Raw genomic sequence first — 55,491 nt, forward strand, 5'->3', positions numbered from 1 at the left:
CCATGTTGGTTTATGGCCGAACTTCAAGACATCCGCACTGGAAGACACTGTGTCTTCGCCATGCACGTCCATTTGGTCTTCGTGACGAAGTTCCGGCACAAGGTGTTCACTGACCGGCACCTCACCCGGATGGAGCAGATCATGCGGGACGTGTGCGCCGACTTCGAAGCCGAGCTAGTCGAGTTCAACGGCGAGAACAACCACGTGCACCTCCGGGTCAACTTCCCGCCCAAGGTGGCCGTGGCCCGCCTGGTCAACTCACTCAAGGGCGTCTCGTCACGGCGGCTGCGACAGGAGTTCCCCGACCTGGTGCGCCACTACTACCGGGCCAACAAGCTCTGGTCAGGCTCATACTTCGCAGGCTCCGCCGGCGGCGCACCGCTGAGCGTCATCAAGCAGTACATCGAGCAGCAGAACCGTCCCGGTCAAAGCACTGCTCGGGCCTGACGGCCCTCCCAGCACGGGCCTTCACCCCCGGCCTGAAGGCCGGAGCACTGGCCCGCATTCTGGTAGCAGCCCATGGTGGGGCGGACCGGCTTGCCGGCCGGGCCGAGCACGTCGACGGCGAACGCGTCGGTGTAGCGCCGGCCGAGCTGGAAGATGTGCCCGACCTCGATCCCGCGCCGCATCGTCACCAGCTTGCCCAGCGGCAGCCAGGTGTAGCCGCCCGAGGCGGCGCGACGGACGTAGCCGGCGCGCAGCAGGAGCCGGTGGCTCGGCACCTCCGCGTCCGCCGGGTCCTCGCGCAGGGTCCGTAGCAGCAGGGTGGACATACGCAACAACATCAGCGCAGCGTACGACCGCGGTGACCGGCCGGCGAGGCGGTTTGCCGGTGGGAGGCCGCCCGCCTGCCGGTGGTTGCCGGCCTGCCCGGCTGCTGGCGCTCCGGGTGATGAACTCCCTCACGTTCCCGGAGCCGAGACGCCGGGTGTGGGTGGTCGGTGCCAGACTGTCTGACGTTAAGAAGGGGTCCCTATACAACCGTAGGCGTTAACAGGGGGCCCTTCCTTGCCGGCAAGGCGGAGGGTTCGGTGGGCTGGCGCAGTTTCGTGGCGGTGGGGGACAGCTTCACCGAGGGGATGGACGACGCGTATCCGGACGGCACCTACCGGGGCTGGGCGGACCTGGTGGCCACCCGGCTCGCCGCCGGGGCCGGCCCCGACTTCCGGTACGCGAACCTGGCGATCCGGGGTCGACTCTTCCCCAACGTGGTGGCCGAGCAGGTGCCGGCCGCGCTGGCGATGAAGCCCGACCTGATCAGCTTCGCGGCCGGCGGCAACGACGTGCTGCGCCGCACCTTCGACCCGGACGCGCTGATGGCCCGCTTCGACGACGTGGTCCGGCAGCTCCGCTCCGGCGGCGCGGACGTGCTGCTGTTCCGGTTCGCCGACGTGATGGCCCGGCTGCCCGGTCAGCGCCTCGTCGCCCCCCGGGTGCAGCTGCTCAACCAGGCCGTCGGGGAGACCGCCGAGCGGCACGGCGCGATCCTGGTCGACCTCTACGCCGACGACACCTTCCTCCACCCGATGCTCTGGAGCACCGACCGGCTGCACCTGTCGGCGGCGGGGCACCGGCGGGTCGCCGGGCAGGTGCTGACCGCGCTCGGGGTCGGCTGCGACGAGGACTGGCTGCTGGTCCCGCCGCACCCCGCGCCGACGCCGTGGCTGGCCGCCCGCGCCGCCGACCTGCGTTGGGCGGGCCGGCACCTGGCCCCGTGGCTCAAGCGCCGGCTCACCGGCCGGTCGTCCGGCGACACCGTCACCGCGAAGCGGCCGGTGCTCGGCCCGGTCCCCGACTGACCGTGCGGACCATCCACGCCGCGCCACTGCTGCGGCACACCCTCGACGACCGGCCGGTCGCCGACACGGCGGTGCTGGTGACCGGGGACCGGATCGAGGCGGTGGCGCCGATCGGTGAGCTGACGGCCGCGTACCCCCAGGTGCGGGTGCGGCGGTGGGCCGGCGTGCTCGGGCCGGCGCTGGTGCACGACGGGCCGCCGCCGCCCGCCCCCACCCCGCGCGAACGGGTGCACGCCCTGTTCCGGCTCGGGGCCGCCGCGGCGCTCGCCGCCCACGTGACCGAACCCGGGCTGCGGGCCGCCGCCGCCCGCAACGGGGTCGCGCTGCTGTCGTCCGTACGCCCGCCCGCGCTGGTCACCGGCGGCCGGGCCGACCTGGCCGTCTTCGCCGACGACGGGAGCTGCGTCGCCACGGTGGTCGCCGGCCGCCTCGTGCACCGCCGCGCCTGACCCCGCCCCGGCGGCTTGGTAGCGGCGTAGGTTGGGCTCATGCCCGTGCCGAGTGATCCGAACCCCCGCCTCCAGTCGTACGCCGACCCGCAGCGGCTCGTCACCTCCGACTGGCTCGCCGAGCACCTGGGCGACGAGGGCCTCGTCGTGGTCGAGTCCGACGAGGACGTGCTGCTCTACGACACCGGGCACATCCCGGGCGCCGTGAAGGTCGACTGGCACACCGAGCTCAACGACCAGGTGACCCGGGACTACCTGGACGCGGCGAGCTTCGCCGAGCTGTGCGCCGCCAAGGGCATCGGCCGCGACGACACGGTCGTCTTCTACGGCGACAACTTCAACTGGTGGGCGGCGTACGCGCTCTGGGTCTTCTCCCTCTTCGGGCACTCCGACGTGCGGCTGCTCGACGGCGGCCGGCAGAAGTGGGTCGCCGAGGGGCGGGAGCTGACCAGGGAGAAGGTCACCCGGCCGCGCGCCGCGTACCCGGTGCCGGAGCGCGACGACGCGCCGATCCGGGCGTACCGGGAGCAGGTGATGGCGCACGTCGCCGCCGGCAGGCCGCTGGTGGACGTGCGCTCGCCGGGCGAGTACACGGGCGAGATGCTGCACATGCCGGACTACCCCCAGGAGGGCGCGCTGCGCGGCGGGCACATCCCGGGCGCGGTGAGCAAGCCGTGGAAGTCGGCGGCGAACGACGACGGCACGTTCAGGTCGGCCGACGAGCTGCGGGCCATCTACGCCGACCAGCTCGGGCTGAGCCCGTCCGACGACGTGGTGGCATACTGCCGGATCGGCGAACGGTCCAGCCACACCTGGTTCGTGCTGCACCACCTGCTCGGCTACCCGCAGGTGCGCAACTACGACGGCTCGTGGACCGAGTGGGGCAACCTGGTCCGGGCACCCGTCGTGCAGGGCGACCAGCCGGGCGGCCTGACCACCGGCTGACCCGCCCGCCCTGGGACGGGGGCACCCGAGCGCCGGTGATCACCGGTACGGTGGGCGCCGGCATCGGACCGGGGAGCAGCAGCGTTGGACCGCACTTTCCAGGTCGACCTCCGAGGCGTGGTCGACCTGCTCAGCCATCACCTGTACGGCAGCCCACGGGTCTACGTCCGTGAGCTGATGCAGAACGCCGTGGACGCCATCACCGCGCGCCGGGCGACCGAGCCCGACGCCCCCGCGCTGGTGCGGATCTTCCCGCCCGAGCTGACCGGCGACGGGACGCTGCGGGTGCACGACACCGGCATCGGCCTCACCGAGGCGCAGGTGCACGAGCTGCTGGCCACCATCGGCCGTAGCTCCAAGCGGGACGAGCTGGGATTCTCCCGGCACGAGTTCCTCGGCCAGTTCGGCATCGGGCTGCTCTCCTGCTTCCTGGTGGCCGACGAGATCCGCGTCGTCACCCGGCACGCGGGCGAGCCGACCGTCCTCTGGACGGGCTACGCCGACGGCCGGTACGCCGTCGAGGTCGCCCCGGCCGGCCAGCAGCGCCCGGAGCCCGGCACGACGGTGACGCTGGTGCCGCGCCGCGACGCCGACCAGTGGTTCGGCACCGCGACCGTCACCGAGCTGGCCCGGCTCTACGGGGCGCTGCTGCCGGTCACCGTCCGGGTCGGCGACACGGTGACCACCACCGGCGGGCCGCCCTGGCCGACCGCCCCGGGCGCGGGCGTCGACCGGCCGGCCCTGACCCGCTACGCCCGGCAGCTGCTCGGCGTCGACCCGTTCGACGTGGTGCCGCTGTCGGTGCCCGAGGCCGGCCTGACCGGCGTCGCGTTCATCCTGCCGACCCCGGTGAACCCGGCGGCGCGGTCCGGCCACCGGGTGTACCTCAAGCGGATGCTGCTCACCGAGAATGCCGACGGGCTGCTGCCCGACTGGGCGTTCTTCGCCCACTGCGTGGTGGATGCCAGCGAGTTGCGGCCCACCGCCAGCCGGGAGGCGCTCTACGAGGACACCCTGCTCACCGCCACCCGGGAGGCCCTGGGCGGGCAGGTGCGCGGCTGGCTGGTCCGGCTGGCCCGGCACGACCCGCGCCGGCTCGCCGAGTTCCTCCAGGTGCACCACCTCGGTGTGAAGGCGCTCGCCCTGCACGACGACGAGATGCTGCGCCTGGTCGACCAGTGGTGGCCGATGGAGACCAACGTCGGCACCTCCACCCTGGCCGAGTTCCGGCAGCAGCACGGCCTGGTCCGGTACGCCGCCAGCCTGGACGAGTTCCGCCAGCTCGCGGCCGTCGCCGCCGCACAGGACCTGGCGGTGGTCAACGCCGGGTTCACGTACGACACGGAGCTGATCGAGCGGCTGCCGGCGGTCGACCGGTCGGTGCTCATCGAGCGGCTGGAGCCCAGCGACCTGGCCACCCGCTTCGACGCCCTCGACCCGGCCGTCGAACTGGCCCTGCGGCCGTTCCTCGCGGGGGCGCAGCGGGCCCTGGAACGGCTCGGCTGCGAGGTGGTGGTGCGGGCGTACGACCCGGTGTCGCTGCCCGCGCTCTACCTGGTCAGCCGGTCGGCGGCGTTCAACGACCAGCTCGCCGCGACCCGGGACGCGGCCGACGAGCTGTGGGGCGGGGTGCTCGACGCGCTCGCCGCGTCCGCCCCGCCGGACCGCCCGCAGCTCGTCCTCAACCACCGCAACCCGCTGGTGCGCCGGGTCACCACCCTCGACGATCCGGAGCTGGTCGGGCTCGCCGTCGAGGCGCTGTACGGGCAGGCCCTGCTGCTCGGGCACCACCCGATCCGCGCGGCCGACGCCGCGCTGCTGAACAGTTCCTTCCTCGGCCTGCTCGGCCGGGCCGTGCCGGGACGGGAGTGAGTGGCACCGATGAGTGACGACGAGCTGTGGCGGATGCTGCACGAGAGCACCGGCATGCCGTACGGCGCCGGGCGCACGGCCGCCCTGGAGCAGCTGCTGCGCCGCGCCGACGGCGGCGACGACCGGCACCTGGCGTTCGCCGTGCGGATGCAGGCCACCGCCGGGTACGTCTACGGCGGTGAGCCGGCGAAGTCCTTCGTCACCTTCTCCTGGTGCCTGGCCGAGTTCGACCGGGACCCGCAGCCCTACCACCAGCGCTATGCGCACCAACTCCTCTGGCACTTCAAGTACATGGTCAACGCCATGCTGAAGTTCCCCGAGCTGCCGCTGGACCGCACGTACGCGGCGCTCGACGACATGCAGCGCCGGTACGCCGGGGCGGGGCACAGCCTCCAGGCCGTGCACAAGCACCGCTACCTGGTCGCCGACCACGTGGGCGACGCCGAGGCCGCCGAGCGGTGGTACCGGGAGTGGCTGACCGCCCCGCGCGACGAGCTGTCCGACTGCGCCGGCTGCGACCCCACCACCCAGGTCGCCCACCTCGCCCACGTGGGCCGGCACGACGAGGCGGTGGCGCTGGCCGAGCCGGTCCTCGCCGGCCGGCTGACCTGCACGGAACAGCCGCAGGCGATCCTCACCGCGCTGCTGGTGCCGTACCTGCGCTCGGGGCGGGGCGACGCGGCGCGGGACGCGCACCGGGAGGCGTACCGGCGGCTGCGGGGCAACCTGTCGGACCTGTGGGACATCGGCGACCACGTCGAGTTCTGCACGCTGACCGGCAACGAGGCGCGGGCCGTGGAGATCGTCGAGCGGCACCTGGACTGGCTGGACCGCGCGCCCACCCCGGCCGCCGCGATGCACTTCGCGGCCACCGCCGCCGCCGCGCTGCGCCGGGCGGCCGAGGCCGGCGACGTCACCCTGCACCGGCGGGCGGCCGGCGACCGGCCGGCGGGCGAGGCGTCCGCCGCCGCGCTCGCCGCCGAGCTGGCCGACACGGCGACCGCGCTGGCCGCGCGGTTCGACGCCCGAAACGGCACGACCCACCAGTCGGAGTGGATCGCCCGGCGGTTGGCCGCCGGGTTCGGCGGCGAGCACCTGCCGCTGTCGGCCAGCCTCCGTCGTCGCCCGGCCCGCCGGCCCGAGCCGCCGGCGGTCCCGGCCCCGGCGGCCACCGTGCCGGCCGAGGCCACCGCCGACGAGCTGCTCGACCTGGCCGACGAGCGCTGGCGTACGCACGACCGGGCGGGCTTGGCCGCCGCGCTGGCCGCCTACGACGAGCGGTTCGGGGCGACCGGGCAGCCGCCCCGGGCGGCGGCGCGGCGGCTGGAGCTGCGGGCCGGCGAGCTGACCGACGCCGACGGCCCGCAGGCGGCGCTGGAGGCGAACCGGGCGGCGCTGGCCGCGTACCGGGAGCTGCCGGACCCGGTGCGGGAGCAGGTGGTCGCCGGCCGGCTCGGGGTGCTGCTCTGCCTGACGGGCGACGGCGAGGAGGGGCTGGCGCTGGCGCGAGGGTCCGCCGACTTCCTCGCCGGGCACGGCGACGCCCGGGAGCGGGCCGCCGCGCACGACCGGCTCGCCATCGCCTTGGCGCACCTGCACCGGTGGGAGGAGGCGCTGGCCGCCGCGGATCTGGCCGCCGCCGAGGCCGACGGCGACCCGTGGCTGGCCGCCCGGGTGGCGCTGCACCGCGCCCACGCCCTGGAGGAGCTGGAGCGGCCGGAGGAGTTCCGGGCCGCGACCGAGCTGGCCCGCCGGCTCGCCCGAAAGGTGGGCGTGGCCGAGCTGGTCACCGCCGCCACCCTGGCGTACGCGCGGGCGGCGGACGACCCGGCCGAGCGGGTGGCCGCCTGCGACGAGGCGCTGGAGACGGCCCCGGCGCAGGCCCGGTTGCCGGTGCGGGTGTTCCGGGCCCGGGCCCTGCTCGGCGCGGACCGGGCGGCCGAGGCGGTGGAGGACTTCGCCGAGGCGGTGACCCTCTGCGTGGAGCAGGGTGCCGACGGGGACGCCTTCCTGCGCTGGGAGCTGGCGAGCGCGTACCGGGTCGCGGGGCGGCCGGCGGAGGCGGCCGAGGTGGCGGAGGAGGCGGTGCTCGGGCTGGACCGGCTCGGGGCGCAGGCCGAGGCGGACCGCTGCCGGCACCTGCTGGCCGGGATCTACGTCGACCTCGGTGAGCTGGAGCCGGCGCTGGCCCTGCTCGACCAGCTCGCCCGCAACCTCGACGGGCCGGACAACCTGCCGCACCGGGCGCAGGTGCTGGAGGAGGCCGGCGGCCTGCTCTACGACGCCGACCGGGACGCGTTGGCCGCGCAGCGGTTCGCCGAGGCGGCCACCGCCTACCGGCTGGCTGGGGCACCGGTCGACGAGCTGCGAGCCCGCCGCCGGGAGGCCGAGGCCCTGAACTGGTCCAGCGACGTGCCGGCGGCGCTGCGCGCCGTCGAGGTGGTGGACGGGCTCGCCGCCGCGCTGGCCGGCCGGCCGGAGGTGCCGCCGGTGGTGACGTACGAGGTGGCGCTCGTGGCCGAGGCCGGGGCCCGGGTGCTGGCCGCCGACGACCGGCCGGACGAGGGGCTGGACCGGCTGGCCGGGGTGCCGGCCCGGCTGCGGTCGATCGAGGCGTTCGGCGAGGCGGCCCGGGTGGAGCTGCTCGGCGGCGAGCTGCTGGTGCGCGCGGGCCGGCCGGGCGAGGCGGAGCCGCTGCTGCGGGAGGTGCTCGGCGGCCTGCCTCCGGGCTCCCGTCCGGCGTCCCAGGCGGCGTGGCTGCTCGCCCGGGTGCTCGACGAGCTGGGCCGCCCGGACGAGGCGGCGGCGGTCCGCGCGGAGCACGACCTGCCCGGCGACGACGACTGACTGTGAGCATGGCGGGCACGGCCCGACGGCCGGCGGGCCGCGCGGGCCGCCGGGCCGGCGCGGCCGGGCGGTTGATGGGCCGGGCGGTTGATGGGCCGGGCGGGTTGATGGGCCGGGCGGGTTGATGCGGCCGGGCGGGCGGTGAGGCGACCGACGGGTAACCGAGGCGACACGCCGCACCGGGCCGGGTCTACGCTTGCCCGGTGACGGTGGAACAGCGGGCACGGGGGGCGGCGGGCGGCGTGGCTGGCACTGGGCGACGGCGGTCGCGGCGGGACGAGATCCTGGAGATCGCGGTCGGGCTCTTCGCCGCGCGGGGATACCACGGCGTGTCGATGGACGACATCGGCGCGGCGGCGGGCGTCACCGGCCCCGCCCTCTACCACCACTTCGCCGGCAAGGAGGCGATGCTGGCTGCCGCGCTGATCCCGGTCAGCGAGGGGCTGCTCGCCGGCGGGCAGGAGCGCGCCGCCGGTCATTCCGACGAGCCACGGGGCGTGCTGGAGTCGCTGATCGACTTTCACGTCGAGTTCGCGCTGGCCAACCCGGCCGTGATCGCCCTGCACCTGCACGAGCTGGACCGGTTGCCGGACGAGCCGCGCCGCCGGATCCGCCGGCTCCAGCGGCTCTACGTGGAGCAGTGGGTGACGGTGCTGACCGCGCTGCACCCGGGCCTGCCCGACGGCGAGGCGCGGGTGCTGGCGCACGCCGCGTTCGGCCTGATGAACTCGACGCCGTTCCTCGGTGGCGAGGTGGACCGGCAGCGGCGGGCCGCGTTGCTGCGCGCCGCCACCCTGGCCGCCCTCCTCGCCGAGGCCGACGCCTAGGGCCTGTCGCACCCCCACGATCCGTCGTCGTCGCGCACCACCGGCGATTCTTGGACAGTTACTGTTCATTCTTGACGACAACTGTCCAAGATCCAGGCGGGCGGTCAGTGGCGCTCGGTCCGGCGGGGGCGGGTCGGGGACAGCCAGCCGAGGAACCGGGCGTGCATCGCGGCCTTGTCGGGCCGGCCGCCGAGCCGGTACATGTCGTCCATGGCATCGTGCATCGTGGCGGCCAGGTAGAACGCGAGCGCGACGGTGTGGCCGTGGAACTCGGTGGGCAGGTCGAGCCGCGCGGGCGGGCAGGGCCACTGGGCGGCGCAGACCCGGCAGAGCCAGGCGGGGCGCATCGGCAGGTGCGGGCGGGGCATCAGGGCACCCGGGTGGGGCTCGTGCCTCGGGCCGGTGCGGCCTGCCGCAGGGCCACGGTGAGCCGGTGCAGCCCCTCGCGCAGCACGAACAGTTCGCGCTTGGCGACGGCGTCGCCCCTGGCGTCCAACTCGTACGCCTCGATCCACGTCCAGCCGTGGTAGGTGTGCCGGTCCTTCACTTCGCGGATGACCCGCACGGTGATCGGCTTGACGAACTGCGGGCTCGCGGCGCGGGTCAGGTGCAGCACGTCGCCCGGGTCGATCGGCCGGTCGATCACCGTCGCCTCCCGGCCCCGGCGGTTGCCGGTGCGGTGGGTCCTTCTCGGTTCGGCATCTGCTTCCCCTGTCCGTGGCCGTTGGAGAGGGGGCCGCCCGCGCTTGGTGTGCAGGACCGACCGGGCGGCCCCCTCGACGAACGCGGGCAGGGGGCTCCTCTGCCAGCCCGACCCACGCCGTCCCCAAACAACCTGTCGCATAGTGACAGGACGCGAACACAGCGTTAGGATAGGACTTCGGGACGTTCAGGACGTTGAGGTAGGAGAAGCAGTGAATCATGGGTTGATTGCGGCCATGGCCCAAGCTGGCGAAACAGCAGAGAGCCTCGCAGCTCAGGTAGGGGTGGATCCAAAGACCGCTCAGCGATGGGTAAGCCTGGGACGCATACCGAGGCCGCAGCGTCGCTCGCAGCTCGCAGCTATCCTCGGTCGGGACGTAGAGGACCTTTGGCCGGATGTCCTGAAGCGTCGTGAGCCGGCGTGGTTCCGGCCATGGGTGGAAATCGAGCGCGAGGCCGTCGCGCTGCGCGGATTTCAACTCGCCTGGGTGCCGGGCCTCCTACAGACCGAGGCGTACGCGCGGGCGACCGTCGAAGGCGAGGGCCTGTCACCATCCGAGGTCGACGAGTTGGCGGCGACGCGGCTCGCTCGTCAGGCGATCCTGCGACGGCACGGTGGCCCGCTGTACGTCGCCGTCATCGACGAGGGCGTCCTCCGCCGCGCCCGCCCCGATGCCCGCGAGCTGATGGCGGCACAGGTGGAGCACCTGGTGGAGTGCGCGCAGCTCCCCTCGGTGCAGATCCACATCGTGCCGGCGTCCGCCGGGATGTACCCGGGCTTCGGCGGCCCGTTCACTCTCGCCGAGTTGTCTGATGGGGCGCGCGTGGCATACGTCGACAGCCAGGCGCAGGCACAGATTCTGGAGCAAGGGGCGGATCTTGTTACCCTGGAGCGACGGTGGGAACGCATCCGGGGCGAGTCCCTGTCTCGGTCGCAGTCTCTGGACCTCCTGCGGGAAGCGGCGGCAGCATGGACATGAACGACGCGCAGTGGCGTAAGTCAACGAAGAGCGGCAACAACCAGGGCGACTGCGTCGAGGTCGCCGACAACCTGCCCGGCGTCGTCCTCGTCCGCGACACGAAGGACCGCGCCGGCGGGACCCTCTCCTTTTCGCCGGCCTCGTGGCGCGACTTCGTCGAGTTGGCGAAGCGCGTCGCCTGACCCGCTCACCCGCAGCCCCTCGACCCGCAGGCCCTCGCATACGCCGGGGCCTGTTCTATTTCTACAACAGCTCGACACGGGCTGCTGAATCTGCCCCTGTGCTACGCGCTTGACTCGTGGGCGGCCCGTCACCCATGGTTCCCTGGCATCGTCCCCACCCCTGGACGCTGGAGGAGAACATGATCGAATCGCTGCTGGTGGCCAACCGCGGCGAGATCGCCCGTCGGATCATCCGAACCGCGAACCGGCTCGGAATCCGCGCGATCGCGGTGCACTCGGAGGCCGACGCCGGCCTGCCGTTCGTGACCGAGGCCGACGAGGCTGTCTGTGTGGGTCCGGCGAACCCGGCCCAGAGCTACCGGAACGTCGACGCCATCCTCGCCGCCGCCAAGTCGACCGGCGCGCAGGCGATCCACCCCGGTTACGGCTTCCTGTCGGAGAACGCCGACTTCGCCCGTACCGTCGAGAGCAGTGGGCTGATCTGGGTCGGGCCCGGCGCGGACGCGATCACCGCGATGGGCGACAAGATCAACGCCCGGAACCTGATGGCGGCTGCCGGGGTGCCGGTCGCGCCCGGCACCACCGAACCGGCCGCCGACCTCGACGCGGCGGTCGCCGCCGCCGCGCAGATCGGCTACCCGGTGATGGTCAAGGCTGCGGCGGGCGGCGGCGGCATGGGCATGGGCGTGGCCGTCGACGAGGCCGCGCTGCGCACCGAGTACGACAAGGTGCGCGCGTTCGCCGAGCGGATGTTCGGGGACGGGTCGGTGCTGATCGAGCGGTACTTCCCCCGGGTGCGGCACGTCGAGGTGCAGATTCTCGGCCTTGCCGACGGCCGGGTGGTGGCGCTCGGCGAGCGGGAGTGCTCGGTGCAGCGGCGCAACCAGAAGCTCGTCGAGGAGTCCCCGTCCCCGGCGGTCTCGCCGGAGCTGCGGGCGCGGCTCCTGGCCGCCGCCGTGCGGGCCGGCGAGGCGGTGGGTTACCGCAACGCGGGTACGGTGGAGTGCCTGCTCGATCCCGCCACGCAGGAGTTCTTCTTCCTGGAGATGAACACCCGGCTCCAGGTCGAGCACCCCGTCACCGAGCTGGTCTATGGCGTGGACCTGGTGGAGGAGCAGCTGCGGGTCGCCGCCGGCCTCGCGCCGACGTTCGACCCGGACGCGCTCGCCCCGCGCGGCCACGCCATCGAGCTGCGGATCAACGCCGAGGACCCGAAGCGGTTCCTGCCCGGCCCCGGCGCGATCACGACGTGGCGCGAACCTGCCGGCGACGGCGTGCGGGTCGACTCCGGCTACGTCGCCGGCAACACGGTCACCCCGTTCTACGACAGCCTGCTGGCCAAGCTCATCGTCAGCGGCGGGGACCGGGCGGAGGCCCTCGCGCGGGCCCGCGCCGCGGTCGCCGAATTCGAAGTGGCCGGCCCCAAGTGCAACCTCCCCTTCTTCGCCGAGCTGCTGGAGAACGAGGAGTTCCTCTCCGGCAACTACGACACCACCATCGTCCCCCGCATGCGCTGACCCACCGCTTCGCCTCGTTGATCGCCTTGTTGATCAAGAGGTTTGCGTCACCGTTCATGCCGGATCCTGACGCAAACCTCTTGGTCAACTTCGCGGGCGGGCCGGGACAGGCCGGCCAGGGGGCGGGGCGTCGGCGGGCCGGCCTGGCGTCTGGTCCCGGCCTGGCGTCTGGTCCCGGCGTTCTGGTTGTCTGGAGGGACCATTGGTCGTCCGGCGTCGCCCCGTCGGCCGCCCCCACAAGGGGCGGCGGCGCGTGCGGCACCCCCGGCGGCCCGACGTCACAGCGAGGTGACCATGAGCCAGATGCCAGCGGCGGTCTCGATCCGGGAGGTCGGGCCGCGCGACGGGCTCCAGAACGAGGAGCCCATCCCGACCGACGCCAAGGTGCGGTTGATCGACGCGCTCTCCGGCACCGGCGTGCGCCGCATCGAGGCGGTGTCGTTCGTGCGCCCCAAGGCGATTCCGCAGATGGCCGACGCGGACGAGGTGTGGCGGCGGGCCGCGAAGGTCGACGGGGTGCGCTACTCGGCGCTGGTGCCGAACACCCGGGGCGCTCAACGGGCCCTGGCGGCCGGGTTCACCGAGATCGAGGTGGTCGTCTCGGCCAGCGACACGCACAACCGGCGCAACGTCAACCGGTCCACCGCCGAGTCGCTCGACGACATCGCCGAGCTGATCGACCTGCTGCACGGTGCCGGTGCCACCGCCGAGGTGATCGTGGCGACCAGCTTCGGCTGCCCGTACGAGGGGGATGTCGACCCGGCGCGGGTCGCCGGCATCGTCGACCGGGTGGTCCGCGACGGCGCGGACCGGGTCGCGTTCGGCGACACCACGGGCATGGGCACGCCGCGCCGGGTCCGCGAGCTGATCAGCGCGGTACGGGACCGCAATGCGCACGTCCCCGTGCTGCTGCACTTCCACAACACCCGGGGCACGGCGCTGGCCAACGTGCTGACCGCCCTGGAGCTGGGGGTGACCGAGTTCGACGCCAGCGTCGGCGGCCTCGGCGGCTGCCCGTACGCGCCGGGGGCCAGCGGCAACCTGGCCACCGAGGAGGCGGTGCACATGCTGCACGACATGGGCATCGACACCGGCATCGACCTGGCGGCCCTCATCGAGGTGGCGGAACTGGCCGAGCGCCTGCTCGGCAAGAAGCTCCCCTCCGGCGTCCTGCGGGCGGGCCCGCGCACCCGGCTGACGCCACTGCCGGCCTGACGGGCAGGGAGACGCGACGGGAGGGGCGGGAGACTCGGGGGAGGGGCGGGAGACACGACGGGAGGGGCCGGCGGCGTGCCGGCCCCTCCGGTGTTCGCGGTCGGTCAGCCCACCGGGGCGAGCGCGGCGGGCCAGCTGTCGCGGAAGACGGCCGCCCCGCTGCTGTCCGTGCCCCGCTCGGTGGCGCTGCGGGTGCCGGCGAACAGGCTGGTCACCCGGCTCGCCTCGGCGCTGCTCGGGTACGGGTTGGTGCAGCTGGTGCCGGCGCTGCCGCCGGACATCAGGATCGCGCAGTTGCCGTTGTAGTTGTCCGGCAGGCCGAGGATGTGCCCGATCTCGTGGGTCATGATCCGCAGCGGGCTGTACTGCGCGGCCTGCTGCGTGTCGATGTAGACGCGGCCGTTGCCGAGGCTGGTCCGCACGGCGTACGAGCCGCCGCCGGTGATCTGGTAGATCCGGAGGTTGGTGCCGCAGTTCGCGGTGAGCGTCAGGTTCGATGTGGCGTTGTTCCAGATCGTGGCGGCCTGGTTGGCGATGCTGGCGTAGCTCGGCGCCTGGCTGGTGTTGTAGCAGATGGTCATGGCGGCGGACGCGGGCGACGGGCTGGCGAGGGTGACGCCGAGGGTGGCACCGGCCGTCGCGACCATCGCGACCAGGGTCCGGCTGATTCGTGAGGCCATCGCTGACTCCAATCCGGAAGGGGGTGGCGGAAGCCTAGCCATAATTATCTATTCATTTCAATATTTGGATCATTGGTACGGTTGGTCGGCGGCGTGCCCGACGCTCGGCCCACCCGGGGTCGCCGACGGGGTGGCGGATGAGCTACCCTAACGATCGTTCAGGGCGGCCGGTGCGCCCGCGCGGCGGCCGGCACGGGTGGCGGCAATGGGGAGTCGGCGTGACGCTCGACGGTGAGGCACTGGAGCAGCTGCGTAAGCGCGCCCGGGTCGGCGGTGCGGACAAATACCACGCGGCCAACGCCGCCAAGGGCAAGCTCTTCGCCCGCGAGCGGGTGGTGCTCCTGGTCGACGAGGGCTCGTTCGTCGAGGACGGCCTCTACGCCAACGCGCTGGCCGAGGGCCTGCCCGCCGACGGCGTCGTCACCGGCACCGCCATCATCGACGGCCGGCCGGTCTGCCTGATGGCCAACGACTCCACGGTCAAGGCGGGCAGCTGGGGCGCGCGCACCGTGGAGAAGATCATCCGGATCATCGAGCGGGCCTACTCGACCGGCGTGCCGATGGTCTACCTGGTCGACTCGGCCGGCGCGCGGATCACCGACCAGGTCGACCTGTTCCCCGGCCGACGCGGCGCCGGCAAGATCTTCTGGAACCAGGTCCGCGCCTCCGGCTCGATCCCGCAGGTGTGCGCGCTGTTCGGGCCGAGCGCGGCCGGCGGGGCGTACATCCCGGCGTTCTGCGACGTGGTGGCGATGGTCGACGGCAACGCCAGCATGTATCTCGGCTCCGACCGGATGGTCGAGATGGTGACCGGCGAGAAGACCACCCTGGAGGCGATGGGCGGCGCGAAGGTGCACTGCACCGAGTCCGGCGTCGGGCACTTCCTCTGCAAGACCGAGGCCGAGGCGCTCGACGTGGTCCGCCGCTACCTGTCCTACCTCCCGGCGAACTGGACCCAGCCGCCGCCGGCCGCCGAGGCGACCCTCGCGCCGGCCAAGGCCGATCTGGCCGCACTCGTGCCGGCCAGCGAGCGGCAGGCGTTCGACATGCGCCGGTACGTCAAGGGCCTGCTCGACGACGGCAGCTTCTTCGAGATCCAGGCACTCTGGGCCAGGGAGCTGACGATCGGCTTCGGCCGGCTCGACGGCGAGGTCGTCGGCGTCGTCGGCAACAACTCGATGTTCAAGGGCGGGGTGCTCTTCGTCGACTCGGCCGACAAGGCGACCCGGTTCGTGCAGCTCTGCGACGCGTTCAACGTGCCGCTGCTGTTCCTGTCCGACGTGCCCGGGTTCATGGTGGGCAGCGCGGTGGAGAAGCAGGGCATCATCCGGCACGGGGCCAAGATGATCACGGCGATCTCCGAGGCGACGGTGCCGAAGATCTGCGTGGTGGTGCGCAAGGCGTACGGCGCGGGCCTCTACGCGATGGCCGGCCCCGGCTTCGAGCCCGACGCGACGATCGCCCTGCCCACCGCGAAGATCGCGGTGATGGGCGCGGAGGCGGCCGTCAACGCCGTCTACGCCAACAAGATCGCCGCCATCGCCGACGAGGCGGAACGGGCCGCCTTCGTCGCCGCACGGCGCGCCGAGTACGAGCGCGACATCGACGTCGTCCGCCTCGCCAGCGAGCTGGTGGTCGACGCGATCGTCGAGCCGCACGAGCTGCGCGCCGAGCTGGTCCGCCGGTACGCCGCCGCCCGCACCAAGGACCGACACTTCTCCCGCCGCAGACACGGCGTCACCCCGGTCTGACCGCCGCACCCCCGGACGAGCACCACCACCGCGACGCCGGGGCCACCACTGTGACGGCCACCACCGCGACCCAGGACACCCCGTCCGTCGGCGTCACGAGCGCCCGACGGAGGACTGCGTACAGGAGGAACCGATGGACTTCCGGCTCACCGAGGAGCAAGAGGCGCTGCGGGAAAGCGTGCGGGACTTCGCCCGCGAAGTGGTCGCCCCGGTCATCGCCGAGCACTACGAGAAGCACACCTTCCCGTACGAGGTGATCCGGCAGATGGGCAAGATGGGCCTGTTCGGCCTGCCCGTTCCCGAGGAGCACGGCGGCATGGGCGGCGACTACTTCGCGCTCTGCCTGGCCCTGGAGGAGCTGGCCCGGGTCGACTCCAGCGTGGCGATCACCCTGGAGGCGGCCGTCTCCCTCGGCGTGATGCCGATCTTCCGCTTCGGCACGGCCGAGCAGAAGGAGCGGTGGCTGCCGAGACTGGTCAGCGGCGAGGCCCTCGCGGCCTTCGGCCTCACCGAGCCCGGCACCGGGTCGGACGCCGGTGGCACCCAGACCCGGGCCGTCCTCGACGAGTCCACCGACGAGTGGGTGATCAACGGCTCGAAGGCGTTCATCACCAACTCGGGCACCGACATCACCGCCCTGGTCACGGTCACCGCCGTCACGGGCACCCGGCCGGACGGGTCGAAGGAGCTGTCCACGATCATCGTCCCGTCCGGCACCCCCGGCTTCGCGGTCGCCCCGGGCTACTCCAAGGTCGGCTGGACCGCCTCGGACACCCACGAGCTGACCTTCGACGACTGCCGGGTGCCGGCGGCCAACCTGCTCGGCGAGCGCGGCCGGGGCTTCGCCCAGTTCCTGCGCATCCTCGACGAGGGCCGCATCGCCATCGCCGCCCTGGCCGTCGGCCTCGCCCAGGGCTGCGTCGACGAGTCGATCAGGTACGCGGGCCAGCGCCAGGCGTTCGGCCAGCCGATCGGCAACTACCAGGCCATCCAGTTCAAGATCGCCGACATGGAGCTGAAGGCGCACACCGCCCGCCTGGCCTACTACGACGCCGCCGCCCGGATGCTGGCCGGCGAGCCGTTCAAGCGGCAGGCGGCGATCGCGAAGCTGCACGCCAGCACGATCGCCGTGGACAACGCCCGCGAGGCGACCCAGATCCACGGCGGCTACGGCTTCATGAACGAGTACCCGGTGGCCCGCTTCTGGCGGGACTCGAAGATCCTGGAGATCGGCGAGGGCACCAGCGAGGTCCAGCGCATGATCATCGCCCGCGACCTCGGCCTGTGAAAGGAAGGGCCCCCTATTAACGCCTGCGGTAGAGAAGGGTCCCCTTCTCACGCCGCACGTCCCCCGCGCGGGGCGCGGTGGGATACCCGTGCCGGTCGGCGTCGGCAGGGCGACGGTTGGCTGCCGGCCGTCACACCCGATCCGTACCCTTCCTGCCCATGACTCCCGATCATGACCGTCCGCCTGGCGCGGACGGTCGTACCGGACTGTCGGCCCTGCTGCGCGCCCACCGACGCGCCGCCGGCCTCACCCAGGCCGAGCTGGCGGCCCGCGCGGGGGTCGGGGTGCGGACGGTCCGCGACCTGGAGCGGGGTCGGTCCGCGCGACCGCAGCGGACCACCATCGACCTGCTGGCCGGCGCCCTCGGCCTCGCCGGTGCGGCCCGGGCGGCGTTCGTCGCCGCCGCCCGGGGGACGGCCCCGGCCGATCCCGCCCGCGCGGCCGACGAACCACCCGCCGCCCCGCCGCCGTCGGTCCCCCACGCGGTCGGCGTCGGGCCGCCGTCGGCCGCCCACCCCGGGGGTACGCCGATCGCGCTCCCGCCTCCCGTCGAGCTGATCGGCCGGGAGCGGGACGTCGCCGAACTCGTCGAACTGCTCACCGCCGACCACGGCCCGCAGGTGGTCAGCCTGGTCGGGCTGGCCGGGGTGGGCAAGACGGCGCTGGCCCTGGCGGTCGCCCACGCCGTCGCCGGGCGGGCTCCGGGCGAGGTCGCCGGAGTGCTCGTCGGGGAGGGCTCGGATCCGGCCGACGTGCTCTCCGCTGCGGCGGCGGCCTTCGGCGCGGCCCGCGCGTCCGACCTCGCGATCCGGCTCGCCGCCCGTCCGGCGCTGCTGCTGATCGACGCGGTGGAGCGGGCGCCGGACCCGGTGGCCGGGGCGCTGCACCGGCTCGCGGGGGCGGTGCCCACGCTGCGGGTGCTGGTCACCGGGCGGCACCCGGTGGGCGTGCCCGGCGAGCGGGTCTGGCCCGTACCGCCGCTGGACGTGCCCCCGCCAGAGCTCGACCCGGCCGGGCCGGACGTGCTGGCGGGCTACCCGGCGGTGGCGCTGTTCACGGCGCGGCTGGCCCGGGTGCGGCGGGAACCGCCGGACCCGGCCGAGCTGCCGGCCCTCGCCGCGCTGGCCCGCCGGTTGGGTGGGCTGCCCCTCGCCATCGAGCTGATGGCCGCCCGGGGGCGCATCCTCGACCTCAACGAGCTGCTCGACCGGTACGGTGACCGCGTCCTCGACCTCGCCACCGCGCCGGCCCAGCGGCCCGGGCCCGGGTGGACGGCGGGAGGCGGGGCGACGGTCACGCTGCGGGACGCGGTGGCCGCCAGTTACCGCCTCCTCGCCCCGGACGAGCGGGCCGCCCTGCGTCGGCTCTCCGCGTTCCGCAATCGCTGGTCCGTGGAGCTGGCCGAGGAGATGCTGGCCGAGGACGCCGACCCGGAGGGCACGGTCTCGGTCGACCCGGTGCCGCTGCTGGACCGGTTGCTCCAGCTCGGGCTGCTGAGCGTCCGGGGGACCGGCCCGTTCCGGTTCCGGCTGCTCGACGCGGTGCGGGAGTTCGCCGCCGAACAGGCCATCGGGGCCGGGGAACGATACGTCGTCCGGCGGCGGCACGCCGAGGTCTTCGCGCGGCTGGTGGCCCGGACGGCCCTCGATCTCGCCGGCCCGCAGCTGACCTCGGCCGTGCGCCGGCTGGACGAGGCGACCGGCGACATCACCGCGGCGCTGGCCCACGCCGCCGTCGACGACCCGTCGACCGCGCTTCGGCTGGCCGTCGGGCTGGCCCGATGGTGGCGGTTCCGGGGCCGGGACGTCGTCGGGCGGCAGTGGCTGCGGAGGCTGCTGGCCGACCCGCGTACCGCCGACGCCGATCCGGGGCTGCGCGCCTGGGCGGCGCTCGGCGCGGCCCGGCTGGCCGTCGAACACGGCGCGGCGGAGCAGGAGTTGCCGGCGGCGCGGGACGCCTGGGCCGTCCTCCACCGGGCCGGTGACGTGGCCGGGGAACTGGAGGCGCGGGCGGTGCTCTGCGCGTTGCTGGTCGCGACCGGGGGGCACGACGAGGCGCGCGAGCAGGCCGCTGCCGTCCTCGCCCTGGCCACCCGGCACGGGCGGTTGCGCGACATGGCCGTGGCGCAGAACGGCCTCGCCTGGCACGACATCCGGGTGGGCGACCTGGCCGGGGCCCGTCGTCGCCTGGCCGCCATGGACCGGCTGGCCGCCCAGTCCGGCGAGCGGCGGCTGCGCGTGCTGGCCCGGGCCAACCTGGCCGAGGTCACCCGACTGGAGGGCCGGTACGCCGATGCGGTGGAGCAGGGCCGCCGGGTGGTCGCCGGGCTGGCGGAGGTGGGCGACCCGGGGCACCGGCGGCGGACCCTCGGCACGATCGGGCTGGCGCTGGCCCAGGACGGGCGTCCCGACGAGGCGGCCGAGGTGCTGGCCGGCCTCCGCACCTGCGCGGCCGGTGATGCGGCGCTCGGTGCCGAGCCGCTGCGTGGCCGTCCAAGGGAGTCGCGGTTCGAGGACGGGATCTGCGCGCTCATCGAGGCGAACATCGCCCTGCACCGGGCCGACCGTGAGCTGGCGGCCGAGTGGTTCGCCGCTGCGGCGGAGGGAGCCGTCGCCGGCCAGGGTCGGCGGGACCTGGTGGAGGCTCTGGTCGGGCTCGCGGCGAGCACCCGGGACGCGGGTGTGCTCGACCGCCTCGACGGGGCCTGCCGGGAGAGCGGGATCAGCCTGCTGCCCCGGGAGGCCACGCTGCTGGCGCCGCTGTAGCGGCCTGGCCGACGCGAGCTGACCCGCCGGCGGGCAGCACACCGACCTGACCTGAGACGGCGGGACCTGACCTGCGGAGCGCCTGGGCGCCCGATCGGTCGGGCCCAGGATGGTTGGCGCGGGGGCGGCGCGAGCGAAGAAGCCCCCTGGTTTTACCCCTCGCTCATCGCCCGCGCCGGCACCCCCCGGTGCGCCCCCGCTGAGAGCACAGTAGCCACCTCCGGCGGGCCTATTTGTCCGCTTGCTGCCGCTTGTTGCCGGTGGGCGGGGAGGTTCTGCCGGTTTTTCTGCCGGTGCCGCCGCCCGTCCGCCGGTGTGGATCAGGCGCGGGGAGCCTCCGTCGGGGCCGGCTCGGTGCTGCCCGCGGTCGCACCCGGATGCACCGCATCGCGTACGCGCCGGAGGCCGTCGAGGACGGCGCGCAGCTCGTCCGGCCCCAACTGGCCGGTGAACCACTCTTCGATGATCCGTAGGTGCCCGGGGAGGGTCTCGTCCAGCCGCTGCAACCCGGCGGCGGTGACCACCGCGTACGAGCTGCGCCGGTCGGACGGGCAGGCCCGGCGGCAGAGCAGGCTGTCGCGTTCCATCCGGTCCACCACGCGGGTCACCCCGCTGGTGGAGAGCGAGGTTTGCGCGGCCAGGTCGGTCATGCGCAGCTGGTTGCCGGGCGAGCGGGCGAGGCGGGTGAGCACCTCGAACTCGACCGGGGAGAGCCCATGCTCCTCGAACTGGGCGGCGAACCGGGCCGACAGCCCGGCGTTCGCCTCGACGAGGAGACCGACGGCGGTGATCCGGGGGTCGTCGAACACGTTCTGGTCCACGCGCTCATCATAGCAATACTTGACACACGGAATATTGCCGTGTCTATAGTTGCTCCGTCAGTTGTTGGGTCACTGAACAATCTCTCCTGGAGGCAGCACCATGACCAGCAGCACCGGATCGGTCACCCGCGAGTGGGAAGGCCTCACGATCCCGGCGGCCGGCACCTACCTGCTGGACGTCGCCCACAAGCGGGTCGGGTTCGTCGCCCGGCACATGATGGTCAGCAAGGTTCGCGGTGAGTTCGCCGACGCGACCGCCACCATCACCATCGCCGAGGACCCGATGCAGTCCTCGGTCTCCGCGACCATCCAGGCCGCCAGCATCAGCACCGCGCAGGCCGACCGGGACGGCCACCTGCGCAGCCCCGAGTTCCTGGACGTCGAGGCCTTCCCGACCCTGGAGTACCGCAGCACGGGCGTGAAGTCCCGCGACGGCAACGAGTTCGTCCTCTCCGGTGAGCTGACCATCAAGGGCGTGACGCGCCCGGTGGAGCTGGAGGTCGAGTTCGAGGGCGTCGGCCGCAGCCCGTTCGGCCAGGACATCTTCGGTTTCTCCGCCAGCACCGAGATCGACCGCGAGGACTTCGGCCTGACCTGGAACGTCGCCCTGGAGACCGGTGGCGTGCTGGTCGGCAAGAAGATCAAGATTGAGATCGAGGGCGAGGGCGTCCGCCAGGCCTGACCGCCCCGCTCCACCGAGACCCGGGCCCGCGTCGCACCAGTCGACGCGGGCCCGCGGCCGTCCTCAGGGTGCGAATTGTCACGGCCCGCTCCTCCGCATGGACGGTGGCGCGCACCGCCACCTGGGTAGAGAGCCGATCAGGAGCGCGTTCCGGGCCGGTCACGGTCGCCGCCGAGGTGATCGCCCGGCCCCGGCCTCTGGCCCGGCGCGGGGGGCGCTTTTACCGTAGAAGGTTCACAATGTGCGCTGCGGGCGGCATGCCCCGTTGCGCCTCGCGCCGGGAGGACACATGGGCAAGGACGTCGAGCAGGGCGCCTTCTCCCGAGAGGACAGGGTCCGCTACCGGCAGAAGGTCCGGAGGTGCCTGGACGTCTTCGCGTTGATGCTGGACGACTTCAGCTTCGACGCCGACCGGCCGATGACCGGGCTGGAGATCGAGCTCAACCTGATGGACCCGGCCGCCGAGCCGGCGATGCGCAACGACGAGATCCTCGCGGACATCGGGGACCCGCTCTTCCAGACCGAGCTGGGCCGGTTCAACCTGGAGCTGAACGCCGAGCCCCGGCTCATCGAGGGCACCGGCTTCGCCGACTACGAACGTGACCTGCGCAGCAGCCTGGACCGGGCCGACGCGCGGGCGGCACCGTCTGACGCGCGGATCGTCCTGGTCGGCATCCTGCCCACCCTGACCGAGCGCCACCTGGTGGCCGACAACCTCTCCACCGCCGCCCGGTACCGGGTGCTCAACGACCAGATCGTGGGCGCCCGGGGCGAGGACATCGAGCTGGACATCCGCGGCGTCGAGCGGCTGCAGACGCACACCGACTCCATCGCCCCGGAGGCCGCCTGCACGAGCCTCCAGTTCCACCTCCAGGTCGCCCCGGACAGCTTCGCCGACTACTGGAACGCCTCCCAGGCCATCGCGGGGGTCCAGGTGGCGGTCGGGGCGAACTCCCCCTTCCTGTACGGCCGGCAGCTCTGGGCCGAAACCCGGATCGCCCTGTTCCAGCAGGCCACCGACACCCGCCCCGACGAGCTGAAGGCCCAGGGCGTACGCCCCCGGGTCTGGTTCGGTGAGCGCTGGATCACCTCGATCTTCGACCTGTTCGAGGAGAACGTCCGCTACTTCCCGCCGCTGCTGCCGATCTGCGAGGACGAGGACCCGGTCGAGGTCCTGCACGCCGGGGGTGTGCCCGAGTTGGCGGAGCTCCGGCTGCACAACGGCACGGTCTACCGCTGGAACCGGCCCGTCTACGACATCATGAACGGCCGCCCGCACCTGCGGGTGGAGAACCGGGTGCTGCCGGCCGGTCCGACCGTGGTCGACATGCTCGCGAACGCCGCCTTCTACTTCGGCCTGGCGCGGGGCCTGGCCGAGGCGGACCGGCCGATCTGGAGCCAGCTCACCTTCAGCTCCGCCGAGGAGAACTTCCACGCCGCCGCCCGGCGCGGGATGGACGCAGTCCTGCACTGGCCGCGCCTCGGGGACGTGCCGGTGACCAAGCTGGTGCTCGACACCCTGCTGCCGACGGCGGCCACCGGGCTGGACCGCTTCGGCGTCGCGCCCACCGAGCGGGACCGCCTGCTCGGCATCATCGAGCAGCGCTGCCGCACCGGCCGCAACGGCGCGGTCTGGCAGACCGAGACGGTCTGGGCCGCCGAGCACCACCGGGGCATGGAACGCGCCGCGGCCCTGCATCACATGGTGCAGCGCTACGCGGAGTTGCAGCGGGGCAACGAGCCGGTGCACACCTGGCCGGTCGACTGACCGGCACGCCGTGGTGCCGATGTCGCGGTAACCGGCGGGCGGGACACCGCCGTGTCGCCGGCACGAAGTCGATCACGCCTCCCGGTCGGCCTCCGTGCCGGTCGGTCGGGCCGGCCCGGGGCCGGTCGTCGCCGTCGCCTCCTCGGCCTCGCCAGCGTCCCCGGCCGCACCGGAGCGCTGCCGGGGCACCACCGGCGGCGCGGCGGAGCCGCGCCCGCCCACCACCGGCGGCTCGGGCCCGCCCGCCCGTCCTCCGGCGTCGCTTCCGGCGCTCCGGCGGGTCGCGGCCCGCTGGGCGAGCGCCGCCGTCAGCACCGAGCCGGCAAAGCCCAGCACGACGGCGTACGGGGCGGCCAGGTGCGCCGACACCTGCTCCCGGCCGAGCGCGGTCAGGCCGGGAACGGCCAGCAGGTACGTCAGCGCGACGAGGAGCGGGCCGGCCCCGCCGGAGGCCGCCGCCCCGAGCCGGTGCTCCGCCGACCGGGCGGCACGCCGCGCGCTCAGCGCCCCGATCAGCAGCGCCGAGCCGAGCGCCAGCAACGCACCGGGCCAGTAGAACCAGTCCCGGATCCAGAAGCTGGCCCGGTCGGCGCTGATCTGCCAGATTCCGAGCTGGGCGGTGGTCAGCCCACGCCTGGCGAGCACCCCGTCCACCACGGCGACCACGGCGAGGAGCCAGAGCCAGCCGCCGGTGGCGATCACGTTGGCCGCCACAGCCGGCGAGCGCAGCGCCCAGACCGCCACCAGCAGCCCGAGCAGCAGGCCCACCCCGGCGTACCCGACGGCCACGGCCTGCGGCTCGGCGACGCCGGGCACGTCCGCCATCCGTGCCGGCACGGCCACCAGTAGCACGGTGACCAGGGCGCCGACCGCGCCGGCCAGTGCCAACGCGATCGCTCCCGCCCCACGGGGGGAGCCGGTCTGCCCCGGCGCGGCGACCGGGTCGACGGCGTCGGCCACACCCGGCCCCGAGTCGGCCACGGCTGGCTCCGAGTCGGTCACACCCGGCCCCGAGTCGGCCACGGCTGGCTCCGAAGCGGCAACGGGCTCCGGGTCGGCCGTGGCCTCGTCCGGGTCGACCGCGGTCCGATCTTCTCCACGGGAGCCGGGACGCCGTAGCCGCTGGGCGCAGACCGCACCGGCGATCGTCGAGGTGGCCGAGATCCAGGTAGCCCACACGAGGCTCGCCACCCACGCGGCCTCGCCCGCGCCGACGCCCGACGCCGACCAGTTGATGATGCCCAGCCCGTAGCCGAAGCCCAGTTGGGCGGCGCCCGCGCCGGCAGCGACACCGATCGCGGTGGCGATCGATCCTCCCCAGCCCCGTCTGGCCATGCCCGGGAGCGTAACGCTCCGAGGTCGGACCGGCGAGCCGTGGCAGGGAACCCGGGCCGGGACGCCTGGCGCGACCCCGGTACGGTCGCCGGTGATGAGGTGGTGGGCGCTATGACGGACGGGAACACCGCGCGGGAGGCGTACCCCGACGAGGCCGACGCGACCGGCTCGGGCCGGTCGGCCAAGGTGCTGGGCGGCGGCCTGGCTGTCGCGCTCCTCGCGATGGCCGGCGCGGCCGGTGGCTGGCTGCTGGCCGGGGAGGACGAACCGTCGCCCGGCCTCCCGGCCGCGCAGCCCGGCGTCCCGGCCTCGGCGGCTCCCCCCGACGTCCCGTCGTCGCCGGCCCGGACCACCGCGCCGGCGCCCCGGACCACCGCGCCCACCCGCTCCACCGGGTTGACCGTTCCGCCCGTGCTGGGCACGGACTTCGAGGACGCGCGGGACGAGCTGCGGGACCTGCGGCTGAGCTGGCGGCTGGTCTTCGGCACGGGGTCGGGGCGGGACGTGCGGCGCACCGACCCGCCCGTCGGCTCCCCCGTGTCGCGGGGCACGACCGTCGCGCTGTACGTCGCCGGGCCCGCACCCGCGATCAGTGTCCCGGACCTGGTCGACGACGACTGCGACGACGCGGCCGAGGACCTGGTCGAGGAGGGCCTCTACCCGCGCTACCCGACGGGTCGGACGGGCACCGTCACGGCTCAGTCGCCGGAGGCCGGCAGCACGGCGTACTGGAACGACGAGGTGGCCCTGACCTGCGGCGAGGAGCCGGACGAGCCGAGCGCGGAGGCCCCGACCACCCCGTGACGGCGGCTCGCCGCGCCGGTCCCGGCCGGGATGGCCCACAGCGGCTAGCGTGGATGCGAGGGCCAGCGGCCCGCCCGGTGTGGGAGAGGACGTGCCATGAGCGACGACCGCCAGGACCCGCTCCCCGACGACGCCGGTGACGAGACCCGACCGCTGCCCAAGCCTGGTGACCAGGCCCAGCCGGGGCCGGTCGGCGGGCAGGTGTGGTCCGGTCGGGCCGGGGTGCCGCCGCCCCGGCCGGCGGACTACCAGGACCCGGCGAGCGAGTGGTACGGCGATGAGCAGCCCGGCCGGCGCTGGTGGATGCCGATCCTGCTCGGTGTCGTGGCGCTGCTGCTGCTCGGCCTGCTGGGCGTCGGCTTCTGGCTGGCACTGTCGGCCGGCGATGGCACCGGCCCCGAGGAGACGCCGTCCGCGGGGCCGACCTCGGTGCCCGCGACGACCGGGGCACCGACGACCGGGGCGACGACCGGTGGGCCGTCCGCCACCCCGTCCACGACGTCGCCGTCCACCACCCCGGCCGGGGTGCCGATGCCGCCGCTGGTGGGGCTGCCCCGGGCGACGGCCGAGCGGATCCTGGACCGGATCGGTGTCGACCACCGGGTCGAGACCCGGGAGTCGGACCGGCCGGCCGGCACGGTGCTGGAGACCGACCCGGAGGCGGGCGCGCTGGTGCCGGCCGGTGCACAGGTCACCCTGGTGGTCGCGGCGGCACCGGCGCCGACGACCAGCACGGCGGTGCCGACGACCACGGCGACCGCGACGCCCTGACGGCGGTGTCGGTCACCGCATCCGGCGTCTGACGTCGGTCACCACATGCGGCGTCTGGTGCCGACCAGGCCCAGCCCGGCCAGGGAGATGGCGAGCCCGAGGAGGCCGGACCAGAACAGGGATCGGCTCGTCTCGTCCCGCTGGGAGGCGGTGGACCCTGCTGGGGCCCGCCCGGCCTCGACCACCGGGTCCGTGCCGGCGCCGGCCCCCGCGCCTGCCGGTGGGTCGGTCGGTGCGCCTGCCGGGGCCGCTTCCGCGCCGATGGGGCCCGGCACGGCCAGCGGGTCCGCAGGGGCGGCCCAGCCGGGCTCGGGCTGCTCGTCGATGACGGTGATCTCCGGCGCGGGGACCGGCGTGGCCAGCTCGGTGGCCGACAGGGCCGGGTAGCGGACCACCACCCCCAGGGTGGTGGCGGCGCCGAGGAGCGCCAGCAGCCCGAAGGCGTAGACGGTACGGGACCTGTGGTGCCGCCGCGCGGCGGGCAGTATGACCATGACCATCCCAGGTTCAGGGTCCGGGACGCGCGGGGTGGAGACGTTTGCCGGGGTGGGCGTACCGATTCTATGGCGGCGGCACGCCCACCGAGACGGGTTTCGGCTGGTCAGCCGACCCGGGCGGGCGTACGGACCACCGGGCGGCGCGGCCGGACGGGGACGGTGCGCTGCCGGGGCTGCGGGGCGGCCCAGAGCTGGCGCAGCCCGGCGGCCTGCACGTAGATCGAACGCCGGCTGACCGCGTCCCCCGCCGCGTTCAGTTCGTAGCCTTCGAGCCACATCCAACCGTCGTAGGTGGGCCAGTCGAGCACCCGGATCACGCGGAACATGATCGGTTTGAGGAACTGGACACTCGCCGCGCGCGTCACGTGCAGCACGTCACCTGAGCGGGGAAGCACAGAGGGCTCCTGTGGAGATCGGCCGGCAGACACGCCGGTAGATGGTGTTTCGGGGGGATATCTCGCGCGGCGACGGGGTTGTGCCTCGTGAACCGGCGGCGCTGGTGGTGCTGGTCGGGTCGGGCGCGTTGGTGGCGCGCCAGCGCCCGACCAGCACCCCGCCGCTCCCGGTCGTCGCGCCCGCCGCCACAGTTACACTGACGTGCGGAAACGGGGCTCTCGCCCGGAGCGGATCTTCTCGTGCGGTGCCGGGCCGACACCCCTCGACCGGACGCCCCACCCGTCGGTGGAACGTCCATCTCCGGCGGCCAACCGGAACGGTGAGTGAGTCGAGCCCTACGGACAGATTGCATGAGTGTCGTGCTTCATGCAAGTTGCATGTCGACTTTTGCCGATACGCGAGCGGCTCGCGGAAATAGACGCTTGATGCCACTGTCCCCGGGGCTGCACACTAGACGCCGGTTTCGCCCGTCGCGGCCGGTCGACGACCGGCACCATCACCCCTGCCGCGAACGCTTGCCCGCCGTTTCGACGGTCGCGCCCCCGGCTGGCGGCGACCCCGGGCGCGATCGACCGGAGGTAACCGGGTGACGGCGAGCAGCGAGCGATTCGGCCCAAGGGGCCACGGGGGGACGTCGTGAGCGATCGGCGCAGCCCGACCATCCGCCGTCGCCGGCTCGGCGCCGAACTGCGCCGGCACCGCGACGCCGCGCGCATCACCATCGAGGCGGTCGCCGAGCGACTGGAGTGCTCGGCGTCGAAGATCTCCAGGATCGAGACCGGTCACACCACCGCCACCCCGCGCGATGTCCGGGACATGCTGCTGATCTACGGCGTGTCCGGCGCGGAGAGCGACGAACTGGTGCAGATCGCCCGGGAGGCCCGGCAGAAGGGCTGGTGGCATCCGTACAGCACGGTGCTGGTCGGGGCGTACGTCGGCCTGGAGTCGGCCGCCAGCTCGATCCGGCAGTACGAGCAGCAGGTCGTCCCGGGCCTGTTGGAGACCGAGGAGTACGCCTCGGCGATGATCCGCGCCGCCCGCCCGGACTTCACCGCCGAACAGGTTCAGCAACGGGTGCGTGTCCGACTGGGCCGTCAGTCGTTGTTGACCCAGGACGATCCGGTCGACTTGTGGGTGGTGCTCGATGAGGCGGTGCTGAGCCGGCCGGTGGGCGGCGACGCGGTGATGCGTGGTCAGCTCAAGCGGCTGGTGGAGGTGGCAGAGCTGCCGAACGTGACGCTTCAGATCCTGCCGTTCTCGGTCGGGGCGCACGCCGGTATGGACGGCACCTTCACCATCCTCAGCTTCCCAGAAGCAAATGATCCGGATGTCGTGTACGCGGAGAACGCCACGGGTGGGCTCTTCCTGGAGAAGAGCGACGAGCTACAGAAGTACAGCTTCATCTTCGATCATGTTCGAGCAGCGGCCATACGCCCGGAGGAGTCCATCGCACAAATCGCAAAGATGGCAGAGGAGCCGTTGTGGAAATGGCGACCAAGGGGTTCCGTGGGGACCTGACGCGGGCGACATGGTTCAAGAGCTCGAAGAGCGGGCCGAACTGTGACAACTGCGTGGAGGTGGCGTACGTGACCGGGGCGGTCGGGGTGCGGGACTCGAAGGACAAGAGTGGTCCCAACCTGGTCTTCGCTCCGGCGGGCTGGCACGCCTTCGTCGTCGGGGCCAGGGACGGCGGGTTCCTCCGGGACTGATCGCTGACCCCTAGACACGACGGGCGTGACCCCCTCCGGCAGCGTCGCCGGGCAGGGGTCGCGCCCGTCGCGTTTCCACCGCCGTCCCGGGTCGTTGAACCCGTCGGGACGGCGCTGGTCGACGACCCGGACAAGCAACCGGATCGGCGACGGCTACCCGGATCGGCACCCGAGCGAGGCAGGCGAGACGATGACGACGATCGGTTCAGAGAACCTCACCAACGGTCCGGGCAAGCCGGAGCGGTTCGGCGGCAAATACCGCGGGGCCCGCCGGGACACCGTCCTGACGGAGGTGGTCTCCACCGACACCGAGATCGGCCCCCGGGACGACGGCTCGACCGCCCTCGACCAGGCCGGCCCGCCGCTGTCGCTGCCGTCGCTGGATCCGAACCCGCTCACCGAGCCGTCGTTCCCGCCGTCGGGTTGGCCGGTCGCCTCGGTGGCCACCGACTCCCTGGTCGATCACCCGCTGTTGCGTGGGCTGCTGCTGGAGTTGCCCCCGAAGGGCAGCGTGCCGCCGCCCGGCTGGCTGGACCGCTGGTTCGAGGCCACCCGGGCGATCCTGGAGCTGCTATACGTGCAGGGCAGCGCTGGCCGCTCGCGCTGACCCGGTGCGCTGGGGCACCGCCCGCTCGACGAGCCGGCTGTGCCGCAACCCGTGCCGTACCCCGATCGCGGTGATGCCCAGCGCGGCGACGGTGACGGCGGCACCGGTGGTGCCGGGCCCCGCGAAGAGGTCCAGGCCGCTGGCCGACAGCACGCCCGGCACCGTGGCCAGGCCGGTGACCTGGATCGGCAGGCCGACCAGCGGATGCGCGGCGGCGGCCCGCAGCCCGTGCGGGGCCGGGGTCCCCGGCGCGGCGGCGAAGGCGCCGGCACCGGCCCACAGCCGGCGGACGCGGCGGGCGGTGACGACCGCCACCAGCAGCGCGGGGGTGGCCGCCAGGGCCAGCCCGGCGGCGGCCCGGTCGACCGTCCCGGTGCCGGCGCTGGTCAGCCCGGCGGCGAGCACGGCCGCCGTCAGGCCGAGGCCGGTCAGGGTCAGGGCGAACAACCATCCGGTACGCCGCCGCAGCGCGCGGGCGCGGTGCGGCCGGGGCAGCCGGTCGGCGAGGAACCCCGCAGCCAGCCAGACGCCGGAGATCGGCAACAGCACGATGAAATGCCCGTCCATGGCCTCAGCCTTGCCCAGTTCGACGCCCGCCGAATCCGGGCCGACCCCCTGTTCGTCCCCGGGGCCTGTCCCGTAGGGGTGGTGGCGGGGCCTAGACGGCGAAGGTGGCGGGGCGCTCGGTGGCCGGGGTGGGCGGCTTGGCCTTCCACAGGCCGGTCTTCTGCGCCGCCAGCCGGGCCAGGTACGCCGGGTTGAGGATGACGTACCGCCGCCAGAGGCGTTTCGGCTCCAGGCCGAGCCGCCAGAACCACTCCAGGCCGGCGCGCTGCATCCACGGCGGCGGGTTGCGCAGCAGCCCCGCGTGGTAGTCGAAGGCCGCGCCGACGGCCATCATCGGCATGTCCAGCAGCGGGCGCATCGCGTACGTGAAGACCTCCTGGCGGGGGCAGCCGAGCCCGACCAGGACGAGCCGGGCCCCGCTGGACCTGATCCGGTCGGCGATCTCGGCGTCCTCGCCGGGCTGCACGGCGCGGAACTTCGACGGCTCCACCCCGGCGATCTTCAGCGCCGGGAACATCCGCTCCAGGGCGGGGATCAGCCGGGACAGCGTCTCCTCCGTCGAGCCGTAGAGGTAGACCGGCAGGCCCTCCTCGGCGAACCGGCGCAGCACGTGCAGGGTCAGCAGCGGGCCGTAGACCCGGTCGGCCAGGCCGGCGTGGTGCAGCAGGTTGAGCGCCCAGCGCACCGGCTGGCCGTCGGGGGTGACCACGTCGAACGAGTTGAGCCGGGCGTTGTGGGCCGGGTCGAGCACCCCGGTCATCACCCCGTGCACGGCGAGCGCGGTGAGCGCCAGCGGCCGGCGCTCGTGCGCCGCCGCCGCCACCCGCTCGGTCGCGGTGGCGTAGTCGGTGGCGTCGACGAGGACACCGAGAACGTTGCGCTTGCTGTCGTCGGTCATGCCCCGGGCACCCACTTGTCCACGTTGGCCTCGTAGATCTCGCGCATGATCATCGGCACGTCGTAGACCTGCTTCCAGCCCGGGTAGTCGGCCTGGAACGCCTCGTTCGAGCCGATCCACCACTTGTGGTCGCCGACCCGGTTCGCCTCGACGTACTCGGTGATCATCTCCTGGCCGGTGATCTGCTCGGCCAGGGCGAACGCCTCCCGGTTGGAGGTGTTGGAGTGCCGGCCGCCGCCGAGGTTGTAGACGGCCGCCAGGCGCGGGTCGCGGAAGAACGCCTCGAACGCCGACACCACGTCCGAGCTGTGGATCGCGTCCCGGACCTGCTTGCCCTGGTACCCGAAGATCTTGTACGTCCGGCGCTCCATGTTGGCGCGCATCACGTACCCGAGGAAGCCGTGCAGCTCGGTCGCGGAGTGCGCGGGGCCGGTCAGCGTGCCGCCCCGGAAGCAGGCGGTGCGCATGTCGAAGTAGCGACCGTATTCCTGCACCATCACGTCGGCGGCGACCTTCGACGCGCCGAAGACCGAGTGCAGGCAGGCGTCGATCGACATGTCCTCGCGGATGCCCTGCGCGTACGGGTGCCCCGACTCGATCTCCCAGCGGGTCTCCAGCTCGACCAGGGGCAGGCTGTTGGGGCGGTCGCCGTACACCTTGTTGGTCGAGCAGTGGATCACCGGCGCCTCGGGGCAGTGCGTGCGCACGTTCTGCAGCACGTTGAGGGTGCCGCCGGCGTTGACGTCGAAGTCGGTGAACGGGTCGCGCACCGCCCAGTCGTGCGACGGCTGCGCGGCGGTGTGGATCACCACGGCGATGTCGCGGCCGTACCGGGCGAAGAGCTTCGCCAGCGAGTCACGGTCTCGGATGTCGATGCTGTGGTGCGAGTACGCCCCGCCCAGCTCCTCGGCCAGCCGCCGGACGTTCCACGCGGTCGACGCCTCGGCGCCGAAGAACTCCTGCCGCATGTCGTTGTCGATGCCGACGACGTCGAGGCCGAGGCCGGCGAAGTGCCGGACCGCCTCGGAACCGATCAGGCCGCCCGACCCGGTCACCAACGCGACACTCACACGCCACTCCTGGTCCATCGGAGGCAGGGAAACGATCGGAGCATAGCGTGACGTCCGGCACCCACCGGACGCGCGCCGGGCCCCACGGAACGGCGAAAGGGCCCCGCGTGCTGCGGAGCCCTCGCTCTGGTGGGGAAGGGGGGAGTTGAACCCCCACGCCCTTTCGGGCACACGGACCTGAACCGTGCGCGTCTGCCATTCCGCCACTTCCCCGTGGCTTGACCCGGAACACACTAGCCTGCCCCGGATCCGCTGTCCCCAGCGGCCCGGCACATCCTACGGTGTCCCTGGCCTGCGCCGCGACCGGTTACCGTTCGTGGCGGACGAAACTGTAGCACGGGGCAAAGGGCCCGCCGGAGCGGGCCGGCGGCGGCCGGCCGAGCGGCGTGTGAGCTGCGCGCGCGCCGGCCGGATACCATCATGTCCTCGGGACCCGAGGAGGAGCCGGTGAGCGTGTTGCAACGCTTCGAGAAGCGTCTGGAAGGCCTGGTGGAGGGAGCCTTCGCCAAGGTCTTCAAAGGGGTGGTCCACCCCGTGGAGATCCTCAACGCCATGCAGCGGGAGGCCGAGGCGCACAAGGCGATCCTGGCCGGCGGGCGCACGTTGGTGCCCAACCGCTACGTGATCGATCTCTCGCCCTACGACCACAACCGCCTGGCGCCGTACGCCGCTGCGCTGGCGCAGGAGCTGGCTCAGTCGCAGGCGGAGTTCATCGGCGAGCAGGCCTGGACGGTCTACGGCGACGTGATCGTCGAGATCGAGCGCGGCGAGGGCCTCGACACCGGCATGTTCCGGGTCACCGCCGAGGTCTACACCGGCGGCGACGTGGCACCGGTCTCGGCGCCGGGCTACGACCAGGGCGGCTACGACGCCGGCCCCGCCTACCCGGCGTACGACCAGGGTGGCGGCTACGGCCCGCCGCCGGGGCACGGCGGGGGGCGCAACGTCCGGCTGGTCTCCGGGGACGGCCGCACCTACCCGCTCCAGATGGGCTCGACGGTGATCGGCCGGGGCGACCAGGCCAACCTGCGCCTGCCCGACGTCGGCATCTCCCGGCGACACGCCCGGCTGGACTTCGACGGCGGCCAGGTCGTGCTGACCGACCTCGGCTCCACCAACGGCACGATGGTCAACGGCCAGCGCGTCTCCGCCGTCGCGCTCAACCCCGGTGACATGATCCAGCTCGGCACCACCACCCTGACCTTCCGCGTGGACGGCTGATCCGCCTTGCCGGAACTCGTCATCACCGTCGCCCGGTTCGGGTTCCTGATCCTGCTGTGGATCTTCGTGTTCACGGTGGTCGGCGTCATCCGCCGGGACCTGTTCGCCGGTGCCCGGTCGGGCCGGCTGGTGGCCGCGCCCCGGGCCGTGGGTGCCTCGACCGGCCAGCCGCAGGCCAAACCGGCCAAGGTGAAGCGGGGCAGGGCCGCGCACCAGCTGGTGGTGACCGCCGGTCAGCTCGCCGGCACCCGGATCACCCTGGGCGAGGCGCAGATCACCATCGGTCGGGCCGAGGATTCGACCCTCGTCATCACCGACGACTACGCCTCGGCGCGACACGCCCGGCTCGTGCCCCGCGACGGGCAGTGGTTCGTCGAGGACCTCGGATCGACTAACGGCACCTACCTGGATCGCGCTAAGGTCACCGGACCAACCCCCGTCCCCCTCGGCGTGCCGATCCGCATCGGGCGCACCTCTCTCGAATTACGGCCATGACTCTGACCCTGCGCTATGCGGCCCACAGCGACCGCGGTCTGATCCGAGACGGTAACCAGGATTCCGTCTACGCCGGGCCGCGGCTTCTCGCCGTCGCCGACGGCATGGGCGGCATGGCCGCCGGTGACGTCGCCAGCAACATCGTCATCGGTGCCATGGCGCCGCTCGACGAGGACGTCCCCGGGGACGCGCTCGTCGACGCGCTGCGTTCGGCCGTGGGCACCGCCAACCAGCAGCTCCGCGACACCGTGGACGCCAACCCGCAGCTGGAGGGGATGGGCACCACGCTGACCGCGACCCTCTTCTCCGGCACCAAGCTCGGGATGGTCCACATCGGCGACTCGCGGGCCTATCTCCTGCGCCACGGCGAGTTCGCGCAGATCACCAAGGACGACACCTACGTCCAGATGCTCGTCGACGAGGGCCGGATCAGCGCCGAGGAGGCGAGCAGCCACCCCCAGCGCTCGCTGCTCACCCGGGCGCTCGACGGCCGCGACATCGACCCGGAATACAGCGTCCGGCAGGTGCTCCCCGGCGACCGCTACCTGATCTGCAGCGACGGCCTCTCCGGCGTGGTGAGCGCCGAGACCATCGCCGACACCATGCGCGAATACGCCGACCCGCAGCGGTGCGTCGAGCGGCTCGTCCAGCTCGCGCTGCGCGGCGGCGGCCCGGACAACATCACGGTGATCATCGCCGATGCCACCGACCAGGACATCGTCGAGGCGAGCCCGATCGTGGGCGGTGCCGCCGCCCGGGACCGGGGCATGGCCACCTCCGCCGACGTCTCCACCCCCGCCGCGCGCGCCTCCGCGCTCTCCGCCCCCCGGCCGCCAGCCCCCGAGGAGCCGGCCGACGACGGCGACGACGACCGTCCGAAGCGCCGCCCGCTGCGCACGGTGGCGATGACCCTCGCCCTGCTGGTCATCCTCGGCGGCGCGCTCCTCGGCGGCTGGACGTACACGCAGCGGCAGTACTACGTCGGTGCCACCGAGGACGGCCGGGTCGCCGTGTTCCGGGGCGTGCAGGGGCAGATCGCCGGCCTCGACCTCTCCGCCGTGCACTCCACCAGCCCCGCCCGGCTCGACGACCTCACCCTCGCCGCGCAGGAGCAGGTCAAGCAGGGCATCCCGGCCCGGGACGAGTCCGACGCCGAGCGCCGGCTGGCCGAGCTGACCAGCGACGACCCGCTGAACCCGAACCTCAAGCCGATCTGCCAGCCGACCGCGACGCCGGCGCCCGAGACGGTGACGCCGGCGCCCACGAGGTCCCCGGTCACCCCGGGCGCGACCCGCACGGCGTCCGGCAGCCCACGGCCCGTCGCCACCCCGACCCCCGTGCCCACCGAGACGCCCGACGCGCTGCCCTCCGACACGGTTCCGCCGGCCGACCCGGCCGGTTGCCGGTCGCCGGAGTGAGCGTCGGCTGAGAAACCCGAGGACACCTCCGTGACCGCAGCCGCCGCACCGGCCGCCTCGCCCGCCATGACGGGCGAGCAGCCCGGCGTACGCCTGGCCCGGTCGCGGCGCAACGCCGAGCTGTCGTTGCTGCTGCTGGCCCTGGTGATCGTCGCCGCGTACGGCGCGACGGTGGAGGCGACCGTGCTCGACACGGTCACCCCGGACTTCTGGGTCCCCACCGCCGTGCTGGCGGGCGTCTTCCTCGCCCTGCACGTCGTCATCCGGTTCCTGGCCCCCTTCGCCGACCCGGCGCTGCTGCCGGCGGTGGCCCTGCTCAACGGCATCGGGGTGGGCTTCCTGCGCCGGCTCGACCTGGCCCGGGCGGCCCCCGCCGACCGGGAGTCGCTGGCGATCTTCGCCGGCAACGGCGGCCGGCAGTTCGCCTGGACGCTGGCGTCGGTGGTCCTCGCCGCCGGCCTGCTGGCGCTGATGCGCGACCACCGGTCGATCTCCCGGTACGCGTACACCCTGGGCCTCGCCGGCATCGTGCTGGTGATGATCCCGGCGGTGCTGCCGGCGAAATACTCGGAGATCTACGGCGCGAAGCTGTGGATCCGCGTCGGTGGGTTCAGCATCCAGCCCGGTGAGTTCGCGAAGCTGGCGCTGCTGGTCTTCTTCGCCTACTACCTGGTGCGCAAGCGCGAGGTGCTGTCGCTGGCCAGCCACCGGTTCCTCGGCATCGACTTCCCGCGCGGGCGGGACCTGGGCCCGGTGCTCGCGGTCTGGGTGCTCAGCGTGCTGGTCCTCGTCTTCGAGAAGGACCTGGGCACCTCGCTGCTCTACTTCGGCATGTTCGTGGTGACGCTCTACATCGCCACCGAGCGGGTGAGCTGGCTGCTCATCGGCCTGATCCTGTTCTTCGGCGGCGCATACCTCGCGTACGTGCTGGGCGACGCCTTCGGCGGGCCGTTCGCCAACTTCCACCTGCGGGCCCAGATCTGGCTGGACCCGTTCGCCGACCCCTACCAGGACGGCTACCAGCTCGTCCAGGGCCTGCTGGCGCTGGGCAGCGGCGGCCTGTTCGGCGCGGGGCCGGGCGGCGGGGAGCCGCTGGAGATCCCCGAGGTGCAGAACGACTTCATCTTCGCCGGCATCGGCGAGGAGATCGGCCTGTTCGGCCTCTCCGCGCTGCTGGTGGTCTACCTGCTCGTCGTGGAGCGGGGGCTGCGGGCCGCGCTCGCCGTGCGGGACTCGTTCGGCAAGCTGCTCGCCGGCGGCCTCGCCTTCACCCTCGGCCTCCAGGTCTTCGTGATCGTCGGCGGGATCAGCAAGCTCATCCCGCTGACCGGCCAGACCACCCCGTTCCTCTCCGCCGGCGGCTCGTCGCTGATGGCAAACTGGCTGCTCATCGCGGTGCTGCTGCGGGTCTCCGACGCGGCCCGCCGCCCGGTGACCAGCGGCGGCGGGACGGCGGCCCGACCGGGGGGCGGCCCACCCGAGCAGTTGCACGGTGCCCCCACGGAGGTGATCCGGCCGTGAACGCACCCCTGCGCCGCGTCGGCGTCGTCGCGATGGTCCTGTTCGGTCTGCTCTTCGCGAACCTGAACTGGATCCAGGCCTACAAGGCCGACGAATACCGCAACAGCGACTACAACGGCCGGGTCCAGGTGGCCGAGTACGAGCGCAAGCGCGGCAACATCGAGGCCGGCGGCACGGCGCTCGCCACCAGCAAGGAGACCGGCGGCAAGCTGAAGTTCCTGCGCACCTACCCCGGCGGTGAGAAGTACGCGCACGTGCTCGGCTACAAGCCGGTCAATCTCGGCGACACCGGCATCGAACGGGTCGAGAACGACTTCCTCGCCGGCACCAGTGACGCGCTGATCGCCAACCGGATCAAGGACATGTTCACCGGCGACGAGACCGGCGGCGGCAACGTGCTGCTGACCCTCTCCAAGCGGGCCCAGGACGCCGCGTACAACGGGCTGTCCGACAACCAGGTCGGGGCGAAGAAGGGCGCGGCGATCGCGTTCGACCCGCGTACGGGCGCAGTGCAGGCGCTGGTCTCCATGCCCAGCTTCGACCCGAACCCGCTGGCCAGCCACGACACCGACGAGGCGACGGCGGCGTACAACAAGCTGGAGAGCGCCGAGGGCGGCCCGCTGAAGAACCGGGCGCTGTCGGAGGTGCTGCCCCCGGGCTCCACCTTCAAGATCGTGGTGGCCGCCGCCGCGCTGGAGAACGGCATCGGCAAGAACACCCAGATCCCGGCCGGCCCCAGCTACACCCCGCCGACCTCGGGCACCCCGATCCGCAACGCGGTGCCGTCGATCTGCCCCGAGTCCGAGGTCACCCTCCTCGACGCCGTCACCGAGTCCTGCAACACGGGCTTCGCCCAGCTCGGCGTGAAGCTCGGCGCGGACACGGTGAAGGAGAAGGCCCGGCAGTTCGGCTTCGAGCAGGACGACCTCACCGTCGGCCAGCTCGGCGAGGGCGGGCTGCCGGTGGCGGCCAGCCGCACCGGTGCCATGCAGGGCCCCGACGGCAGCACCGACCCGGCCGCGCTGGCCCAGTCGTCCATCGGCCAGCGGGATGTCAAGATGACCCCGTTGCAGGGTGCGCTGATCGCCGGGGCGGTGGCCAACGGCGGCAGCCAGATGCGGCCCTACCTGGTGCGGCAGCTCCTCGCACCGGACCGCACCACCAGCTACTACACGGCCAAGCCGCGTGAGCTGCGTCAGCCGGTCAGCGGGCAGGTCGCGTCGGACCTGCGCGACATGATGGTCAGCGTGGTGGAGAACGGCACCGGCGGCAACGCGAAGTTCAGCGGCTACACCGTCGGTGGCAAGACCGGCACGGCCCAGTCGGGCCCGCAGACCCCCGACCACGGCTGGTTCATCGGCTTCGCCCTGGACTCGAAGGGCACCCCGGTCTCTGCGGTCTGCGTGGTGTTGGAGGAGGCGGGCAGCGGCGGCAGCGGCGAGGCGGCCCGGATCGCCGGCAAGATCATGCAGGCGGCGGCCGCCGACTCCGGGGGGCGCTGACATGCTCAGCCCCGGCGTCCAGCTCGGCAACCGCTACCGCCTCGACGAGCGGATCGCCAGCGGCGGCATGGGCGACGTGTGGCGCGGCACCGACCAGGTGCTGGGTCGCACGGTCGCCGTGAAGAGCCTGCTCCCGGCGCTGCTGGACGACCCCGACTTCGCCGAGCGTTTCCGCGGCGAGGCCCGCACCATGGCCACCATCAACCACCCCGGCGTGGTCGACGTCTACGACTTCGGCAACGACCAGCAGATCGCCTTCCTGGTCATGGAATACGTCGAGGGCGACGCGCTCTCCTCGACGCTCGGCCGGGTCGGCCGGCTCACCCCGGCCCGCACCATGGCCCTGCTCGCCCAGGCCGCCGACGCGCTGCACGCGGCGCACTGCAAGGGCATCGTGCACCGCGACGTGAAGCCCGGCAACCTGCTGGTCCGGCCCAACGGCACCCTCGTGTTGACCGACTTCGGCATCGCCCGGTCGGAGCTGGTCGCCCAGCTCACCGCCGCCGGTTCGGTGCTCGGCACCGCCTCCTACATCTCCCCCGAGCAGGCCACCGGCGCGGTGGCCACGCCCGCCTCCGACGTCTACGCCCTCGGCGTGGTCGCCTACCAGTGCCTGGCCGGCCGGCGGCCGTTCGAGGGCGACAACCCGCTGGAGATCGCCATGAAGCACGTCCGGGACACCCCCCGGCCGCTGCCGGCGGACATCCCGCCCCCGGTCCGGGCCATCGTCGAGCGGGCCATGGCGAAGGACCCGGCCGCCCGCTGGCCCAGCGCCGCCGCCCTCGCCGGGGTGGCCCGGCAGGCGAAGCTCGCGCTCGGGCAGCAGTCCCGTGGCGGCGGCCACGTCGGGCAGGTCTCCGCCGTACCGGCGTCCCCGGCCGGCCCGCAGGCGCGCGCCCAGGTGCCGCCCGCGTCCCGGCAGCAGCCCCGGCCGCCCGCGGTGGCGCAGCGACCGGTGCCGACCTCCGCCCCGCCGCAGCAGCGCCCGGTCCCGACGTCGGCCCCGCCGCAGCCGCGTCCCCCGGTGGCCGCGCCCCGGCCCCCGGTCACCCACCAGCCCCGCCCGCCGGTGGCGCACCAGCAGCCCCACCCGCCGGCCGCCGTGCCCCGTCCGCCGATGGTGAACCCGCCGGCCTACCCGCGCGGCGCGGCGACCGTGCCGCCGCCGGCCCCGGTCCGCCAGGCCAACCCCCTCGCGTACGCCCGCCAGCCCGGCCCGCTCCCGGCCCCGCCGCAGCGGTCCAGGTCAGGGGCGATTTGGCTGTTCGTCCTGGTGGCCGCACTGGTCCTGCTCTGCTCCGGCGTGATTTCCTACAACCTGCGGAAGAACGCGGCAGCCGGTGACCCCGGCGAGTTCGGCCCCCGGGCCGTGGCGTCCGGCGCGCTGCCGGCCGGCGGGCGCGACGATCCGTCCGGGACGCCGTACCGTCGGGTGGAACGACGACTCCTGCCGGGCGGCGGCGAGACGACGACGAGCGAAGGACGACAGACGCGATGACAGCGCAGGCCCGCCTGCTCGGTGGCAGGTACCAGGTCGGCGAGCTGCTCGGCTACGGCGGCATGGCCGAGGTGCACCGCGGCCGCGACCTCCGGCTCGGTCGGGACGTCGCGATCAAGATGCTCCGGGCCGACCTGGCCCGCGACGCCACCTTCCAGATGCGGTTCCGCCGGGAGGCGCAGAACGCCGCGTCGCTCAACCACCCGGCCATCGTCGCGGTCTACGACACCGGCGAGGAGACGGGGCCGACCGGCGAGACGCTGCCGTTCATCGTGATGGAGTTCGTCAACGGGCGGACCCTCAAGGAGGTGCTCGGCGTCGAGGGGCGGCTCCAGCCGCGCCGGGCGCTGGAGATCTGCGCCGACATGTGCGCCGCGCTGGAGTTCAGCCACCGGCACGGGATCATCCACCGGGACATCAAGCCCGGCAACGTGATGCTCACCCAGACCGGCCAGGTCAAGGTGATGGACTTCGGCATCGCCCGGGCGCTGGCCTCCGGCGCCACCACGATGACCCAGACCAGCGCGGTCATCGGCACGGCGCAATACCTCTCGCCCGAGCAGGCGCGCGGCGAGGCGGTCGACGCCCGCTCCGACGTGTACGCGGGCGGCTGCGTGCTGTTCGAGCTGCTCTGCGGCCACCCGCCGTTCGTCGGGGACAGCCCGGTCAGCGTGGCGTACCAGCACGTGCGGGAGGCCCCGCCGACGCCCAGCGACATTAACCCGGACGTCAACCCCGCGGTCGACGCGATCGTGCTCAAGGCGCTGTCGAAGAACCCCCTCAACCGCTACCAGAGCGCCGGCGAGATGCGGGCCGACCTGCTCCGCGCGGCGGCCGGCCGGCCGGTGCTCGCCACCCCGGTGATGCGCGAGGCCGAGACCGCGCCGATGTCGGCCGCCGGTTCGGGCTACCCGACCCAGGTCGTCGGCGGCGCGGCCACCCGGCAGCAGATGCCGGCCCGGGTCGGCGACCCGCGCCAGCGCAGGGCGTCCTCCTGGGTGATCGCCACCTTCGCCGCGCTCGGCGTGCTCGCGATCATCGCCCTCGTCACCGCCTACGCGATGAGCCGGGGCGGTGCCGAGAAGATCGCCGTCCCCGACCTGACGGGCCAGACGCAGGCGGCGGCGGTGGCCCAGCTCGAACAGGCCGGCCTGGTCCCCGCCGTCGGCGACCCGATCGCCAACAGCACCTGCAAGAAGGACACCGTCGCAGCGCAGCAGCCGCCGCCGACCACCCAGCTGGAGAAGGGCCGGGGCGTCACCATCCAGGTCTGCTCCGGCAAGCCGGAGGTCACGATCCCCAACGGGCTGGTCAACTCCCAGTTCGACAACGTCGAGCAGCAGCTTGAGGGCCTCAAGCTTGAGGTGGTCAAGAAGGAGGTCAGCAGCTCCTCGCCGGAGGGGATCGTCACGAGCGTCAATCCGAAGTCCGGCACCAAGGTCGCCGAGGGCAGCAAGGTGACCGTGGAGGTCTCGCGGGGCAACGTCCGGCAGGTGCCGAACGTCGTCGGCTCCTCGGCCGACGACGCCAAGCGGGAGCTTCAGCAGGCCGGCTACGAGGTGCGGATCGTCGACGGCGACGAGGTGCCCGCCGACCAGGCCGGCAAGGTGTCCGGCCAGAACCCCCGGGGCGGCACCCAGCTGGAGCGGGGCAAGCAGGTCACCATCGAGGTGGACGTCCCCGAGCCGACCCCGGACCCGACCGAGCCGACGGGCAACCCGCCGATCACGCCTACGCCGACCCCGCCGATCGATGGCGGCAACGGCGGCGGGTTCCCGCTCCCGACCCCGCTGGCCCGCCTCAACCAGGACTGACGCCGGGCCCCATCAGGGCCGGCCATCCTCCCTGGGGCTGACCGTCAGGCGGCGGCGAACGCCGAGCGGCGGCGCGCGTCCACCTCGGCGGCCAGCGCCGGGGCGCGCTCCAGCGCCTCCGGGTGGCCGCAGGCGGCGAGCCAGTTCGCCAGCATCAGGTGACCGCCCTCGGTCAGCACCGACTCCGGGTGGAACTGGACGCCCTCGATCGGCAGCGTGCGGTGCCGCATCGCCATGACCACCCCGGAACCCGTCCAGCCGGTGACCTCCAGCTCCTCGGGCAGCGTCTCGGGCAGCACGGCGAGTGAGTGGTAGCGGGTGGCGGTGAACGGGTCCGGCAGGCCGGCGAGCACTCCGACGTCGCGGTGGCGTACCTCGGAGGTCTTGCCGTGCAGCAGCTCGGGGGCGCGGGTCACGGTCGCGCCGAACGCCTCACCGATGGCCTGGTGACCCAGGCAGACGCCGAAGATCGGCAGCTCGCCCGCGTACCGGCGGATGACGTCGAGGCAGACGCCGGCCCGGTCCGGGCTGCCCGGTCCCGGGGAGAGCAGGACGCCGGCCGCGCCGACCCTGCCCACCTCCTCGACGTCGATCTCGTCGTTGCGCCGGACCTCGCAGTCCACCCCGAGCTGGCCGAGGTATTGGACCAGGTTGAAGACGAACGAGTCGTAGTTGTCGATCACCAGGACGCGCATCGTCACCTGCTCGGAGAGGGGGGCGGGGTGTTGTTCTGCTCGGTGTCGTACGGCAGGTCGTGCTCGTCGCCGGCCGACGGGGCGTCACCGTCCACGCCCGAGCCGCCGCCCGGCACGCCGGAGTCCTGGGTGACCTGCACGTCGTCGAAGGGGAGCAGCGGCTCCGCCCACGGGAAGACCACGTACCAGAGCAGGGCCACCGTGGCGGTGGCGAGCAGCAGCGAGCCGAGCAGCTTGCCGGGCAGGCCCAGCGGCAGCCTGCGCCAGATCCAGGCGTACATCGTCAGCCCTCCAACTCCGCCGGCCGGCCCGCCGACTTGGGCTGGGTACGGGTCAGCTCGGCGTGCACGATCAGGCGCTGGTAGTTGTCGAACTTCGGGTTGCAGGTGGTCAGCGTGAGCACCTTCTTCGTCGGCTTCGCGCTCGGCTGCATCGGCACCGGAGCGACGACCTCGACCTGATTGGGCTTGACGATCCGTGACTTGTAGACCTGGTAGACGTACCACTCGGTCTTGCCCTCGACGACGAGCGCGTCGCCGGGGTTCAGCTCGTCCAGCCGCCAGAAGGTCGCCCGGTTGCGGTGGCCGGCGACGGAGAAGTTGCCCACCTGGCCGGGCATCGCGCTGTCCGGGTAGTGGCCCGGGGCATACCGGATGTCCTGCTGGGTGACCCCCTCGACCACGACCCAGTTCTTGTCGAGCTTCGGGATGTAGAGCCCGGCGAGGGGCTTGCCGTGCGCCGGCGGCTTCGGCTTCGCCGCCGCGCTGGCGCTGGGTGCCACGGTCGGGTCGCCGGTGGGGCCCCACGCCTGGGCGAGCTGGTTGCTGAGGTCGTTCTGGTGGGCGTCGACGATGGCCGACTTGCCCCACACCTCGTAGCCGGCGAAGAGGAGCACCACCAGGCCGAAGGTGATCAGCAGCTCGCCGGTGACCCGGACCCCGGTGCGCAGCCGGCTCCAGAACGTCGGCCGGGTCAGGTCGGAGTAGACGCTCTTGTAGCCTTCGTCGGTCTGCTCGGCCCGGAGCTGGACCACCCGCTCGCCGCGCCGCGGGCGGGGCGGTTCGGCCGGCTCCGCGTCGGTGGCGGGCTCGTCGCCGTTGTCCGGCAGACGGGGCACCGCGCCCATCAGCGCGGTCGCGTCGGGGGCCGGCGGCCGGGGCGACACCGCCGGGATGAAGGCGGTGGCCGCCGGGTCGGCGGGGTGACCCGGGCCACCGTCGGGCGGACCCGGACGCCACGCGCCGGGGGACACCGGAGCGGGCGGTACCGGGCCGGGGCGGCTCATCGCGTCGGGCGGCACCGGGCCGGGGCGGCGGTCTGCGGCGGGACGGTTGACCGCGTCGGGGGGCACCGTGCCTGGAAAGCCGGACCCGCGGGAGTGGGACGCCCGCGTACCCACCGGGGGGTGGGCCGGGGACTGCGGCCCTGGGGTCGACCGCTGCGGTACACCGGCGGGCCACTCGGGGGCGGGCCAGGGTGGGCCCGGGGAGGGCGGCTCCGGGGCGGCTCCGGGCCACGCCGGCGGCGGTCCCAGCTCTGCGGCCCGCCGAGCGTGGGCCGCCGGCCCGGCGGTGCGGGCCGCCGCCGGAGCTTCGGCGCTGGGTACGGCGGGGCGCGGCGTCAACACGGGGGTGGGCCAGGGGCCGGTCGGGCCGGGCCGCTCCGCCGACGAGTTCGGGGCCGCCGACGAGTTCGAGGCCGAGGGCGAGGCTGGAGCCGGGGGCGCGTTCGGGGCCGGGGGCGACGTCGCCAGGCCGGCGCGGTCGAGCCTGGGGAGGAAGGCGGTCTCCTCCTCGTCCCGTCCCCGCTCGTCCCGTCCCTGGTGCCGGCCGTCCCGGTTGTCGTCGGGTGCCGGGCTCACCGGGGCACCGTCGCCGAGCGCAGGGCTGTCGAGTCCTCGAACGCCGGCACCGTGACCGTCGACACGGACTCGCGGTAGCCCAGCTGGAAGTCGTCGACCGCGCCCTTGAACATCTGCACTCCCTCAGACGCGGCGAGGGCCTGCCGGAGCGCAGCGGGGTCGCCGATTGCAACGATCTTGAACGGAGGGGAGTACACCCGCCCATGGAGCAGCAGGGTGTTACCTACGCAGCGTACCGCGCTGGTGGTGAGGACGCGGACGTTCATGATTGACATCGCCTCCGCGCCGCCGGCCCAGAGCGCGTTCACGACGGCCTGTACGTCCTGCTGGTGGACGACCAGGTCGTCGTTGGTGGCGCCGTCGGGCAGCTCCTGGTCGGCCCGCCGTACGGCGTCGTTCAGCTCGACCGTGACGCCCGTTCCGGTGAGCGCGGTGAACCCGGCGTTCTGCCGGCTGGCGGCGGCGCGGTCCCGCTGCTCCCTGATCGGGCCGTCGGAATCGGCCAGGGTCGCCGTCTCGTCCTCGACCTCGGCCCGGAGTTGGGCGGCCCGGCGCTCGCTCGCGGCGACCTGCGTTCGGCGGTCCTCGATGAGCTGGGTGAGCTGGGGCCGGCGGTCCTCGCGTAGCGCGGTGCCGCCGGCGGTCGTCGCGGTGGTGGTGAACAACAGCCCGGCCGCGGCGGCGATCAGCGGTACGCCGATCGACCAGCCCGGACGCCGCTGCCGGGGACGCCGGGGCAGGAGGCCGGCGACCGCCCGGCGGAGGACCTTCTGCCAGGAGGCCGCGCCGGATGTGTACTCCACCGAGCGCTCCTTCCGCGTCGTCTCGTGTCAGCCCGCAACGACGCGGGCTGGTGCGGCGACCCGAACAGTCCCGCCTTTTTCGGTCACTCCGCGCATCGGCCTGACCCCATTCATGGCTTGAACGGGCCATCCGGACTACGCTAGCTGTCGAACATTATTGGCCATGGACCGTCGCCCCCGCGCCCGGTTGTCAGGCCGGACGAGGTCGTCACCCCTCTGGAGAGCGTCGTGCCCAAGTCTCAGGTCCGCAAGAAGAAGGTGTACACCCCGCCGACGGACGTGCGTCCGACGGCGACGGCGGCGACGCGCAAGCCTAGCCCGGTCTGGCTGCCGGTCACGGCGGTCGCGTTGATCGTCGGTGGCATCGGCTGGCTGGTGGTCTACTACCTCTCCGAGCAGGAGTACCCGGTCATGTCGTGGGGTTACTGGAACCTCGCGGTGGGCTTCGGCGCGATGGTCGCCTCCCTGGTCCTGCTCTCCCGCTGGCGTTGACCGGGCGGGCCCGACCCGCCCTCCCGGCACGATCCACGTCACCCGCCGCGCCCCTGCCCGGCGTTTCGGCGTCGGGCACCCTATGGTGTCCGCAGGGCGGCGCGGCTCAGGTGCGAGATGACTCACGTTACTGCTGGGTAACCTTCACGTAGGCTGCACTGCATGACCGAGCGGAGCGAGGTCATCGACCGGTCCGGTCGGGGTGCGACGACGGCGCAGCGCCGGTCGCGCCCCTGACCCGGTCCCGGCCGCCGAGCCGCTCGACAGGCAGCAGACCGGGAGGCCAACTCGATGGGCAGCGTCCAGATCGTCACCACGATCCTCGCGGCCGCCATCACCGCTGTGGCGGTGTGGCTTGCGGTGCGCGCGGTCATGAAGATCGTGGCAGTCATCCGGCTGGGTCAGCCCGCCCCGGAGCGGTTCGCCGACCGGGGCATCCGCACGAAGACGATGCTGGCCGAGACCGCCGGCCACACCAGGATGCTCCGCTGGAGCGTGGTCGGCGCCGCGCACTGGTTCGTCATGGTCGGCTTCATCGTGCTGTCGCTGCTGGTCCTGGAGGCATACTTCGAGGTCGTCTCCCCGACCGACGGCCTGCCGCTGATCGGCGGCCTGGCGGTCTACGGCCTGGTCACCGAGCTGATCGCGGTGCTCGGCGTGGTCGGCATTCTGGTCCTGATCGCGATCCGGGTCCGCAACCGGCCCACCCGGCCCGGTGGGCGTTCCCGGTTCACCGGCTCGACCATGTGGCAGGGCTACTTCGTCGAGGCCGTGGTCCTCGCCGTGCTGATCATGGGCTTCGTGATCCGGGGATTCAAGGTCGCGACGGACCACTTCGAGTACCCGCTGTGGGCCACCCCGGTCAGCCACGCCGTCGGCGCGCTGCTGCCCGACTGGTCGGCCGGCGTCAGCATCGCCGCCCTTATCAAGATCGCCATCTCGATGACCTGGCTGATCGTCATCGCGCTCAACGTGACCATGGGCGTCGCCTGGCACCGGTTCCTCGCCTTCTTCAACATCTTCTTCAAGCGCGACCCGGGGCGGGCCGGCTCCGGCCTCGGCGCGCTGCGGCCGATGATGAGCCAGGGCAAGCCGCTCGACTTCGAGGAGGCCGACCCGGAGAAAGACCAGTTCGGCGTCGCCCAGGTCGAGCAGTTCACCTGGAAGGGCCTGCTCGACTTCAGCACCTGCACCGAGTGCGGGCGGTGCCAGTCGCAGTGCCCGGCCTGGAACACCGGCAAGCCGCTGTCGCCGAAGCTGCTCGTGCTCAGCCTGCGCGACCACGCGTACGCCAAGGCGCCTTACCTGCTGGCCGGCGGCGGCAAGGACCTGACCGGCGAGGAGAAGGCGACCGCCGCCCAGCTCGCCCACGTGGACGTGCTGGCGCTCGCCGAGGCCGAGAAGCCGCTGATCGGCGGCGCCGAGGACGGCGGCGTCATCGACCCGGACGTGCTCTGGTCCTGCACCACCTGCGGTGCCTGCGTCGAGCAGTGCCCCGTCGACATCGAGCACATCGACCACATCGTCGACATGCGCCGCTACCAGGTGCTGATCGAGTCGAGCTTCCCGTCCGAGGCCGGCGTCATGCTGCGCAACCTGGAGAACAAGGGAAACCCCTGGGGCGCCCCGCAGAACACCCGCGAGGACTGGACCAAGGGGCTCGGCTTCGAGGTGCCGCGCGTCGGCGAGGTCGAGGACTTCGAATACCTGTTCTGGGTCGGCTGCGCCGGCGCGTTCGAGGACCGGGCCAAGAAGACCACCCGGGCGGTCGCCACGCTGCTCAACGAGGCCGGCGTGAAGTTCGCCATCCTCGGCGAGGGCGAAACCTGCACCGGTGACCCGGCCCGCCGGATCGGCAACGAGTTCGTCTTCCAGATGCTCGCCCAGCAGAACGTGGAGACCCTGAACGAGGCGTTCGAGGGTCGGGAGAAGAGCACCCGAAAGATCGTCGCCACCTGCCCGCACTGCTTCAACACCCTCGGCAACGAGTACGGGCAGCTCGGCGGCGAGTTCGAGGTGGTGCACCACACCCAGCTCCTGGCCCACCTGGTCAGCACCGGCAAGCTCACCCCGGTGCAGCCGGTCGACGGCGGCGTCACCTACCACGACCCCTGCTACCTGGGCCGGCACAACCGGGTCTTCGCCGCCCCGCGCGAGGTGCTCGGCGATTCCATCAAGGGCGAGATCGTCGAGATGCCGCGCAACAGCGAGCGCTCCTTCTGCTGCGGTGCCGGCGGTGCCCGGATGTGGATGGAGGAGAAGATCGGCAAGCGGATCAACGTGGACCGGGTCGAGGAGGCCATGTCCACCGGGGCGAGGACCATCGCGGTCGGCTGCCCGTTCTGCTCGACGATGCTCAACGACGGGGTCAACGGCAAGGGCGCCGGCGAGCAGGTCGAGGTGGTCGACGTCGCCAGCGTACTGCTGCGCTCCGTCAAGCCGGCCGACGCCGCCGGCGAGAAGGAGACCGCCGCCGCCGGCAGCTGACCCGACGGAGCCGGTGCCGCGCGTAGTGATGTGCGGCCCGGCCCGTCGTGGAACAATCCTGCCGAGGTGAACCGATCATCGACAGTCTTCTGGTTGCCACGGTGTTGCCACTGGTCGGCTTCGTGCTGCTGACCGCAGGCAACGCGTTCTTCGTGGCGGCCGAGTTCGCCCTGGTCACGGTGGACCGGCCGGAGATCGACCGACGCGCCGCCGCCGGTGACGGCGCGGCCCGAACGGTCCGCCGCGCCCTGCACGAGCTGTCCTTCCAGCTCTCCGGTGCCCAGCTCGGCATCACCATCACCGCCCTGCTCACCGGCTATCTGGCCGAGCCGGCGCTGGCCCGCCTGTTCGCCCCGGCCCTGCACCCGCTGGGGCCGGCGGCCGACCGGTTCACCCCGTTCCTCGCCTTGGCCCTGGCGACCCTGCTGTCGATGCTCTTCGGCGAGCTGGTGCCGAAGAACCTGGCGCTGGCCCGGCCGATGCCCACCGCGCTGGCCACCGCCCGGGGCATGCGCGGCTTCTCCCGGGCGTTCGGGTGGCTGATCCGGGGGCTGAACAACTCGGCGAACACGCTGGTCCGCCGGCTCGGGGTGGAGCCGCAGGAGGAACTGGCCAGCGCCCGTTCCCCCGAGGAACTGGGGCTGCTGGCCGCGATCTCGGCCCGGGCCGGGGCGCTCCCGCCGGAAACCGCGATGCTGCTGCGGCGCACCATCCGCTTCGGCGACAAGCGGGCGGCCGAGGCGATGACCCCCCGGGTGGACGTGATCGCGCTGCGTGCCACGGCCAGCGTCGCGGAGCTGTTGACCCTCGCCCAGCACACCGGCCGGACCCGGTTCCCGGTCTACGAGGAGACCCTCGACCTGGTCACCGGCGTCGCGGCGGTGCCGGACGCGCTGGGCGTGCCGCTGGCGAACCGGGCCAGGACCACCGTCGCGTCGGTCGCCCGGGAACCCGTGTACGTGCCGGAGAGCCTGGACCTCGACGGCGTCCTGGCCGCGCTCAAGGCGGCCGGCGCGGATCTGGCCATCGTGGTCGACGAGTACGGCGGCACCGACGGCGTGGTGACCGTTGAGGACCTGGTGGAGGAGCTGGTCGGGGAGATCGCCGACGAGTTCGACCCGGACGCGGTCGACGACGGCGGCCCGGTCGAGCTGACCGTGCCGGGCGGCGAGCGGACCGTCCTGGTCGACGGGGTGCTCCGCGAGGACGAGCTGATCGAGCAGACCGGCTTCCGGCTGCCAGAGGGCCCGTACGAGACGCTCGGCGGCTTCCTGATGGCCCGGCTCGGGCACATCCCGGTGGCCGGCGAGACGGTCGAGGAAGGCGGGTACGAGTTCACCGTGGTCGAGGTGGAGCGGCACCGGATCGAGCAGGTGCGGGTGCTGCGCCCGGAGGAGCCCGGGGACGATGCCTGAACTCCTGGTCACCGTGCTGCTGCTGCTCGGCAACGCGTTCTTCGTCGGCAGCGAGTTCGCGCTGATCGCCTCCCGGCACACGGTGATGGAGCCGCTGGCGGCCGGCTCGAAGCGGGCCCGCTGGGCGCTGTCGGCGATGAACCAGATCCCGCTGATGATCGCCGGGGCGCAGCTCGGCATCACCGTCTGCTCGCTGGGCCTCGGCGCGATCGCCGAACCGGCGCTGGCCCACCTGATGGAGCCGCCGTTCCACGCGCTGGGCCTGCCCGACGGTGCCGTGCACCCGGTGGCGTTCCTGATCGCCCTCGGCGTGGTGGTCTTCCTGCACACCGTGGTCGGCGAGATGGTGCCGAAGAACATCACCCTCGCCGGTCCGGAGCCGTCGGCGCTCTGGCTGGGGCCGGCGATGCTGGCGTTCTGCACGGCGACCAAGCCGCTGCTGCTGGCCATGAAATGGGCGTCGCGGCAGGTGCTGCGGATCTGGCGGGTCGAGGCGACGGACGCGGTCAAGACGGTGTTCACCGCCGAGGAACTGGCCGGTCTGGTGTCGCAGGCCCGCACGGAGGGGCTGCTCGACGCCGAGGAGCACGCCCGGATCACCGGGGCGCTCGCGCTGCACACCCGCACGGCGGCGGACGCCCTGCAACCGTGGTCGACGGTGACCACGGTGGCCGAGGACGTCTCGCCGGCCTCGCTGGAGGTGCTGGCGACCCGCACCGGCCGGTCCCGCTTCCCGGTGGTGCAGCGCGCCACCCGCCGGGTGCTGGGCTTCGTGCACGTCAAGGACGTCCTCGGGTACGCGGGGGCGGAGCGCCGCGCCCCGGTGCCGGCCGGGGTCTACCACCCGCTGGCCGTGGTGCCGCCGGACCGTACGCTGGCCGACCTGCTGTTGTCGATGCGCCGCGAGCGGCGGCACATGGTGCTGGTGAGCGACGGCCGCCGCCCGCTCGGGGTGGTGACCCTCGACGACGTGTTGACGGCCATCGTCGGCTGACCGCCCGCCACCACACCCTCAGGTGGCGCACACCCGTTGTGTGTGAACGGTTTGCGGGGCGTCACGGTGTGCCGACCCGCCTTGATTCCTCGCGCGGGACTCCCCTAATGTGAGGCGCTGACCGCTGTGGGTCGTCTGCCTCGATCTTCCCTCTCGCGAGGCGCCCGGCGGTCGGTTGCGAAGGAGTCGGTGCCGGTGGCAACCATGCCCCCCCATCGTCGTGCCCCGGGACGATCGCCCGCTCGCCCGGGTGGTGTCCGCCGGTTCGCACATCGCCTGCTCACCCTGGTCGCGGCGGTCGCCGTCGGCGCCGGGACACTGACCGCGCCCGCGTACGCCGAGCCCTCGGTCGACGAGATCGAGGCGCAGATCGACAAGCAGTGGGAGCAGCTCGAACCCACCATCGAGCAGTACAACAAGGTGTCTGTGCAGCTGAAGGCGAACCGGGAGAAGGCGAAGGCGCTGGAGAAGAAGATCCAGCCGCTGGCGCTCGAAACCGAGCTGGCCATGAACCGCGTCGGCGATCTCGCCTCCCGCTACTACATCTCCGGCCCGTCGCAGGACATCGGCGCGCTGCTGGTCAGCACCAAGCCGGGCACCCTCGCCGAGCAGCTGACCATCCTGGACCGGCTGGCCGCGCAGGAGCGCAAGCAGGTCGAGGGCGTGCTCGCCATCCGGGCGAAGTACGACACCGAGAAGCAGAAGCTCGACACGCTCATCGCCACCCAGGAGAAGCAGACCAAGGAGCTGGCGGAGAAGAAGAAGCAGATCAACGCCGAGATCAAGCGGCTCCAGGCGTCGATGCCGAAGACGGTGGTGTCCGTCCAGGGGTGCCCGACCATCACCGGCGTGATCAATTCGGATGCCCGCACCGCCATCAAGACCGCCTGTGCGCAGGTCGGCGACCCGTACGTCTTCAACACCGCAGGGCCGGACACGTTCGACTGCTCCGGCCTGACCCAGTACGCCTACAAGGCGGCTGGAATCTACCTGGCCCACTTCACCGGCGACCAGTGGAAGAAGGGCACTCTGGTGTCGCGTTCCGAGGCTCGCCCCGGTGACCTGGTGTTCTTCTTCGCGGACGTGCATCACGTCGGCCTCTACCTCGGCAACGGCATGATGGTGCACGCGCCCCGCGCCGGCAAGCCGGTCAACGTGAGCAGCATCAACACCATGCCGATCGCCGGCTTCCGCCGAATCACCTGATCGCCCGGCGCGGCCCCCGCGAAGGCCGCGCCCGCAGCACCACCCGAGAGCCCTCGGTCCTCCGACCGGGGGCTCTCGGCGTGCGGTGGACATCGAAGCCGGCGACGGGTCTGTACGGTGCGTCACGGCCCGGTGGGTTGCGGATCGACGACGATCGTCTCTACTCTGGCCAATTGTCGGCCGGTAGCTGCACCGCCCAGCCGGGCGGTGACGGTGCGACACCGCCGAGTCGCCTCCGGGCGAGCCGGGGACCCAGGTACGCCGGGGTGAATCCGCAGCGGTGCTGCGGTAGGGCGCTCTCCCTTCCCGCCCGAACCCGTCAGCTAACCCGGTAGGCGGTAACGGAAGAAGGAGAACGGAGCCCGGTGGCACACCATGCCCCGCGGCGCCCGTCACGCCGGTCGGCCGACGCCGACCGCCTGCCGGCCGCGCCGCGCACCCGCTGGTCACGCTGCACCACCGCCCTCGCCGCCCTGGTCGGCGTCGCCGTCGTCCTGACCGGCGCACCGACCGTGGCCCACGCCGACCCCTCGGTCGCCGAGATCGAGCGGCAGATCGACGAGGACTGGAACAAGCTCGAACCGCTCATCGAGCGGCACAACGCCACCCGCCAGGACCTGGCCGCCAAGCGTAAGCAGGCCGACGCGCTCGCCGCGCGGATCGGGCCGCTCCAGCGCCAGGTGGACGAGGCGCTGGAGAAGGTCGGCGGCCTCGCCGCCGAGGCGTACAAGGGCGACAACCTCTCGGTGGTCAACGCCCTGCTGGGCAGCCGCACGCCCAGCCAGATGATGGGGCAGCTGGAACTGCTCGACCGGTTCGCCCAGCGCCAGCAGCACGATGTCCAGGCGGTCGTCGACCTCCGCGACGAGCTGGCCGCGAAGAAGCAGCCCCTCGACGAGATGGTCACCCAGCTCGCCCGCACCGAGGCCCAGCTCGCCGCTAGGAAGAAGCAGATCAACACCGAGATCGACCGCCTGCAGAAGCTGCGGCTGAAGGTGTACGGCAACGGCGGCGGCGGCCCGCTGCGGCCCGCCCCCTGCCCGGCGAGCTATCCGGGCGGCGGCGCGGGGACGGCGGTGAAGTTCGCCTGCGCCCAGATCGGCAAGCCCTACGTCTGGGGCGCCGAGGGCCCGAACTCGTACGACTGCTCGGGGCTGATGCTGGCCGCCTGGGCGAAGGCCGGGGTCTCGCTGCCGCACAACGCAGCCCGGCAGCGGTCGGTGACCGCCAAGGTCAGCCGCGCCGACCTGCGCCCCGGCGATCTGGTCTTCTACTATGCCGACCTGCACCACGTCGGCATGTACGTGGGCGGGGGCTGGGTGGTGCACGCCTCCCGGGCCGGTGTCCCGGTGAAGATGAAGCGCCTCGACGACGGCCCGATCCACAGCTTCGGCCGCCCCGCCTGAGGTGCAAGGAAGGGCCCCTTCTTAACGCATACGGTCGAGAAGGGGCCCCTTCTCACACCCGGAGGGGTCGACGGCGACGTCGCGTAGGGCAGGCAGGGCTGCGTCAGCGGGTCGGCCAGGTGCGCCAGCTCTGCCAGGAGCGGCTCGGGGTCGGGCCGCGCTGGCCCTGGTAGCGCGAGCCGTAGACCGCCGAACCGTACGGGTGCTCGGCCGGTGACGACAGCCGGAAGATGCACAGCTGGCCGATCTTCATGCCCGGCCAGAGCGTGATCGGCAGGTTCGCCACGTTGGACAGCTCCAGCGTGACGTGCCCCGAGAAGCCCGGGTCGATGAAGCCGGCCGTGGAGTGGGTGAGCAGCCCCAGCCGGCCCAGCGAGCTCTTGCCCTCCAGCCGGCCCGCGAGCTGGTCGCCGAGGGAGATCACCTCCAGCGTGGAGGCGAGCACGAACTCACCCGGGTGCAGCACGAACGGCTCGCCGTCGGGCACCTCGATCATGGAGGTCAGGTCGTCCTGCTGCATCGACGGGTCGATGTGCGTGTAGAGGTGGTTGTTGAAGACCCGGAAGAGCTGGTCGAGGCGTACGTCGATGCTCGACGGCTGCACCAGGGTCGGCTCGAACGGCTCCAGCGCGAGTGTGCCGGCCTTCAGCTCGGCGACGAGGTCGCGGTCGGAGAGCAGCATCGCAACACCATAGCGAGGCTGGTCGGCGAGCCGGCGATCGGTACGCCCCGGCCAGCGCGTCGCGCTTCGCGTGTCGTACAGGTGTTCGATAGGATGCTGGCATGGCTTCCTGGTCCGAATTCGCCGCTGACGAGCCACGACTCGCCGACGGGATCCGTCACCTCATGCAGCAGTACGGGCCGGGCTTCGGCTACCTGGCCACCGTCCGCGCCGACGGTGGGCCCCGGGTGCACCCGGTCTCCCCGGTGATCACCGACGAGGGGCTCTTCTGCTTCGTCGTCGACTCGCCGAAGCGGCGCGACCTCGAACGCGACGGCCGTTACGCGCTGCATTCCTTCCCGCCGGAGGACAGCGACGACGAGGCATACGTGGCCGGGCACGCCAGGCCCGTGACCGACCAGGCCCGGGTGGCCCGGCTCGCCGAGATCGGGCGGGCCGCGCCGCAGGTCGACTGGCGGCTCTTCGAGTTCACCGTCGACGTGGCGATGCTGGCCCGGCGTGGTGACGCCGGCACCGTCCGCCCCGGAGAGGCGACCGACCGGCCGGCCGTGCAGGTCTGGCTCGACCCTGGGGCGGCCGGTGCCGCGAGCACCGCGCCCGACGCCGCGAGCACCGCCTCGGGCGGCGGCGCTGTGGGCGTACCAGATCGGCGGTCGGCCCTCGGCGGGCGCGGCGCCCATCGTGCGGCGGCCTGACCCCCACAGACGCCGGTGCCGGCCCCGTCGGGAGACGGAGCCGGCACCGGGATGATCAGCGACAGCGGTACGTCAGGCCGCGCGGTACGCGTTCCACGCGGTCAGCATCCGATCCGCCTGGCCGGCGGTGAACTGGTACATGCACGAGTCGTACGTGTAGTCCATGAAGTTGGTGATCGGGTCGAGGCCGGTCGCGGTGCAGGTGTCCCGCCCGGTCGGGCACTGGAAGGCCGCCTCGGCCTCCGCCGGCGTGTCGCTCACGCCGTCGCCGGAGCCGCGGCAGCCGCCCTGGAAGGTGTGGTAGAGGTTCAGCCAGTGGCCGATCTCGTGGGTGCCGGTGTCGCCCTGGTTGTAGTTGGTGGCGGTGCCGCCCGGCAGCGACTCGCTCAGCACGACGACGCCGTCCATGCTGTCCAGCCGGCGCTTCGGGAAGGTGGCCCAGCCGAGCAGGTCGTCGCTCAACTCGCCGAGGTAGATGTTCAGCGTGTTCTTGCCGCCCTCGCGCAGCGAGGTCTTCATCGAACGCTCGGCCGAGGAGCCCGACACGATCGGGTACCACGCCGGGTTGGTGACCCGGTTGATCTTCTGGAGCTGGAAGCTGAAGGCGGTGGCCGCGCCGCCGGTGGCGCCGCTGTAGGCCTGGTTCAGCACGCTGATCTGCGAGTTGATCATCGAGTCCGGGATGTTGCCGCCAGCGCGGGTGCCGTCCTCCTGGATGACGTGCACGATGACCGGCACGGTCACGGTGGCGAGCGCGGCGGCGCCAGCCCCGACCCGGAAGTTGGCCCGTTCGCGCAGGGCGGCGGCGAGGTCGGCCTCCCGCTCGCGGGTCTCCTTGGCGGTCAGTTCGTTCGGCTCGTGCTTGGCCTGCGCGCCGGCCTTCACCCGGGCGTCCGAGTGGACGTCGGCCGGCTCGACGCACGCCTCCGTCGGGGCGGCGGAGAAGGCCGAAGCGGCCGGGACGACACCCACGGCGGCGGTGCTGAGCAGCAGCGCGAGGGTCGTCGACGCGACGCCGGCAGTACGCCGGGTCAGCAGGTTGGGACGGAGTCCCATGGGCCCACCTCTTTCTGGCGGCGCGGCAGGGGGTGTGTCGCGCCGTGGCTTGAACGTGCGGGAGACGTTACAACCGATCGAGGGATTTGAGAATGGGCATATGTTGCGGCCTTGAAAATCCTACGCACCGTCGATGGCCTGCGGATCATGGTCGGCCGGGCGTGGTGGCGTGCGGGAGGGTGGGGCGCGTGAGGGGGTGCCTGGGTGCACGCGGCGACGGTGTCGGGTACAGTGGGTCCGCCTGCGGGTGTAGTTCAATGGCAGAACATCAGCTTCCCAAGCTGACAGTGCGGGTTCGATTCCCGTCACCCGCTCCACGCACGAAGGCCCTGGTCAGGACGCAAGTCCCGAGCCGGGGCCTTCGAGATTCCACGGCTCGTGATCCCCTCCATGGCGACGGCTACCGGACGAAGGTGAACAGCACCCCGGACGTGTCCAGTGGCCGGGGCGTGCCGGTGAACCGGTGCACGCCAACCGAGAAGAGCA

The 55,491-nt window shown here is 73.0% G+C and carries 53 protein-coding genes, 2 tRNA genes and 1 riboswitch (1 of these 56 only partly in view); of the genes, 36 read left to right on the forward strand and 19 right to left on the reverse strand.

The features are described 5' to 3' along the window. The first annotated feature begins 12 nt into the window (after positions 1 to 12). Positions 13 to 447, forward strand: coding sequence for an IS200/IS605 family transposase (gene tnpA / locus ACFT41_RS09490; RefSeq protein ID WP_377613789.1), 435 nt, complete (start codon positions 13 to 15; stop codon positions 445 to 447). Here the strand turns inward: tnpA and ACFT41_RS09495 are convergent. Beyond that, positions 426 to 785: a hypothetical protein gene (locus ACFT41_RS09495; protein WP_377584761.1), complete on the reverse strand. Its 360-nt coding sequence runs from the start codon at positions 783 to 785 to the stop codon at positions 426 to 428. The two genes, tnpA and ACFT41_RS09495, sit on opposite strands and share 22 nt — an antisense overlap. A gap of 246 nt (positions 786 to 1,031) precedes the next feature. Between ACFT41_RS09495 and ACFT41_RS09500 the strand changes: the two genes are divergently transcribed. The 6 genes from ACFT41_RS09500 to ACFT41_RS09525 all read left to right on the forward strand — a co-directional run bounded on the left by ACFT41_RS09500 (position 1,032) and on the right by ACFT41_RS09525 (position 8,739). Then, positions 1,032 to 1,799, forward strand: coding sequence for an SGNH/GDSL hydrolase family protein (locus tag ACFT41_RS09500; RefSeq protein WP_377584586.1), 768 nt, complete (start codon positions 1,032 to 1,034; stop codon positions 1,797 to 1,799). Positions 1,800 to 1,801: 2 nt separating this feature from the next. Continuing rightward, entirely contained in the window at positions 1,802 to 2,248 is a 447-nt protein-coding gene (locus ACFT41_RS09505) for a hypothetical protein (protein ID WP_377584589.1), read from the forward strand. A 39-nt stretch (positions 2,249 to 2,287) separates the two neighbouring features. After that, positions 2,288 to 3,193 carry a sulfurtransferase gene (locus ACFT41_RS09510; RefSeq protein ID WP_377584591.1) on the forward strand — a complete coding sequence of 302 codons (906 nt, stop codon included), beginning with the start codon at positions 2,288 to 2,290 and terminating at the stop codon, positions 3,191 to 3,193. 84 nt (positions 3,194 to 3,277) lie between these two features. After that, positions 3,278 to 5,065: an HSP90 family protein gene (locus ACFT41_RS09515; RefSeq protein WP_377584594.1), complete on the forward strand. Its 1,788-nt coding sequence runs from the start codon at positions 3,278 to 3,280 to the stop codon at positions 5,063 to 5,065. A gap of 9 nt (positions 5,066 to 5,074) precedes the next feature. Then, positions 5,075 to 7,912 (forward strand): hypothetical protein, encoded by a 2,838-nt coding sequence (locus ACFT41_RS09520; RefSeq protein WP_377584597.1) that lies wholly within the window; start codon positions 5,075 to 5,077, stop codon positions 7,910 to 7,912. Positions 7,913 to 8,115: 203 nt separating this feature from the next. Continuing rightward, positions 8,116 to 8,739 (forward strand): TetR/AcrR family transcriptional regulator, encoded by a 624-nt coding sequence (locus ACFT41_RS09525; protein WP_377584600.1) that lies wholly within the window; start codon positions 8,116 to 8,118, stop codon positions 8,737 to 8,739. Positions 8,740 to 8,843: 104 nt separating this feature from the next. On the opposite strand, the gene ACFT41_RS09530 is transcribed toward ACFT41_RS09525, so the two are convergent. Continuing rightward, entirely contained in the window at positions 8,844 to 9,107 is a 264-nt protein-coding gene (locus tag ACFT41_RS09530) for a hypothetical protein (RefSeq protein ID WP_377584603.1), read from the reverse strand. Then, positions 9,107 to 9,385 (reverse strand): hypothetical protein, encoded by a 279-nt coding sequence (locus tag ACFT41_RS09535; protein WP_377584606.1) that lies wholly within the window; start codon positions 9,383 to 9,385, stop codon positions 9,107 to 9,109. The genes ACFT41_RS09530 and ACFT41_RS09535 overlap by 1 nt, the downstream gene beginning before the upstream one ends. Positions 9,386 to 9,653: 268 nt before the next feature. On the opposite strand from ACFT41_RS09535, the gene ACFT41_RS09540 reads away from it, so the two are divergent. From ACFT41_RS09540 to ACFT41_RS09555, 4 genes are all read left to right on the forward strand, one after another. Continuing rightward, positions 9,654 to 10,421: a helix-turn-helix domain-containing protein gene (locus ACFT41_RS09540; protein WP_377584608.1), complete on the forward strand. Its 768-nt coding sequence runs from the start codon at positions 9,654 to 9,656 to the stop codon at positions 10,419 to 10,421. Next, positions 10,412 to 10,603 (forward strand): DUF397 domain-containing protein, encoded by a 192-nt coding sequence (locus ACFT41_RS09545; RefSeq protein WP_377584611.1) that lies wholly within the window; start codon positions 10,412 to 10,414, stop codon positions 10,601 to 10,603. The genes ACFT41_RS09540 and ACFT41_RS09545 overlap by 10 nt, the downstream gene beginning before the upstream one ends. A 179-nt stretch (positions 10,604 to 10,782) precedes the next feature. Further along, positions 10,783 to 12,120 (forward strand): acetyl/propionyl/methylcrotonyl-CoA carboxylase subunit alpha, encoded by a 1,338-nt coding sequence (locus ACFT41_RS09550; protein ID WP_377584613.1) that lies wholly within the window; start codon positions 10,783 to 10,785, stop codon positions 12,118 to 12,120. A gap of 294 nt (positions 12,121 to 12,414) precedes the next feature. Then, positions 12,415 to 13,335 carry a hydroxymethylglutaryl-CoA lyase gene (locus ACFT41_RS09555; protein ID WP_377584616.1) on the forward strand — a complete coding sequence of 307 codons (921 nt, stop codon included), beginning with the start codon at positions 12,415 to 12,417 and terminating at the stop codon, positions 13,333 to 13,335. Between the two features lie 104 nt (positions 13,336 to 13,439). On the opposite strand, the gene ACFT41_RS09560 is transcribed toward ACFT41_RS09555, so the two are convergent. Next, positions 13,440 to 14,015, reverse strand: a complete 576-nt coding sequence (locus tag ACFT41_RS09560) for a snapalysin family zinc-dependent metalloprotease (RefSeq protein WP_377584619.1) — start codon at positions 14,013 to 14,015, stop codon at positions 13,440 to 13,442. A gap of 218 nt (positions 14,016 to 14,233) precedes the next feature. Between ACFT41_RS09560 and ACFT41_RS09565 the strand changes: the two genes are divergently transcribed. The 3 genes from ACFT41_RS09565 (at position 14,234) to ACFT41_RS09575 (ending at position 19,819) form a co-directional block, all read left to right on the forward strand. Next, a complete protein-coding gene (locus ACFT41_RS09565) occupies positions 14,234 to 15,766 on the forward strand; it encodes an acyl-CoA carboxylase subunit beta (RefSeq protein WP_377584622.1) in 1,533 nt (510 codons plus the stop codon). A gap of 133 nt (positions 15,767 to 15,899) precedes the next feature. After that, positions 15,900 to 17,054 carry an acyl-CoA dehydrogenase family protein gene (locus ACFT41_RS09570; protein ID WP_377584625.1) on the forward strand — a complete coding sequence of 385 codons (1,155 nt, stop codon included), beginning with the start codon at positions 15,900 to 15,902 and terminating at the stop codon, positions 17,052 to 17,054. Positions 17,055 to 17,212: 158 nt separating this feature from the next. Then, complete coding sequence (locus ACFT41_RS09575) at positions 17,213 to 19,819, forward strand: ATP-binding protein (protein WP_377584628.1); 2,607 nt, start codon at positions 17,213 to 17,215, stop codon at positions 19,817 to 19,819. Between the two features lie 320 nt (positions 19,820 to 20,139). On the opposite strand, the gene ACFT41_RS09580 is transcribed toward ACFT41_RS09575, so the two are convergent. Further along, complete coding sequence (locus ACFT41_RS09580) at positions 20,140 to 20,640, reverse strand: MarR family winged helix-turn-helix transcriptional regulator (protein WP_377584631.1); 501 nt, start codon at positions 20,638 to 20,640, stop codon at positions 20,140 to 20,142. 100 nt (positions 20,641 to 20,740) lie between these two features. Between ACFT41_RS09580 and ACFT41_RS09585 the strand changes: the two genes are divergently transcribed. Together ACFT41_RS09585 and ACFT41_RS09590 are read left to right on the forward strand one after the other, a co-directional pair. Then, positions 20,741 to 21,322: a YceI family protein gene (locus ACFT41_RS09585; protein ID WP_377584634.1), complete on the forward strand. Its 582-nt coding sequence runs from the start codon at positions 20,741 to 20,743 to the stop codon at positions 21,320 to 21,322. A gap of 289 nt (positions 21,323 to 21,611) precedes the next feature. After that, a complete protein-coding gene (locus tag ACFT41_RS09590) occupies positions 21,612 to 23,090 on the forward strand; it encodes a glutamate--cysteine ligase (protein ID WP_377584637.1) in 1,479 nt (492 codons plus the stop codon). Between the two features lie 72 nt (positions 23,091 to 23,162). Here ACFT41_RS09590 and ACFT41_RS09595 read toward each other — a convergent pair whose 3' ends face one another. Continuing rightward, positions 23,163 to 24,425 (reverse strand): hypothetical protein, encoded by a 1,263-nt coding sequence (locus tag ACFT41_RS09595; protein WP_377584639.1) that lies wholly within the window; start codon positions 24,423 to 24,425, stop codon positions 23,163 to 23,165. Positions 24,426 to 24,536: 111 nt separating this feature from the next. Between ACFT41_RS09595 and ACFT41_RS09600 the strand changes: the two genes are divergently transcribed. Both ACFT41_RS09600 and ACFT41_RS09605 read left to right on the forward strand, forming a co-directional pair. Then, positions 24,537 to 25,229: a PASTA domain-containing protein gene (locus ACFT41_RS09600; RefSeq protein ID WP_377584642.1), complete on the forward strand. Its 693-nt coding sequence runs from the start codon at positions 24,537 to 24,539 to the stop codon at positions 25,227 to 25,229. A 96-nt stretch (positions 25,230 to 25,325) separates the two neighbouring features. Next, a complete protein-coding gene (locus ACFT41_RS09605; RefSeq protein WP_377584644.1) occupies positions 25,326 to 26,000 on the forward strand; it encodes a PASTA domain-containing protein in 675 nt (224 codons plus the stop codon). Between the two features lie 38 nt (positions 26,001 to 26,038). On the opposite strand, the gene ACFT41_RS09610 is transcribed toward ACFT41_RS09605, so the two are convergent. Beyond that, positions 26,039 to 26,500 carry a hypothetical protein gene (locus tag ACFT41_RS09610; RefSeq protein WP_377584646.1) on the reverse strand — a complete coding sequence of 154 codons (462 nt, stop codon included), beginning with the start codon at positions 26,498 to 26,500 and terminating at the stop codon, positions 26,039 to 26,041. A 101-nt stretch (positions 26,501 to 26,601) separates the two neighbouring features. After that, entirely contained in the window at positions 26,602 to 26,892 is a 291-nt protein-coding gene (locus tag ACFT41_RS09615; protein ID WP_377584648.1) for a hypothetical protein, read from the reverse strand. 637 nt (positions 26,893 to 27,529) lie between these two features. Here ACFT41_RS09615 and ACFT41_RS09620 point away from each other — a divergent pair. The 3 genes from ACFT41_RS09620 (at position 27,530) to ACFT41_RS09630 (ending at position 29,209) form a co-directional block, all read left to right on the forward strand. Next, complete coding sequence (locus ACFT41_RS09620; RefSeq protein WP_377584650.1) at positions 27,530 to 28,411, forward strand: helix-turn-helix domain-containing protein; 882 nt, start codon at positions 27,530 to 27,532, stop codon at positions 28,409 to 28,411. After that, the gene (locus ACFT41_RS09625; protein WP_377584652.1) at positions 28,381 to 28,602 is read left to right on the forward strand and encodes a DUF397 domain-containing protein; all 222 of its coding nucleotides are present in this window, start codon (positions 28,381 to 28,383) and stop codon (positions 28,600 to 28,602) included. The genes ACFT41_RS09620 and ACFT41_RS09625 overlap by 31 nt, the downstream gene beginning before the upstream one ends. Positions 28,603 to 28,792: 190 nt before the next feature. Continuing rightward, complete coding sequence (locus tag ACFT41_RS09630) at positions 28,793 to 29,209, forward strand: hypothetical protein (RefSeq protein ID WP_377584654.1); 417 nt, start codon at positions 28,793 to 28,795, stop codon at positions 29,207 to 29,209. Here ACFT41_RS09630 and ACFT41_RS09635 read toward each other — a convergent pair. From ACFT41_RS09635 to ACFT41_RS09650, 4 genes are all read right to left on the reverse strand, one after another. Further along, entirely contained in the window at positions 29,174 to 29,776 is a 603-nt protein-coding gene (locus tag ACFT41_RS09635; protein ID WP_377584656.1) for a hypothetical protein, read from the reverse strand. The genes ACFT41_RS09630 and ACFT41_RS09635 overlap by 36 nt on opposite strands. Positions 29,777 to 29,867: 91 nt before the next feature. After that, on the reverse strand, positions 29,868 to 30,674 hold the full coding sequence (locus ACFT41_RS09640) for a WecB/TagA/CpsF family glycosyltransferase (RefSeq protein WP_377584658.1): 807 nt from the start codon (positions 30,672 to 30,674) through the stop codon (positions 29,868 to 29,870). Further along, positions 30,671 to 31,744, reverse strand: a complete 1,074-nt coding sequence (locus ACFT41_RS09645) for an NAD-dependent epimerase/dehydratase family protein (RefSeq protein ID WP_377584660.1) — start codon at positions 31,742 to 31,744, stop codon at positions 30,671 to 30,673. Before ACFT41_RS09645 ends, ACFT41_RS09640 begins: the two co-directional genes overlap by 4 nt. A 127-nt stretch (positions 31,745 to 31,871) precedes the next feature. Beyond that, positions 31,872 to 31,957 (reverse strand) — tRNA-Leu (locus ACFT41_RS09650). A gap of 207 nt (positions 31,958 to 32,164) precedes the next feature. On the opposite strand from ACFT41_RS09650, the gene ACFT41_RS09655 reads away from it, so the two are divergent. From ACFT41_RS09655 to pknB, 7 genes are all read left to right on the forward strand, one after another. Further along, a complete protein-coding gene (locus tag ACFT41_RS09655) occupies positions 32,165 to 32,965 on the forward strand; it encodes a DUF3662 and FHA domain-containing protein (RefSeq protein ID WP_043961072.1) in 801 nt (266 codons plus the stop codon). Between the two features lie 6 nt (positions 32,966 to 32,971). Then, the gene (locus ACFT41_RS09660; protein WP_007073875.1) at positions 32,972 to 33,460 is read left to right on the forward strand and encodes an FHA domain-containing protein; all 489 of its coding nucleotides are present in this window, start codon (positions 32,972 to 32,974) and stop codon (positions 33,458 to 33,460) included. Continuing rightward, positions 33,457 to 34,878, forward strand: a complete 1,422-nt coding sequence (locus ACFT41_RS09665) for a PP2C family protein-serine/threonine phosphatase (protein WP_377584662.1) — start codon at positions 33,457 to 33,459, stop codon at positions 34,876 to 34,878. The genes ACFT41_RS09660 and ACFT41_RS09665 overlap by 4 nt, the downstream gene beginning before the upstream one ends. 66 nt (positions 34,879 to 34,944) lie before the next feature. Further along, positions 34,945 to 36,399, forward strand: a complete 1,455-nt coding sequence (locus tag ACFT41_RS09670; RefSeq protein WP_377584753.1) for an FtsW/RodA/SpoVE family cell cycle protein — start codon at positions 34,945 to 34,947, stop codon at positions 36,397 to 36,399. Further along, the gene (locus ACFT41_RS09675) at positions 36,396 to 37,901 is read left to right on the forward strand and encodes a peptidoglycan D,D-transpeptidase FtsI family protein (RefSeq protein ID WP_377584664.1); all 1,506 of its coding nucleotides are present in this window, start codon (positions 36,396 to 36,398) and stop codon (positions 37,899 to 37,901) included. Before ACFT41_RS09670 ends, ACFT41_RS09675 begins: the two co-directional genes overlap by 4 nt. Position 37,902: 1 nt before the next feature. After that, positions 37,903 to 39,399 carry a protein kinase gene (locus tag ACFT41_RS09680; RefSeq protein ID WP_377584666.1) on the forward strand — a complete coding sequence of 499 codons (1,497 nt, stop codon included), beginning with the start codon at positions 37,903 to 37,905 and terminating at the stop codon, positions 39,397 to 39,399. After that, positions 39,396 to 41,213, forward strand: coding sequence for a Stk1 family PASTA domain-containing Ser/Thr kinase (pknB, locus tag ACFT41_RS09685; protein ID WP_377584669.1), 1,818 nt, complete (start codon positions 39,396 to 39,398; stop codon positions 41,211 to 41,213). Before ACFT41_RS09680 ends, pknB begins: the two co-directional genes overlap by 4 nt. A gap of 44 nt (positions 41,214 to 41,257) precedes the next feature. Here the strand turns inward: pknB and ACFT41_RS09690 are convergent, their stop codons facing one another. The 4 genes from ACFT41_RS09690 to ACFT41_RS09705 form a co-directional block, all read right to left on the reverse strand. Continuing rightward, positions 41,258 to 41,908, reverse strand: a complete 651-nt coding sequence (locus tag ACFT41_RS09690) for an aminodeoxychorismate/anthranilate synthase component II (RefSeq protein ID WP_377584672.1) — start codon at positions 41,906 to 41,908, stop codon at positions 41,258 to 41,260. A gap of 2 nt (positions 41,909 to 41,910) precedes the next feature. Then, positions 41,911 to 42,189, reverse strand: a complete 279-nt coding sequence (locus ACFT41_RS09695) for a hypothetical protein (RefSeq protein ID WP_377584674.1) — start codon at positions 42,187 to 42,189, stop codon at positions 41,911 to 41,913. Between the two features lie 2 nt (positions 42,190 to 42,191). Beyond that, on the reverse strand, positions 42,192 to 43,661 hold the full coding sequence (locus ACFT41_RS09700; protein ID WP_377584755.1) for a class E sortase: 1,470 nt from the start codon (positions 43,659 to 43,661) through the stop codon (positions 42,192 to 42,194). Between the two features lie 104 nt (positions 43,662 to 43,765). Further along, on the reverse strand, positions 43,766 to 44,572 hold the full coding sequence (locus ACFT41_RS09705) for a DUF881 domain-containing protein (protein WP_377584677.1): 807 nt from the start codon (positions 44,570 to 44,572) through the stop codon (positions 43,766 to 43,768). 228 nt (positions 44,573 to 44,800) lie between these two features. On the opposite strand from ACFT41_RS09705, the gene ACFT41_RS09710 reads away from it, so the two are divergent. The 6 genes from ACFT41_RS09710 (at position 44,801) to ACFT41_RS09735 (ending at position 52,572) form a co-directional block, all read left to right on the forward strand. Beyond that, complete coding sequence (locus ACFT41_RS09710) at positions 44,801 to 45,064, forward strand: cell division protein CrgA (RefSeq protein WP_377584679.1); 264 nt, start codon at positions 44,801 to 44,803, stop codon at positions 45,062 to 45,064. Between the two features lie 291 nt (positions 45,065 to 45,355). After that, the gene (locus tag ACFT41_RS09715; protein WP_377584682.1) at positions 45,356 to 47,551 is read left to right on the forward strand and encodes a (Fe-S)-binding protein; all 2,196 of its coding nucleotides are present in this window, start codon (positions 45,356 to 45,358) and stop codon (positions 47,549 to 47,551) included. A 104-nt stretch (positions 47,552 to 47,655) separates the two neighbouring features. Further along, positions 47,656 to 48,966: a hemolysin family protein gene (locus ACFT41_RS09720; protein ID WP_377584758.1), complete on the forward strand. Its 1,311-nt coding sequence runs from the start codon at positions 47,656 to 47,658 to the stop codon at positions 48,964 to 48,966. Then, entirely contained in the window at positions 48,959 to 49,960 is a 1,002-nt protein-coding gene (locus tag ACFT41_RS09725) for a hemolysin family protein (RefSeq protein ID WP_377584685.1), read from the forward strand. Before ACFT41_RS09720 ends, ACFT41_RS09725 begins: the two co-directional genes overlap by 8 nt. A 189-nt stretch (positions 49,961 to 50,149) precedes the next feature. Further along, the gene (locus ACFT41_RS09730) at positions 50,150 to 51,166 is read left to right on the forward strand and encodes an NlpC/P60 family protein (RefSeq protein ID WP_377584688.1); all 1,017 of its coding nucleotides are present in this window, start codon (positions 50,150 to 50,152) and stop codon (positions 51,164 to 51,166) included. 212 nt (positions 51,167 to 51,378) lie between these two features. Then, positions 51,379 to 51,519: riboswitch (cyclic di-AMP (ydaO/yuaA leader) on the forward strand. 12 nt (positions 51,520 to 51,531) lie between these two features. Continuing rightward, positions 51,532 to 52,572 (forward strand): NlpC/P60 family protein, encoded by a 1,041-nt coding sequence (locus tag ACFT41_RS09735; RefSeq protein ID WP_377584691.1) that lies wholly within the window; start codon positions 51,532 to 51,534, stop codon positions 52,570 to 52,572. 103 nt (positions 52,573 to 52,675) lie between these two features. Here ACFT41_RS09735 and dcd read toward each other — a convergent pair whose 3' ends face one another. After that, positions 52,676 to 53,254, reverse strand: a complete 579-nt coding sequence (gene dcd / locus ACFT41_RS09740; RefSeq protein WP_377584694.1) for a dCTP deaminase — start codon at positions 53,252 to 53,254, stop codon at positions 52,676 to 52,678. 101 nt (positions 53,255 to 53,355) lie between these two features. Between dcd and ACFT41_RS09745 the strand changes: the two genes are divergently transcribed. Then, positions 53,356 to 53,949: a pyridoxamine 5'-phosphate oxidase family protein gene (locus ACFT41_RS09745; RefSeq protein ID WP_377584697.1), complete on the forward strand. Its 594-nt coding sequence runs from the start codon at positions 53,356 to 53,358 to the stop codon at positions 53,947 to 53,949. A gap of 72 nt (positions 53,950 to 54,021) precedes the next feature. On the opposite strand, the gene ACFT41_RS09750 is transcribed toward ACFT41_RS09745, so the two are convergent. Continuing rightward, complete coding sequence (locus ACFT41_RS09750) at positions 54,022 to 55,005, reverse strand: zinc metalloprotease (RefSeq protein ID WP_377584700.1); 984 nt, start codon at positions 55,003 to 55,005, stop codon at positions 54,022 to 54,024. A gap of 243 nt (positions 55,006 to 55,248) precedes the next feature. Here ACFT41_RS09750 and ACFT41_RS09755 point away from each other — a divergent pair. Further along, positions 55,249 to 55,322 (forward strand) — tRNA-Gly (locus ACFT41_RS09755). Between the two features lie 83 nt (positions 55,323 to 55,405). On the opposite strand, the gene ACFT41_RS09760 is transcribed toward ACFT41_RS09755, so the two are convergent. After that, positions 55,406 to 55,491: the 3' portion of an SAM-dependent methyltransferase gene (locus tag ACFT41_RS09760; protein WP_377584703.1), read on the reverse strand. It continues 553 nt past the right edge of the window; the window shows 86 of its 639 coding nt (coding positions 554–639); the start codon falls outside the window, past its right edge; the stop codon is at positions 55,406 to 55,408.

This window comes from Micromonospora sp. NPDC057141, assembly GCF_042670805.1.
Classification (GTDB): Bacteria; Actinomycetota; Actinomycetes; order Mycobacteriales; family Micromonosporaceae; genus Micromonospora.

What these genes read in the sequence shown, in the direction of transcription:
- ACFT41_RS09655 (WP_043961072.1), top strand. Translation starts at nt 32,165, where the DNA reads ATGTCCTCGGGACCCGAGGAGGAGCCGGTGAGCGTGTTGCAACGCTTC.
- ACFT41_RS09595 (WP_377584639.1), bottom strand. Translation starts at nt 24,425, where the DNA reads ATGGCCAGACGGGGCTGGGGAGGATCGATCGCCACCGCGATCGGTGTC.
- ACFT41_RS09510 (WP_377584591.1), top strand. Translation starts at nt 2,288, where the DNA reads ATGCCCGTGCCGAGTGATCCGAACCCCCGCCTCCAGTCGTACGCCGAC.
- ACFT41_RS09670 (WP_377584753.1), top strand. Translation starts at nt 34,945, where the DNA reads ATGACGGGCGAGCAGCCCGGCGTACGCCTGGCCCGGTCGCGGCGCAAC.
- ACFT41_RS09715 (WP_377584682.1), top strand. Translation starts at nt 45,356, where the DNA reads ATGGGCAGCGTCCAGATCGTCACCACGATCCTCGCGGCCGCCATCACC.
- tnpA (WP_377613789.1), top strand. Translation starts at nt 13, where the DNA reads ATGGCCGAACTTCAAGACATCCGCACTGGAAGACACTGTGTCTTCGCC.
- ACFT41_RS09725 (WP_377584685.1), top strand. Translation starts at nt 48,959, where the DNA reads ATGCCTGAACTCCTGGTCACCGTGCTGCTGCTGCTCGGCAACGCGTTC.
- ACFT41_RS09560 (WP_377584619.1), bottom strand. Translation starts at nt 14,015, where the DNA reads ATGGCCTCACGAATCAGCCGGACCCTGGTCGCGATGGTCGCGACGGCC.
- ACFT41_RS09590 (WP_377584637.1), top strand. Translation starts at nt 21,612, where the DNA reads ATGGGCAAGGACGTCGAGCAGGGCGCCTTCTCCCGAGAGGACAGGGTC.
- ACFT41_RS09550 (WP_377584613.1), top strand. Translation starts at nt 10,783, where the DNA reads ATGATCGAATCGCTGCTGGTGGCCAACCGCGGCGAGATCGCCCGTCGG.
- ACFT41_RS09600 (WP_377584642.1), top strand. Translation starts at nt 24,537, where the DNA reads ATGACGGACGGGAACACCGCGCGGGAGGCGTACCCCGACGAGGCCGAC.
- ACFT41_RS09665 (WP_377584662.1), top strand. Translation starts at nt 33,457, where the DNA reads ATGACTCTGACCCTGCGCTATGCGGCCCACAGCGACCGCGGTCTGATC.
- ACFT41_RS09555 (WP_377584616.1), top strand. Translation starts at nt 12,415, where the DNA reads ATGAGCCAGATGCCAGCGGCGGTCTCGATCCGGGAGGTCGGGCCGCGC.
- ACFT41_RS09575 (WP_377584628.1), top strand. Translation starts at nt 17,213, where the DNA reads ATGACTCCCGATCATGACCGTCCGCCTGGCGCGGACGGTCGTACCGGA.
- ACFT41_RS09570 (WP_377584625.1), top strand. Translation starts at nt 15,900, where the DNA reads ATGGACTTCCGGCTCACCGAGGAGCAAGAGGCGCTGCGGGAAAGCGTG.
- ACFT41_RS09680 (WP_377584666.1), top strand. Translation starts at nt 37,903, where the DNA reads ATGCTCAGCCCCGGCGTCCAGCTCGGCAACCGCTACCGCCTCGACGAG.
- ACFT41_RS09750 (WP_377584700.1), bottom strand. Translation starts at nt 55,005, where the DNA reads ATGGGACTCCGTCCCAACCTGCTGACCCGGCGTACTGCCGGCGTCGCG.
- pknB (WP_377584669.1), top strand. Translation starts at nt 39,396, where the DNA reads ATGACAGCGCAGGCCCGCCTGCTCGGTGGCAGGTACCAGGTCGGCGAG.
- ACFT41_RS09635 (WP_377584656.1), bottom strand. Translation starts at nt 29,776, where the DNA reads ATGGACGGGCATTTCATCGTGCTGTTGCCGATCTCCGGCGTCTGGCTG.
- ACFT41_RS09495 (WP_377584761.1), bottom strand. Translation starts at nt 785, where the DNA reads ATGTTGTTGCGTATGTCCACCCTGCTGCTACGGACCCTGCGCGAGGAC.
- dcd (WP_377584694.1), bottom strand. Translation starts at nt 53,254, where the DNA reads ATGCTGCTCTCCGACCGCGACCTCGTCGCCGAGCTGAAGGCCGGCACA.
- ACFT41_RS09630 (WP_377584654.1), top strand. Translation starts at nt 28,793, where the DNA reads ATGACGACGATCGGTTCAGAGAACCTCACCAACGGTCCGGGCAAGCCG.
- ACFT41_RS09605 (WP_377584644.1), top strand. Translation starts at nt 25,326, where the DNA reads ATGAGCGACGACCGCCAGGACCCGCTCCCCGACGACGCCGGTGACGAG.
- ACFT41_RS09695 (WP_377584674.1), bottom strand. Translation starts at nt 42,189, where the DNA reads ATGTACGCCTGGATCTGGCGCAGGCTGCCGCTGGGCCTGCCCGGCAAG.
- ACFT41_RS09745 (WP_377584697.1), top strand. Translation starts at nt 53,356, where the DNA reads ATGGCTTCCTGGTCCGAATTCGCCGCTGACGAGCCACGACTCGCCGAC.
- ACFT41_RS09625 (WP_377584652.1), top strand. Translation starts at nt 28,381, where the DNA reads ATGGCGACCAAGGGGTTCCGTGGGGACCTGACGCGGGCGACATGGTTC.
- ACFT41_RS09690 (WP_377584672.1), bottom strand. Translation starts at nt 41,908, where the DNA reads ATGCGCGTCCTGGTGATCGACAACTACGACTCGTTCGTCTTCAACCTG.
- ACFT41_RS09530 (WP_377584603.1), bottom strand. Translation starts at nt 9,107, where the DNA reads ATGCCCCGCCCGCACCTGCCGATGCGCCCCGCCTGGCTCTGCCGGGTC.
- ACFT41_RS09610 (WP_377584646.1), bottom strand. Translation starts at nt 26,500, where the DNA reads ATGGTCATGGTCATACTGCCCGCCGCGCGGCGGCACCACAGGTCCCGT.
- ACFT41_RS09545 (WP_377584611.1), top strand. Translation starts at nt 10,412, where the DNA reads ATGGACATGAACGACGCGCAGTGGCGTAAGTCAACGAAGAGCGGCAAC.
- ACFT41_RS09520 (WP_377584597.1), top strand. Translation starts at nt 5,075, where the DNA reads ATGAGTGACGACGAGCTGTGGCGGATGCTGCACGAGAGCACCGGCATG.
- ACFT41_RS09640 (WP_377584658.1), bottom strand. Translation starts at nt 30,674, where the DNA reads ATGACCGACGACAGCAAGCGCAACGTTCTCGGTGTCCTCGTCGACGCC.
- ACFT41_RS09585 (WP_377584634.1), top strand. Translation starts at nt 20,741, where the DNA reads ATGACCAGCAGCACCGGATCGGTCACCCGCGAGTGGGAAGGCCTCACG.